Source organism: Vagococcus fluvialis (genome assembly GCF_003337315.1).
Classification (GTDB): domain Bacteria; phylum Bacillota; class Bacilli; order Lactobacillales; family Vagococcaceae; genus Vagococcus; species Vagococcus fluvialis.
This window is the reverse complement of the sequence record NZ_QPJV01000016.1, coordinates 1-57,671: the sequence shown is the minus strand read 5'-3', so window position 1 is coordinate 57,671 and position 57,671 is coordinate 1. Positions and strand designations below refer to the sequence as shown.

56 protein-coding genes, 1 pseudogene, 1 riboswitch and 1 other annotated feature are annotated in these 57,671 nt (G+C 32.1%); of the genes and pseudogenes, 19 read left to right on the top strand and 38 right to left on the bottom strand.

From position 1 onward, the window contains the following. Window positions 1-113: 113 nt before the first annotated feature. Window positions 114-524, bottom strand: a complete 411-nt coding sequence (locus tag DFR54_RS12310; protein ID WP_114290464.1) for an Ohr family peroxiredoxin — start codon at window positions 522-524, stop codon at window positions 114-116. Between the two features lie 316 nt (window positions 525-840). Here DFR54_RS12310 and DFR54_RS12305 point away from each other — a divergent pair, with 316 nt between their 5' ends. Continuing rightward, the gene (locus tag DFR54_RS12305; protein ID WP_114290463.1) at window positions 841-1,785 is read left to right on the top strand and encodes a Rossmann-fold NAD(P)-binding domain-containing protein; all 945 of its coding nucleotides are present in this window, start codon (window positions 841-843) and stop codon (window positions 1,783-1,785) included. A gap of 158 nt (window positions 1,786-1,943) precedes the next feature. Here DFR54_RS12305 and DFR54_RS12300 read toward each other — a convergent pair whose 3' ends face one another. The 6 genes from DFR54_RS12300 to DFR54_RS12275 all read right to left on the bottom strand — a co-directional run bounded on the left by DFR54_RS12300 (window position 1,944) and on the right by DFR54_RS12275 (window position 5,236). Next, on the bottom strand, window positions 1,944-2,291 hold the full coding sequence (locus tag DFR54_RS12300) for a homing endonuclease associated repeat-containing protein (RefSeq protein WP_114290462.1): 348 nt from the start codon (window positions 2,289-2,291) through the stop codon (window positions 1,944-1,946). A 210-nt stretch (window positions 2,292-2,501) separates the two neighbouring features. Continuing rightward, complete coding sequence (locus DFR54_RS12295; RefSeq protein ID WP_114290461.1) at window positions 2,502-2,702, bottom strand: cold-shock protein; 201 nt, start codon at window positions 2,700-2,702, stop codon at window positions 2,502-2,504. Window positions 2,703-2,980: 278 nt separating this feature from the next. Continuing rightward, on the bottom strand, window positions 2,981-3,604 hold the full coding sequence (locus DFR54_RS12290) for a 3-keto-alpha-glucoside-1,2-lyase-like domain-containing protein (RefSeq protein ID WP_114290460.1): 624 nt from the start codon (window positions 3,602-3,604) through the stop codon (window positions 2,981-2,983). Between the two features lie 99 nt (window positions 3,605-3,703). Continuing rightward, window positions 3,704-4,027: a winged helix-turn-helix transcriptional regulator gene (locus DFR54_RS12285; RefSeq protein WP_114290459.1), complete on the bottom strand. Its 324-nt coding sequence runs from the start codon at window positions 4,025-4,027 to the stop codon at window positions 3,704-3,706. A 43-nt stretch (window positions 4,028-4,070) separates the two neighbouring features. Beyond that, on the bottom strand, window positions 4,071-4,424 hold the full coding sequence (locus DFR54_RS12280) for a hypothetical protein (RefSeq protein ID WP_114290458.1): 354 nt from the start codon (window positions 4,422-4,424) through the stop codon (window positions 4,071-4,073). Window positions 4,425-4,714: 290 nt separating this feature from the next. After that, window positions 4,715-5,236 (bottom strand): helix-turn-helix domain-containing protein, encoded by a 522-nt coding sequence (locus tag DFR54_RS12275; RefSeq protein WP_114290457.1) that lies wholly within the window; start codon window positions 5,234-5,236, stop codon window positions 4,715-4,717. Window positions 5,237-5,599: 363 nt separating this feature from the next. Here DFR54_RS12275 and DFR54_RS13550 point away from each other — a divergent pair. The 8 genes and pseudogenes from DFR54_RS13550 to DFR54_RS12240 form a co-directional block, all read left to right on the top strand. Beyond that, window positions 5,600-5,740 (top strand): annotated as a pseudogene (locus DFR54_RS13550) (helix-turn-helix transcriptional regulator); the annotation flags it as partial. 12 nt (window positions 5,741-5,752) lie between these two features. Continuing rightward, complete coding sequence (locus tag DFR54_RS12270; RefSeq protein ID WP_249033389.1) at window positions 5,753-6,160, top strand: hypothetical protein; 408 nt, start codon at window positions 5,753-5,755, stop codon at window positions 6,158-6,160. 35 nt (window positions 6,161-6,195) lie between these two features. After that, window positions 6,196-6,525 carry an inorganic diphosphatase gene (locus DFR54_RS12265; RefSeq protein ID WP_114290455.1) on the top strand — a complete coding sequence of 110 codons (330 nt, stop codon included), beginning with the start codon at window positions 6,196-6,198 and terminating at the stop codon, window positions 6,523-6,525. 22 nt (window positions 6,526-6,547) lie between these two features. Continuing rightward, window positions 6,548-7,054, top strand: coding sequence for a DNA topology modulation protein (locus DFR54_RS12260; protein ID WP_114290454.1), 507 nt, complete (start codon window positions 6,548-6,550; stop codon window positions 7,052-7,054). A 689-nt stretch (window positions 7,055-7,743) separates the two neighbouring features. Continuing rightward, window positions 7,744-8,793, top strand: a complete 1,050-nt coding sequence (locus tag DFR54_RS12255; protein ID WP_114290453.1) for an acyltransferase family protein — start codon at window positions 7,744-7,746, stop codon at window positions 8,791-8,793. A 123-nt stretch (window positions 8,794-8,916) separates the two neighbouring features. Continuing rightward, entirely contained in the window at window positions 8,917-9,741 is an 825-nt protein-coding gene (locus DFR54_RS12250) for a helix-turn-helix domain-containing protein (protein WP_114290452.1), read from the top strand. Window positions 9,742-9,872: 131 nt separating this feature from the next. Further along, window positions 9,873-10,091: a hypothetical protein gene (locus DFR54_RS12245; RefSeq protein WP_086340670.1), complete on the top strand. Its 219-nt coding sequence runs from the start codon at window positions 9,873-9,875 to the stop codon at window positions 10,089-10,091. A 151-nt stretch (window positions 10,092-10,242) separates the two neighbouring features. After that, the gene (locus DFR54_RS12240) at window positions 10,243-10,707 is read left to right on the top strand and encodes a GNAT family N-acetyltransferase (RefSeq protein WP_114290451.1); all 465 of its coding nucleotides are present in this window, start codon (window positions 10,243-10,245) and stop codon (window positions 10,705-10,707) included. A gap of 204 nt (window positions 10,708-10,911) precedes the next feature. Here the strand turns inward: DFR54_RS12240 and DFR54_RS12235 are convergent, their stop codons facing one another. Continuing rightward, window positions 10,912-11,352, bottom strand: coding sequence for a GyrI-like domain-containing protein (locus tag DFR54_RS12235; protein WP_114290450.1), 441 nt, complete (start codon window positions 11,350-11,352; stop codon window positions 10,912-10,914). A gap of 252 nt (window positions 11,353-11,604) precedes the next feature. Between DFR54_RS12235 and DFR54_RS12230 the strand changes: the two genes are divergently transcribed. After that, window positions 11,605-12,975, top strand: a complete 1,371-nt coding sequence (locus DFR54_RS12230) for a L,D-transpeptidase family protein (RefSeq protein ID WP_086340673.1) — start codon at window positions 11,605-11,607, stop codon at window positions 12,973-12,975. Window positions 12,976-13,022: 47 nt separating this feature from the next. Here the strand turns inward: DFR54_RS12230 and DFR54_RS12225 are convergent, their stop codons facing one another. Then, on the bottom strand, window positions 13,023-13,415 hold the full coding sequence (locus DFR54_RS12225) for a YxeA family protein (RefSeq protein ID WP_167800344.1): 393 nt from the start codon (window positions 13,413-13,415) through the stop codon (window positions 13,023-13,025). 215 nt (window positions 13,416-13,630) lie between these two features. On the opposite strand from DFR54_RS12225, the gene DFR54_RS12220 reads away from it, so the two are divergent. Both DFR54_RS12220 and DFR54_RS12215 read left to right on the top strand, forming a co-directional pair. Beyond that, window positions 13,631-14,278 (top strand): TetR/AcrR family transcriptional regulator, encoded by a 648-nt coding sequence (locus tag DFR54_RS12220; protein ID WP_170126966.1) that lies wholly within the window; start codon window positions 13,631-13,633, stop codon window positions 14,276-14,278. Between the two features lies 1 nt (window position 14,279). Then, window positions 14,280-15,230 carry an alpha/beta fold hydrolase gene (locus DFR54_RS12215; protein WP_114290447.1) on the top strand — a complete coding sequence of 317 codons (951 nt, stop codon included), beginning with the start codon at window positions 14,280-14,282 and terminating at the stop codon, window positions 15,228-15,230. A 24-nt stretch (window positions 15,231-15,254) separates the two neighbouring features. Here DFR54_RS12215 and DFR54_RS12210 read toward each other — a convergent pair whose 3' ends face one another. From DFR54_RS12210 to DFR54_RS12125, 18 genes are all read right to left on the bottom strand, one after another. Next, window positions 15,255-16,058 (bottom strand): metallophosphoesterase family protein, encoded by an 804-nt coding sequence (locus tag DFR54_RS12210; protein ID WP_114290446.1) that lies wholly within the window; start codon window positions 16,056-16,058, stop codon window positions 15,255-15,257. After that, on the bottom strand, window positions 16,036-17,157 hold the full coding sequence (locus tag DFR54_RS12205) for an ABC transporter ATP-binding protein (RefSeq protein WP_114290445.1): 1,122 nt from the start codon (window positions 17,155-17,157) through the stop codon (window positions 16,036-16,038). The genes DFR54_RS12210 and DFR54_RS12205 overlap by 23 nt, the downstream gene beginning before the upstream one ends. Before the next feature lie 9 nt (window positions 17,158-17,166). Beyond that, window positions 17,167-17,985 (bottom strand): carbohydrate ABC transporter permease, encoded by an 819-nt coding sequence (locus DFR54_RS12200; protein WP_114290444.1) that lies wholly within the window; start codon window positions 17,983-17,985, stop codon window positions 17,167-17,169. Beyond that, a complete protein-coding gene (locus tag DFR54_RS12195) occupies window positions 17,975-18,856 on the bottom strand; it encodes a carbohydrate ABC transporter permease (protein ID WP_114290443.1) in 882 nt (293 codons plus the stop codon). Before DFR54_RS12195 ends, DFR54_RS12200 begins: the two co-directional genes overlap by 11 nt. Window positions 18,857-18,912: 56 nt before the next feature. Beyond that, entirely contained in the window at window positions 18,913-20,217 is a 1,305-nt protein-coding gene (locus DFR54_RS12190; protein ID WP_114290442.1) for an ABC transporter substrate-binding protein, read from the bottom strand. Window positions 20,218-20,410: 193 nt separating this feature from the next. Further along, window positions 20,411-22,018, bottom strand: a complete 1,608-nt coding sequence (locus tag DFR54_RS12185) for a glycoside hydrolase family 13 protein (protein ID WP_114290441.1) — start codon at window positions 22,016-22,018, stop codon at window positions 20,411-20,413. After that, a complete protein-coding gene (locus DFR54_RS12180; RefSeq protein WP_114290440.1) occupies window positions 21,996-22,670 on the bottom strand; it encodes a hypothetical protein in 675 nt (224 codons plus the stop codon). The genes DFR54_RS12185 and DFR54_RS12180 overlap by 23 nt, the downstream gene beginning before the upstream one ends. 2 nt (window positions 22,671-22,672) lie before the next feature. Then, on the bottom strand, window positions 22,673-23,671 hold the full coding sequence (locus tag DFR54_RS12175; protein ID WP_114290439.1) for a LacI family DNA-binding transcriptional regulator: 999 nt from the start codon (window positions 23,669-23,671) through the stop codon (window positions 22,673-22,675). Window positions 23,672-23,682: 11 nt separating this feature from the next. Next, window positions 23,683-25,986, bottom strand: coding sequence for a glycoside hydrolase family 65 protein (locus tag DFR54_RS12170; RefSeq protein ID WP_114290438.1), 2,304 nt, complete (start codon window positions 25,984-25,986; stop codon window positions 23,683-23,685). Between the two features lie 4 nt (window positions 25,987-25,990). Continuing rightward, window positions 25,991-27,685, bottom strand: coding sequence for a glycoside hydrolase family 36 protein (locus DFR54_RS12165; protein WP_114290437.1), 1,695 nt, complete (start codon window positions 27,683-27,685; stop codon window positions 25,991-25,993). A gap of 1 nt (window position 27,686) precedes the next feature. After that, entirely contained in the window at window positions 27,687-28,511 is an 825-nt protein-coding gene (locus DFR54_RS12160) for a carbohydrate ABC transporter permease (RefSeq protein ID WP_114290436.1), read from the bottom strand. Then, window positions 28,508-29,416 carry a carbohydrate ABC transporter permease gene (locus tag DFR54_RS12155; RefSeq protein ID WP_114290435.1) on the bottom strand — a complete coding sequence of 303 codons (909 nt, stop codon included), beginning with the start codon at window positions 29,414-29,416 and terminating at the stop codon, window positions 28,508-28,510. The genes DFR54_RS12160 and DFR54_RS12155 overlap by 4 nt, the downstream gene beginning before the upstream one ends. Before the next feature lie 69 nt (window positions 29,417-29,485). Further along, window positions 29,486-30,760 carry an ABC transporter substrate-binding protein gene (locus tag DFR54_RS12150; RefSeq protein WP_114290434.1) on the bottom strand — a complete coding sequence of 425 codons (1,275 nt, stop codon included), beginning with the start codon at window positions 30,758-30,760 and terminating at the stop codon, window positions 29,486-29,488. A 321-nt stretch (window positions 30,761-31,081) separates the two neighbouring features. After that, complete coding sequence (locus tag DFR54_RS12145) at window positions 31,082-31,711, bottom strand: helix-turn-helix domain-containing protein (protein WP_114290433.1); 630 nt, start codon at window positions 31,709-31,711, stop codon at window positions 31,082-31,084. 181 nt (window positions 31,712-31,892) lie between these two features. After that, complete coding sequence (locus tag DFR54_RS12140) at window positions 31,893-32,675, bottom strand: YdcF family protein (RefSeq protein ID WP_114290432.1); 783 nt, start codon at window positions 32,673-32,675, stop codon at window positions 31,893-31,895. A 13-nt stretch (window positions 32,676-32,688) separates the two neighbouring features. Then, complete coding sequence (locus tag DFR54_RS12135) at window positions 32,689-32,949, bottom strand: chorismate mutase (RefSeq protein ID WP_114290431.1); 261 nt, start codon at window positions 32,947-32,949, stop codon at window positions 32,689-32,691. 10 nt (window positions 32,950-32,959) lie between these two features. Next, entirely contained in the window at window positions 32,960-33,655 is a 696-nt protein-coding gene (locus DFR54_RS12130; protein ID WP_114290430.1) for an NAD-dependent protein deacylase, read from the bottom strand. 36 nt (window positions 33,656-33,691) lie between these two features. Then, window positions 33,692-34,600: an EamA family transporter gene (locus DFR54_RS12125; protein WP_114290429.1), complete on the bottom strand. Its 909-nt coding sequence runs from the start codon at window positions 34,598-34,600 to the stop codon at window positions 33,692-33,694. Between the two features lie 145 nt (window positions 34,601-34,745). Continuing rightward, window positions 34,746-34,921: riboswitch (Lysine riboswitch) on the top strand. Window positions 34,922-35,019: 98 nt separating this feature from the next. Between DFR54_RS12125 and DFR54_RS12120 the strand changes: the two genes are divergently transcribed. Both DFR54_RS12120 and DFR54_RS12115 read left to right on the top strand, forming a co-directional pair. Further along, complete coding sequence (locus DFR54_RS12120; protein WP_114290428.1) at window positions 35,020-36,615, top strand: ABC transporter permease subunit; 1,596 nt, start codon at window positions 35,020-35,022, stop codon at window positions 36,613-36,615. Further along, a complete protein-coding gene (locus DFR54_RS12115) occupies window positions 36,615-37,352 on the top strand; it encodes an amino acid ABC transporter ATP-binding protein (protein ID WP_114290427.1) in 738 nt (245 codons plus the stop codon). Before DFR54_RS12120 ends, DFR54_RS12115 begins: the two co-directional genes overlap by 1 nt. Window positions 37,353-37,931: 579 nt before the next feature. Here the strand turns inward: DFR54_RS12115 and DFR54_RS12110 are convergent. The 9 genes from DFR54_RS12110 to DFR54_RS12075 form a co-directional block, all read right to left on the bottom strand. Next, window positions 37,932-38,765 (bottom strand): Cof-type HAD-IIB family hydrolase, encoded by an 834-nt coding sequence (locus DFR54_RS12110; protein WP_114290426.1) that lies wholly within the window; start codon window positions 38,763-38,765, stop codon window positions 37,932-37,934. A 114-nt stretch (window positions 38,766-38,879) separates the two neighbouring features. Then, the gene (locus DFR54_RS12105; RefSeq protein WP_211315058.1) at window positions 38,880-39,521 is read right to left on the bottom strand and encodes a MurR/RpiR family transcriptional regulator; all 642 of its coding nucleotides are present in this window, start codon (window positions 39,519-39,521) and stop codon (window positions 38,880-38,882) included. Window positions 39,522-39,548: 27 nt separating this feature from the next. Continuing rightward, on the bottom strand, window positions 39,549-39,725 hold the full coding sequence (locus DFR54_RS13315) for a hypothetical protein (RefSeq protein ID WP_211315057.1): 177 nt from the start codon (window positions 39,723-39,725) through the stop codon (window positions 39,549-39,551). An 89-nt stretch (window positions 39,726-39,814) separates the two neighbouring features. Then, complete coding sequence (locus DFR54_RS12100; RefSeq protein ID WP_114290425.1) at window positions 39,815-41,710, bottom strand: Cna B-type domain-containing protein; 1,896 nt, start codon at window positions 41,708-41,710, stop codon at window positions 39,815-39,817. A 348-nt stretch (window positions 41,711-42,058) separates the two neighbouring features. After that, the gene (gene pepV, locus DFR54_RS12095) at window positions 42,059-43,462 is read right to left on the bottom strand and encodes a dipeptidase PepV (RefSeq protein ID WP_114290424.1); all 1,404 of its coding nucleotides are present in this window, start codon (window positions 43,460-43,462) and stop codon (window positions 42,059-42,061) included. 82 nt (window positions 43,463-43,544) lie between these two features. Then, entirely contained in the window at window positions 43,545-44,267 is a 723-nt protein-coding gene (locus DFR54_RS12090) for a 16S rRNA pseudouridine(516) synthase (protein ID WP_114290423.1), read from the bottom strand. A gap of 56 nt (window positions 44,268-44,323) precedes the next feature. Then, window positions 44,324-45,970, bottom strand: coding sequence for a putative polysaccharide biosynthesis protein (locus tag DFR54_RS12085; protein ID WP_114290422.1), 1,647 nt, complete (start codon window positions 45,968-45,970; stop codon window positions 44,324-44,326). A 104-nt stretch (window positions 45,971-46,074) separates the two neighbouring features. Next, complete coding sequence (gene leuS / locus DFR54_RS12080) at window positions 46,075-48,489, bottom strand: leucine--tRNA ligase (protein ID WP_114290421.1); 2,415 nt, start codon at window positions 48,487-48,489, stop codon at window positions 46,075-46,077. A gap of 54 nt (window positions 48,490-48,543) precedes the next feature. After that, window positions 48,544-48,745, bottom strand: a binding site (T-box leader). Between the two features lie 61 nt (window positions 48,746-48,806). After that, window positions 48,807-51,704: a LysM peptidoglycan-binding domain-containing protein gene (locus DFR54_RS12075; protein ID WP_126809100.1), complete on the bottom strand. Its 2,898-nt coding sequence runs from the start codon at window positions 51,702-51,704 to the stop codon at window positions 48,807-48,809. Between the two features lie 277 nt (window positions 51,705-51,981). Between DFR54_RS12075 and DFR54_RS12070 the strand changes: the two genes are divergently transcribed. The 5 genes from DFR54_RS12070 to mnmM all read left to right on the top strand — a co-directional run bounded on the left by DFR54_RS12070 (window position 51,982) and on the right by mnmM (window position 55,933). Continuing rightward, a complete protein-coding gene (locus DFR54_RS12070; protein ID WP_170126965.1) occupies window positions 51,982-52,629 on the top strand; it encodes a DUF1700 domain-containing protein in 648 nt (215 codons plus the stop codon). Then, entirely contained in the window at window positions 52,626-53,675 is a 1,050-nt protein-coding gene (locus DFR54_RS12065; protein ID WP_114290418.1) for a DUF4097 family beta strand repeat-containing protein, read from the top strand. The genes DFR54_RS12070 and DFR54_RS12065 overlap by 4 nt, the downstream gene beginning before the upstream one ends. 64 nt (window positions 53,676-53,739) lie before the next feature. After that, window positions 53,740-54,381, top strand: a complete 642-nt coding sequence (locus DFR54_RS12060) for a phosphatase PAP2 family protein (protein WP_114290417.1) — start codon at window positions 53,740-53,742, stop codon at window positions 54,379-54,381. 15 nt (window positions 54,382-54,396) lie between these two features. Further along, the gene (gene mnmL, locus DFR54_RS12055; RefSeq protein ID WP_167800321.1) at window positions 54,397-55,362 is read left to right on the top strand and encodes a tRNA modification radical SAM protein MnmL/YtqA; all 966 of its coding nucleotides are present in this window, start codon (window positions 54,397-54,399) and stop codon (window positions 55,360-55,362) included. Then, complete coding sequence (gene mnmM / locus DFR54_RS12050) at window positions 55,355-55,933, top strand: tRNA 5-(aminomethyl)-2-thiouridylate-methyltransferase MnmM (RefSeq protein ID WP_114290467.1); 579 nt, start codon at window positions 55,355-55,357, stop codon at window positions 55,931-55,933. The genes mnmL and mnmM overlap by 8 nt, the downstream gene beginning before the upstream one ends. Before the next feature lie 24 nt (window positions 55,934-55,957). On the opposite strand, the gene DFR54_RS12045 is transcribed toward mnmM, so the two are convergent. Together DFR54_RS12045 and DFR54_RS12040 are read right to left on the bottom strand one after the other, a co-directional pair. Next, window positions 55,958-56,863 (bottom strand): D-alanyl-D-alanine carboxypeptidase family protein, encoded by a 906-nt coding sequence (locus DFR54_RS12045; RefSeq protein WP_114290415.1) that lies wholly within the window; start codon window positions 56,861-56,863, stop codon window positions 55,958-55,960. A 28-nt stretch (window positions 56,864-56,891) separates the two neighbouring features. Next, window positions 56,892-57,440, bottom strand: a complete 549-nt coding sequence (locus DFR54_RS12040) for a VanZ family protein (RefSeq protein ID WP_114290414.1) — start codon at window positions 57,438-57,440, stop codon at window positions 56,892-56,894. Window positions 57,441-57,671 lie beyond the last annotated feature (231 nt).

Here is a 57,671-nt window from a genome sequence, read left to right as displayed (position 1 = left end):
AAATCTTCCAACAGAAGTTTCTTGATAAGAAAATACTAAAGGTACAATCCTTAAATATGAAATGATTTCTCCATTTTTTTATTTAAAAATATGATATGAAAAATCAATTTATATTACCCAGCAACTAGTGTAATATTAACATTTCCTTTAATTGCTTTTGTATAAGGACAAATTGATTCAGTTTCCTTCAAATATTTCATAGTATCATCTTTTGATACCCCTTCTATTTTACCAATTAAAGCTACTTCAAGATGTAAACTATGTTCATCTGGCAAATCGCCAAACAAAGTTACTTCTGCTCTAATTTCTCGATTACGATCAGCTAGCCCATCACGTTTCAAAGGAAATTCTAATGCGCCATTAAAGCAAGCAGAAATCCCTGCTGCAAACAGTTCTTCTGGATTAGTATAACCTTCCTTTCTTTGACCACTTGTTTTTAAATCAAGAAAACCAGTCACTGATTTACTTTCACCTTCACGGCCACCACTGTTTACTACAGTTGAAATTGACATCTTATTTGGCATATCCATTCCTCCTATTTATAGTTCAATTTTATATGAAAGTTATTTTATGTTCAAATAATCGAATTCTACAGATGTCTGCTATATTAAACTTTTCATAAAAATGGCATTTCTTTTTTCACTTGGCATAATATCTAATTAAGAATATATTTAAATCTTGTTACTTATCATTCAGTTTTTTACCTCTAGTAGATTTTTGGTCTCATCAAAAAGGGTAACCAAATAATATAATTAGAGCACTTAAATACATACTTACAAATATAAGTGTATACTAAAAGAAGAACTAAGTAATTTAAAATATTGGTAAGGAGCGATTGATATGAAATTAGGATTTATTAAATCAGATTTTACAAACGAACAAAGAGTTCCCCTTCTTCCAAAAGATATTAAGGATTTTCAAAATGAACTATACATTGAAACAGGATTTGGCGAAAGTTTAAATATACCTGATCAGGCTTACAGAGATAAAAATGTTACTGTTTTAAATCGAAAAGATATTTTTAAGACTTGCGATGGCATTTTTTCTCTTAAACTTATTCAACCAAATGATTATCCTTTAATTAGAAACGGTCAAATTATCATTGGATGGACTCATCCAAAAGGTTCTGGACAGTCTTTTATGAAAAATCAAGCAATTCCTAAAGAATTAATTGTTGTAGACTTAGATAATATTAAACCCACTGTTTTCTTCAAAAATCACGAGTATCCCTTAAACTCAATACCTTCAAATTTTATTTACCAAAATAGTTTTTATGCCGGTTACGCAGGTACTATTCATGCTCTTATTAGCTACGGTTTTTTCCCTGATGAACAAACAAAAATTGCTGTGTTAGGTTCTGGAAATGTTTCACAAGGTTCATTCCATGCAATTTCAAAATTCTCCTCAAATGTACGGCTATTTTATAGAAAAACGATGCCTCTATTTAAAGAACAACTTGGAGAGTTTGATATAATTATTAATGGAATTGAAGTTGGAGAAAACGGAAGGTCAATTATTTCAAAAAATGAACAAAAAAAATTAAAAAATAATTGTTTTATTATTGATGCTGCAGCAGATGCTGGAAATGCAATTGAAGGAACCCATGCAACAAATATTGAATCACCTATTTATAACGAAAATGGTCATACGTTTTATGTTGTTCCTAATACACCATCAATTGCCTATAGAAATATTAGTAAAATAATTAGTCAACAATTTAGCCAACATATCTATTCTAAGGATATTAGTCAATTTATTACTATTACTCATACTGAAAACAATTAATTATTAAAAATTTTTAGAATTAAATTAGTACAACGTCGCTTATGTTAACTCTGATGTTTTTAAGAGAAAAATACGAAGAGTTTTACCTTATAAAATATTCAAAGTCCTCAGAAGAATGCTCTGAGGGCTTTAAATTTGAATAATATTTTGTCTATAACTCAACGATTAAAATAATTTTGAGTTTTATTAAGAAAATTATTCCATGAACCAAACCTTTCTATAACTTCTATTTTATTTTTATATTCTTTCTCTTGAGGAAGTCTTCCTAAACTTCGTCTCAAATTGTTAAAATCTTGAATGAAGTTTTTGTCCTCTTGAATTAGCTTAAGTTTCTCTCTCAATATGTTATCCGATTCATTTAGTTGAATAAATATCTGACAAATTTTACAATTTTTATTGTCTCCAATTGAGTGATTATCATTTAAAGTAATATGTTGAGAATGTACTTCTACCAATAGTCTAAGTATTTTTTTTCTATCATTCTGAATTTCGTTTTGGATAGTCATAATATATTTCTCCGTTCTGATATTATCTATAATTTTTAAATAATCTTGCAATAATAGTCATTTCAATATATACTTTTGCTACTGTTAGCAATAGTGCTTTTTGCAACAACTAGACAATTCGTTCAAAGATATTAGTCTGAATGGATTGTTTTTTTGTATAAAAAAAGATACATAGAAAAATTCTAAGTACCTTTTATAGTTTAAATTTAATTAAGCTTTTTCAATGTTAGTTGCTTGAAGTCCACGTTGACCTTCTTCAACTTCAAAAGTCACTGCTTGACCTTCATCCAATGTTTTGAAACCGTCACTTTGGATAGCTGAAAAATGTGCAAATACATCAGCACCATCTTCTTGTGTAATAAATCCAAATCCTTTTTCTGCGTTAAACCATTTTACTGTTCCATTAGCCATGTTGTTTTTCCTCCTATTTGCGCATCATTATACGCGTATTATATTGCAATAAATGTGATGCTAATAGGATTTAACATAATGACCCCATAACGCTCAAATTACTACTTACGTAGTATAACATTTATCAATAACTTAAGCAAACCACTCATTAAATTTTGATGATTTTAAGAGAAAAATATGGAGATTTACCTTATAAAACATTTAAAGTCCTCAGATCGATTCTGAGGGCTTTTTAACTGATGATAATACCACATTATATCTACCATGAAATTAAATAACTAATTAGTAGTGTTTATCCTTAAATTTTTAAAATGTCCTTTGGTTCCGATATCTGTCCATAGCCCTATACTACCTTTTTTATTTTTCCCATGTTTGAGGTCATTAACAATTAAGCAAGGTTCTTTAGTATTATTAACAAATAATTTTGCTTTATCATCAATAACTTCAATTTTCATATGAATCCACTCATCAATATCAATACTTACATAGGATTCATATTCTCCAGGTGCTTCTTCTCTTAATCTGTCATATTTATAATCCGGATAAGAAAAATATTGAGTTGCTCTATTTCTTCTTAGTTGAACTGGGGCAGAACCATTAGTAGGCCGTATATAAATTCCTTCAAACGTCTCGTTTCTCTCATCAATTCTAAAAGTTACACCAATAAAACCACGAGCGTATTCAGGTGCATTAATTAATAATTCACTGTATACATCAACCTCAATTGTCCCATTATGAAAGTCGTGACCTACTATTTTTGCAAATGTTGGTTCATCTTCTTTATCTACTATGGGATCTTTAATTACTCTTAATACTTCTTCACCATCCATTTGTTCAGATGAAATGAAAGAATCATTTGATATAAAATTATGTTTAATGACTTTTAAAATCTCGTTAGACATATTTATTACCTCCATCCATTTGTTACATACATTATAAGCAGATTAAAAAAATAAAAAAAGTAGCCACTTTTTAGTTAGCTACTTACTTTTTAGTTAGTATTAAGAAAGTTTACTCTGATATTCTATCCCCCATAATTTCATCGAATCAATTATAGGCTTTAACGTTTTTCCTATTTCTGATAAAGAGTATTCTACTCTAGGTGGAACTTCAGCATAGACTTTACGGATTATTAATTTATCGTTTTCCATTTCTTTTAAACTTTGACTCAACATTTTTTCACTGATACCCTCAATATTTCTTTTTAATTCTCCATATCTCTTGGTATCATTTAGTAACTCTCTAATAATTAAAATTTTCCACTTATTGCTTAATAGTTTTAAAGTAGTCGCTACAGGACAGTTTGCATGTGTATTTTTTTCCATTATCAATACTCCTAAATTATAGTTGTTACTAATAATTATAACATTACAAAGCTATTCTTTTATCATTACTAGTAGCAAAAACTACTACAAATTTAGTATAGTTTGTATTTATAATGCCATCTATACAAAGTATTGCCGTATTACCAATACTGCTTAATAAAGAAGCGTTATAAAGTAAATTATAGTGACCTATAGTATTTAAGCTTCTGCTATTTTTTCCAAGCCAATTTGAAAATTGATTATTAGTAAGAGATTGACTGGAATTTAAAAGTAGCGTTTCACATAAATCCTTGGCAGTCACACCTGAACAACTAGCTAGAGGGTGATTAGTATTGACTAAAATTCCCCATATATCTGATTGTGGCAGTTGAATAAAATCATATTTTTCTTTTTCCACAGAATCAATGACCAATCAAAAATCAAGAAGCCCACTATCTATTTTTTCTAAAACATTATCAGAATTACCACTAAAAAATGAATCATGATACTCTTTGACTATTTCCTCCACAACTTCCGTAGCAAATTTTTATTTTTTTAGAAAATATACTATTATAATATATTTTCTCATTCAAATAATCCATTTATACAAAAGAACTTCATTTAGTTCCATCACATTAACACTCACAAAATATACAAACAAAAAAACCATCTAAGTATTTTTACTTAGATGGTTTATAGTTGATTCAATTAAACATTAAGTACATTAAAGTAACCTGATAAAAAACCTGCTACAAGACCAAAAATAATAATACCAATAGCTATTATCATTTTTTTACCTGTCCATTTCTTAGCTGGGATACCTTTAATTTCTTTCATTTGTGATTCAAAGAAGAAAAATATAGCTGAAGTTAAAAATAGTAAACCAGAAACAGCCAATGAATTAGTCATGTTGTCTTCAACAATAGAGCGATACATTAAAAATAATAGTAAAAAAAATATCAGGTATGGAACAACCAACCAATTATACAGCCTCGTTAATTTTTCTTTCTTTTTAATATCTTCCACAATATCAGATCCTTTCAATAATACTTTATCTAAGGATAAATCGTAGAATGTTGCAATATCGATTAAGCTATCAATATCAGGTAAAGTTTTACCATTCTCCCAGTTCGAAATTGTCTGTCTTGTAACAAATAATTTTTCACCAACTTCTTCTTGGGTTAGATTTAACTCTACTCTTTTTTCTTTTAAAACTTCTCCTAATCTCATTCATCATTCTCCTTTTTATCGCTACCTAAATTATTACTGACTTATCTATTTTTCTCTATCTACTAGCTTTTACATGGCTGTTTTTTGACGTACAAGGTCTTTAACATGCTGATATAGAGAGGTTTTTCTAATCATTATTCATTATAACAAGTTTTTAATAGTTCTTTGAATTAAAAAATATTTTCGATATATAACTATTCAAAATCCTGCTAAATCAACAAGTGCAATTATTTTCCATCGACTTTTTTCCTAGAGTGTAATACATTGGATTGAGAATAAACAATAAAAATATTAGATTGCAGGGGAAGATAAGTGAAAATAAGTCAGGTATTAAAAGACAAAAGAAAATAGTATGGATTCAATCAAGAAGAGTTAGCTGAAAAAATTTTAGTCTCTAAAAAAACTATTTCTAATTGGGAAACCGGAAAGACAACTCCTGATTTAGAAAGTCTACTTCGATTATCAGATTTATTTAACTTATCTTTAGATGAATTGATAAAAGGAGATAAAGAAATTATGGAAAAAATAAAAAAAGATACGGATACAGTTACTAGTAATAAAAAAATAGCTGTAATCATTATTAGTTGGACTATCATTTATGGGCTTATATTATTAGCTGAATTATTTTTAGATTCCCCTAAAGTGACAGATCCGTTTGTAAACGGGCTGTTCATTTTATTAGGATTAGCTGTTGGGCTATACTTTTTCATCAAGACTAAGTTTGAATATATGCTTGAAAAAATTGATATTAATCTGATTTTAAAAGGTATTTTTTTTCTGTTGACTGCTATTGTTGTTTTTTCAGTATCATCATTTTTAAATAAATTAATAGATGTTACTTGGCAACAAAATATAATCAAAGTTATTTCAACGATGTTAGTTGCTTTAATTGGCAAAAGCATTTTCAAAAAAGCTGACAATTAATGTTTATCTAAATTTTTAAAAAAAGGATTGATAAAATGGAAAAGCTAAATCTAAAAATGACAATTGATAGACCAATAGGCTATATTGACTCGTTTAATAATATTTATCCTATTAATTATGGATTTGTTCCTGGTATTATAGGTGGTGACGGTGAAGAGCAAGACGTTTATGTAATTTCCAAAAAAGTAAATAAACCTTTAAAAGAATTTGAAGGCGAATTAATTGCTATCATTAATCGGAAAGATGATGTTGAAACTAAATGGGTTGTCTCAAGTGTTGGAGAGCATTATTCAGCTGAAGAAATAATGGAAGAAGTACATTTTATTGAACAATACTTTGACTCAGCTGTTGAACTAATTAATTAACCTATCAGACTGGAGGGTATTTATGAAAAAAATTATTTTGATTGGCTCAGGTGGAGCTGGTAAATCTACATTAGCTAGAAAATTAGGTGACAAATTAGATATTGATGTTTTTCATCTAGATAAATTACTTTGGAAACCACATTGGGAAATGACAGAAAGAGCGTACCAAATCGAGGTCCAAAATAATTTACTCAAAGAACCCTCATGGATTATCGATGGTAATTACGGCGGCACTTTAGATATGAGGATAGAATCAGCTGACACTATTATCTTTTTAGATCGCAACCGATTTGTTTGTATCTATCAAGTTCTAAAAAGAGTCAAAGAGTTTAACGGAATAACCAGACCTGATATGCAAGATGATTGTCCCGAAAAACTTGATTTTTCTTTTTTAAAATGGATTTGGAACTTTCCTAAAAAACAAAGAATCGAAATTATAAAAATGCTAGAAAATGTTCCTAACTCTAAGCATGTAATTATTTTAAAAAATAAGAAACAGATTCAACATTTTTTAGAATCAACTGTATAAATCAAAAAGTAGAACCTCAATTTAAATTTTCTCAATGGTTCTAAGTAACCATATCCCCCTCATAAAACATCTACAAAAAAACAAAAACACACAGACTAATTTGGTCTGTGTGTTTTTGTAGGTCTACATACGAAATAGCTCTCTTTATTAATAGGGTGTCAGCTGAGATTTATTTTTTATCAGTAGTTTAAGGACTCATTAAATATTGTGGGATTTAGGGGATCGGATTTAACTACTGAAAATAATATCTCAATTTTTATCATATCTACTAATAAAAATAATACTAGAGCTACTCTCTATCCTTTTATAAATGAATAAAGACTATTTACCACCTGAAGAGTGATGACTCTCTATTCAATATTATTATACTTCTATGATACTCAAAAAGAGAATTTAAACTTTTATTTTTCATAAATGACTAAAATCAACTCATGGATGTTAAATATTACTCCCAAAATAGGGTTTATTTCCGAACATAGCACAATAAATATTGTCTACCACTTAGAAAAATTAGTGAAAAGAAAAAAAACGCCTAAAAAGAAGATTTTTTATTTTTTTAGTTTTTAACTATGTAAACCTAGTATTACCAAGGCGATACAATTCGTGTCAGCTTATTTTTTCAGTTCCACAAACACTCGCTAGGCTTATTTCTACTCTTCTGCAAATAATAGCAGCAAGAGGTGAGCTAAATGGAAAATCCTAAACAATTAACTATCAACTACAACATGGTCAGTTTTCTACAATTTATATTTTCAATTCTCGTTATTGCTCTACATTGTGCGAGAATTTTTAATAATGACATTCTACATTTTGTCCAAAAAAGCTTTTTTAGTAGAATGGCTGTGCCCTACTTTTTTATGTCATCAGCTTTTTTTATCACGCTAAAAGCAGAGGTTAATCCTAATTATTGGAACAACTATATAACCAAAACTATCAAAATTTATTTACTTTGGTCCCTACTTTTTATCCCTTACGGTATGACCTATTTTTATAAAATGGACCTCCCACATTTATTTATTCCAATCGCCATACCTGTTGCCCTACTCTATACAGGAATCTGTTATCATTTATGGTACATTCCCGCTCTTTTATTTGGCAGTTTACTGACTAATAAATTAATTAAATATCTCGGCTATCTAGGTACATTTTTGATTTGTTTTGCTCTCTATTTTTTGGGTTCTCTAGAAACTTATTCGAGTATTATCAAAGATACTTTTTTAAATTCTTTTTATCAATATTATAAATCCTATTTTTTTACTACTCGAAATGGGCTCTTTTTTTCACCAGTTTATATTTTTTTAGGACTCTTTTTGTTTCAATTTTATCATTTGATTCAAAAAAGAAATCCAAAACTTTTATTAAGTACCTCAACGCTCTTATTTGCGATTGAAGCACTCTTTATTTTTTATAATCAAGGTGATGATAAAAATTTTTATCTCATGCTAATTCCTTTTACAGGCTCTTTATTTTATTGGTCCATAACAACTCATATTTTTAGACAATTCAACTGCACCAAATTAAAACAAATAAGCGTCTTATTCTTTTTTCTACATCCTGTTTTTATAGAATTATTTCCATTTGTCTTTTACTTTTTATCTCTTGATAATAATTTTTATGGTTTACTTCGATTTATTTTTACTATTTTTATGTGCTTAACCTCATTCTATTTACTAGAAAAAATAAAAATAAGTTTTAAAAAGAAGGAAACTAATTTAATAAAAAAAGAGTTAAAAAGCTGATATATCAGTATGCCAAGAATCTGAGCATCGGAAAAATAATGCTTTCCTCCCACTCCCAATAACTTGTCTAGTATAATAAAAGACGTTCTCTTATAGTGAGACTAAAGAAAGAAGGTTTTAATTATGAAATTTGGTGAACGTTTAAAAAAATTAAGAAATGATGCTAATGAAACACAAGAAAGTATCGCTAATAGATTACATGTTTCAAGGCAAACTATTTCTAATTGGGAAAATGAAAGAAGTTATCCTGATATTGAAATGTTAATCAAATTAAGTAATTACTACAATATTTCTTTAGATCAACTATTGAAGGAGGATGTAGTTATGGAAGAAAAAGTTATTGAGGATGCGAAGAAAAAAAGAAGGTATAGAAATATCATTTATATTGGAACATCTCTCATTCTTATTTTTACTATTATTAATTTAATTTGGCTATCAGGTATTTGGTCAAAGGAAAAATATTTAACTCGTTACTGGGAAACTACTACTATGGTTCACGACTATCCCGATGGAATAAACGGCCCTAAAGAAACCTCGATTTATGAAAAACAGGAAGGAAATGTTCATCTCGTGATTTCCAAAGAATCTTATCAATCTAAATTCAGAAATGATTATTTAAAATTTAAGAAAAAGCCAATTATTATGGCCGCACATATCACTAAGAATGAGGAAACTGAGGAAATAATAAACACTATCTATGTTAATGAAGAAACTTTCTTGGTTTATGTTCCTTTTAAGAATTTTATGGAACAACCTTTAGTTCAGCTAGATAGTAACATGAAAGTTTTAGAAAAAGGTGGTCCTCTTCCAATTGATGTTCCTGTCACTTCTTTTGCCAGCCCAGAGATTATAACTGAAGCCAATAAATTTCTAGAAAAAAATAAAAATCAACTGACAGAAATCAAACAAGTTGCTGATAATGAATATAAGAAAATGAATAAGTTGTAAAAGTAATTCTATTTAACGAAAACAATAATCTTTTTATTTTAATTCACGTCCTATTAAACTCATTAAACATACAATTAATAGATAAAAAGTCTTAAATATGTTATAATAGAGGTAGAAGGGACGGTTTTAATATGTCTAAAACGTTGATTAAGATAGGTTCAGTTATTGATTATCCCACAGTTCACGATGAGCAAATCGCAGGTGAAGTAGAACTAATACTCGAAAATACTGTGATGGTTAGAGATTTTGAAGATGATACACATTTGGTACTGAAAAGTACGCTAACAGAAGATGGTCTCTCTGTTGATGAGCAGACTTTCATACCTAGAACGAGATTTAGTAGACGTTAATTCATATTAATTATAGGCGGCTGACTCAAATGTTAGCCCCTTTTTATTTTTTCAAAAACTTCTTTACTAGTCAGGGAATAAAAAGTCTACTCATAGAAAAATGACTTTTGCCACCCTGTTCTTATTAACAAATAAATGAGGTGAAATAAAAGTGACTATTTCTTTTAGAGAATTTAATCCAGCTGATACTAACTTTTTAAAACAATTATTAATTGATTCGTTTAATTCTGATAGCGAACTAGCTTTTGGAGATGGCATAAAAATGGGGCCTCCTGGTTATGATAACGGCATTTTAGCGACTAATATTATTAAGGACACTAACTTCTTAAAATTAATTATATTAAATCAAAATCATGCTTGTGGCATTTTAGTTTTCACTCTCGGAACTCCCAATGTAATAAACTATTTTTGTTTAGATCCACATTTTATCGGAAAAAATATTGGTAGCTCTGCGTGGCAATTAATCGAAAAAGAATATTCTGGAACTTGGCAATTGGAAACTCCAGATTTTTCTTTAAGAAACCATCACTTTTATGAAAAAAATGGTTTTACAAAAATAGACGAAAAAATTTATACACCAGATTCATCTTCATTTATTTATATGAAGGAAGCCTGATCTGATAACAAAAAAACCACTAGCTCGTAGCCAGCGGTTTAAAAAGGAGTTGGTTTTATCTACTTTGGAGGAGTAAATAAAATGAAAAAGTTTGTTAGGGTTGTTTTGTTGGTATACATATATAATAATCACCAAATAAGAAGAAACATATAACCAACTATTCCTTTTTTGTGAAGAAATAATTAAGATACTCTTAAGCTAATTTTATTTCACTGGTACACAAAATTCACAACGTCCATTTTCTACTAATTCTTTTCTGTATCTTTCCATAATAAAACGAGATTCATCATAATGGATGCCTTGTTCTTCATAAAATACTGCTGTTGTTAACTTTTGCCAAAGTTCTGCCACAGCTTTTTCTGTGTGACTAGTTTCAATGATGGCATAATCTCCGGCAAGTAGCTCCCCTTGCTGTAATTCTTCTGATTCCACTTGTTTATTCGTTATAAACCCTACATCGTAAATAGCCTTATCTATTGTTTCTTTCACTTGAGGAATACCGTAAATAACAGTCTGACTATCCATTATATTTTGATTTTCTACAATCTCTTTTAATTTAGCCATTAATTGATAGTTTTCCACACCAAAAGCACCCACCCTTCTCAAATAATAAAAAGGTTGATTCTGAATTTTTTCTATTATCATATATAACGCTCCTTTGGTTGTTATTCTAGGATAATATTGATCAATGATTACCTGAAATCATCATAAGATGTACTAAAATGAAAAACAATACCACTTTTAAAAGTATTTCACTTTTCAGTCTAAATAACAAAAAATGTCTGATTTTACTGATACTATTCGATTCTTTCAGAACATATGAGCAGATATTCTTGTATTTATTGCCTTTTATGTTACAATATTGTTACAAAAAAAATTGTACAAAGGAGTTCATTTATGAGCAAGAAACGATGGCTACTAATTCCCCTGGTAATTTTATTAATCCTAGTGATTGTCTACTGTTACCAAGCCATTCATTTTCAAGATAAATTTCTGAATAAAACAATGATTGGGAAAACAGATGTTAGCGGACTAACAACAAAAGAGGCAATTGCAAAACTTGAAAAAACAGCCGATGATCAAGTATTCCATGTGATGCTTGATGGAAAAGAATGGAAAAGCATTCCAAAGGCCGAACTTGGAATGGAATATAACGTTGAAGAAACAGTTAATAAAGTTATGGCTAACCATAACTCTTGGGCTTGGTTTATGCCTTATTTTAAAGCTCCAGAAAATGTAGCAATTGCTACTAAAGGTGCTGATGAAAAAGCTGTTGAGAAAAAATTAGTTGAACTGAAAAAAGATGTTGATGCTTTAAACAAAGATCGCACGCCTTCTGCTAATGCCTCTGTAGGCTTAAAGGATGGTAAATTCCAAATTATTCCTGAGGTTCAAGGGAATACTATTGATACAAAAGAATTGGTTGCTGCTGCTAAAGCAAGTATGACTGGTGGCGAACCAAACATTGAGTTAACAAAATATGTAACTAAGCCAACTATTTTAGCTACAGATGGTACGATTGAAAAAGAGATGGATCGAATTAATAAGATTGCTGATATTAACGCTTCATACTCAATTAATGGCCAAAATGTAGTTATTCCTAAAGAAAAAATCGCTACTTGGGTTACTTTTGATGATGGAGAACTTGGTTTAAAATATGACGCAGTCAGAGAATACGTAGCTGAACTTGGCGCAACTTATAACACAAGTACTAATCCATCTAAATTTAACAGTACTAAGCGTGGAGAAGTTTCTGTTCCTGCTGGTGCTTTAAGTTGGACGATTGCAACTGATACTGAAACTGAACAATTAATTGCTGCTATTTTAGCAGGTGAAGATTTCACTGGTCGTGTTCCTGCTTTTCAAGGAAGTGGCACACCTGGCTCACCACTAATTGGCAATAGTTATATTGAAGTTGATTTAGTTAACCAACATATGTGGTACTACAAAGATGGTGTCGTTGCTTTAGAAACTCCTGTTATTACAGGAAAACCTAAAACACCTACGCCTCCTGGTGTCTTCTATGTTTGGAATAAAGAACGTAACGCAATTCTAAAAGGTGAAGACTATGCAAGTCCTGTAGATTACTGGATGCCAATTGATTGGACTGGTGTTGGAATTCACGATTCACCTTGGCAAGCTGAGGGTTCTTATGGTGGAGATTCTCACTTAACAGTTGGATCTCACGGATGTATCAACACACCACCTTCTGTCATGACAAAACTATTTAGTATGATTGATGTTGGAGTTCCTGTAGTTGTTTTTTAACATATTATCAATTAAAAAGCTGTGAGACACGCGTCTCACAGCTTTTTTTATATATTCAATTTATCCAATACTTTTTGTGGGACATTTTCTTTTGAAACTTCTTCCCATGTTTCTACATATCTTCCTTTAGTATCAAGTTTTAAAATAGCACCTTCTTTTAACTCATGACCTGCATAATAAGAAATATCATAAGCTTTTCCACTTTCACTGATGACTTCTTGATGATACATATAACCTCCCGGATTTTGTTTAACAGCTTTTGAACTGTCTGTCACAACGTATGAAGGTTCTTCTTTAATTAATATATTAAAGCGGTCAAATACTTGCGCTAAATCATTATCACTTGTTTGCTTACTATCTTTAATAACCATAGAACCTACAATTGGTGTCCCTACAGCTAATAAACCTAATGTAATCATTCCTAAAATAAATTTTTTCATCTCTATCTTCATTCCTTTTCATTTATTATCTACCTCTATCTTATAGAGTTTAGGTAAATAATAAAAACATCAGAAGTCTTTATTTTTACTCCTACTTTAGTTTTAAATCAATCTACTTCTTCTTTAAAAACATTTCTTTTGACAGAATAATTTTTATCCGTTATATTATGAAACATACTAAAGAATGTTTCACTAAAAAGGAAGGGGAACTAGAAATGAAACAACGATATGATGCTGAGCAGACAAAAGAAGAGATTCTTTTTGCTGCGGGACAACTTTTTAACGCCAAAGGATATAAACAAACTTCTATTCAAGACATTGTTGAGGAATTAGACGGCCTATCTAAAGGAGCTATCTATCACCATTTTAAATCAAAAGAAGCTATTTTAGATGAATTAATGAGACATTTTATGCCAAGTGAAGAAATTATTGAATCCGTTCGAGAAGATAATAGCTTAAATGGCTTAGAAAAAATTCAAAAGCTCTTTTTACAAGGGATGTTTCACGAAGAGGTTCAAAAATATTTAGGTTTTTCTCCTGAATTAATCAAAGAACCTGTACTTTCGTTGAAATACCTTAAGTTAACACAAGCTGTTTTTATTCCGGTAATGAGTGAGTTTATAGAAGAAGGTAATCAAGATGGCTCGATTAGTGTCCCACACCCACAACTTATAGCTGAAGTCGTTCTGTTTCTTCTAACAACTTGGTATAGTACAACCCTTTTTGATAGTGACATAGCAAATTTCTATCAAAAACTAGAAACATCTCAATACATTTTAGAAAAAATAGGTGTCAATGTATTAGATGAAAGTGTTATAGCAAGTATTCAGCAAAAAATAATCGAAAGAACTGAGGAACTATAAGATGAAGAAAGCACTAAAAATTAGCCGAAATATCCTATTAGGTTTACTACTAGTTATTTTTTTATTCCTAGGCGGAACTTATTTAAATAATCAGATTCGTCTTAAAAGCGAAGCTAAAAAAATAGAAGCTTACGGAGAACAGCTAGATGTTTTTGACGGCAAAATCAATGTTGTTCGCTCTGGTAGTGGTGAAGGCAAACAAAGTATTATTCTTTTCCCAGGATTTGGGACAGCCTCACCTCACTATGATTTTCTACCACTAACAACTAAATTAGAAGATGATTTTGAAGTTATCATTGTTGAGCCTTTTGGTTACGGATTAAGTACACCAACTAAGAGAGAGCGTACAATTGATAACATTGTAGAAGAAATGCATGAAGTTATTCAACAGCTAGATGTTGAAAATTATGTTTTAGGTGGGCATTCTGTTGCTGGCCTTTACACAGTCAATTATGTGAATCGCTACCCTGATGAAAAAGTCGCTGCCTTTTTAGGAGTTGATACAAGTGTGCCAACTCAAAAAATGGAAATGATTAACATGAGCTGGTTTAACTTACTTAAAAAATCAGGTATTATACGTTTAGTGATTGATGCCAATCCAGTTAAAGGGTTAGGTGTAACAAAAGACAATCCAAACGTGGATCAAATGAGAATGGTAACTCTAAAAAATATGGATAACCCAACTCAAAATGCAGAGCTAGATTTATTACTTGAAAATTTTGAAGCGACTAAAGAGATGACTTTACCAGAAGATTTACCAACTCTTTTATTCGTAGCTTTAAATGACAGCCGTGATGACTGGGTATCAGAGCATGAAAAACAATTAGCCCAAGTTAAAACAGGTGAAATGGTTCAACTAAAAGGTGACCACTACTTACATCACACACAATCAGAAGCAATAGCTAAAGAAACCATTGAATTCATGAAAGAATTAAATAATAGAAAAGGCTGACAAAAATGTCAGCCTTTTCTATTATTAAAAATTACCTTCAAATGGTTTCTTCAATGAACCAATGACAGTTTGTTTAGGTGTTAAATATTTTTGATAACCAATTAAGCCATCTTCAATGATTGAAAAAATTGTATAGCCTGTACGGTCAACAAAAATAGATTCATCAGGATACTCCTCTGTTCCAAAAGACATAGCTTCCGCCATATACTGCGTTTTCCCAGCATAAGAAGCTGTTGTTCCTTGATGAATATGGCCAACAAAAATCCCCATAATATCACTATTTCTAATGATTTCTTTAAATCCATCAGGTACTTCTGTTGAAATACCTTCCTCTTCCCAAACAAGTGGGTGATGTTGTAGTAATAGAGTTCCTTTTTCCGATGGCTCTGCTAAGTAATCTCTCAGTTGTTCCATTTGCAACTCAGATATTTTACCTTCATGATGATCATCTTGAGCAGAATCTAGAGTAATGATACGCAGTCCTTTAAATTCCTGACAAGAAATGTACTCCTGCCTTTCATTGCCTGTAACGTTCATTGCCTCAAAGAAAATTTGTCGTCTATCATGGTTGCCTCGACAGAAATAATAAGGAATTTCTGGTACGATATCTTCCCATAATTGTTTAAATAATTCATAGTCTTCTTTCTCGCCTTCATGAACTAAATCACCGGTCACAAAAGCAAAATCAATTTCCTCTTCCTTGATATCTTCAAGTAATTGCTTTAAACGGTCTACTGGATTATTTTCAGCGTTAAATAATTCATTCATTAAAGCATTTCCTTTATAGTCAACACGAACATGAGTATCAGATAAATGTAAAAATTTCATCAGTCATTTCTCCTTCTTTTAATTCAAATGGATAGCCTAAATTTTGAGTTGTTTCTTTTGAGAAAAAGTGTAATTTTTCAGTTGGAAAATCTAAATAAACTGTATCTCCTACATGCCATTTTCCTAAGTCACTTAAAACAATTATCTCCTCACCTGAAACAGAGATAGTTAGAGCGTAGTGTTGCCCCATTAATTCTTTATATTCTATAACACCTCGAACATCTCCCTCGATTTTAGATAAGTGAATATTCTCTGGTCGAATGCCCAAAACAAGTTCATCAGCTTGCTCTTTTAAGTAAGCTTCCCACTCATAGTTTAGAGGGATAGACTGTCCACCAATTAAATAATGATTTCTTCGAAAATCACCTGTTAAAATATTCATTCCTGGTGAACCAATAAAGGTTGCTGTAAATAGATTAGTTGGTCTCAAATAAACATTTAAAGGAGTAGCAATCATTTGAATTTCACCTTCATTTAGTAAAACAATGCGATGTGCTAAGGTCATAGCCTCTATCTGATCATGTGTCACATAAACAAAAGTTTGGTTGTATTTATTATGAATACGAACTAACTCCATTCGCGCTTCTTGTCTCAAGCGAACATCTAGATTAGATAAGGGTTCATCTAATAAAAAATAATCTGATCGTTTGACTATAGCTCTAGCTAAAGCTGTTCTTTGTCTTTGTCCACCAGATAAGTCTTTAGGTAATCGGTCTTTAAAAGGTGTTAAGGCAAGCATATCTAAGGCATCTACTAAACGCTTCTCAATTTCCTCACTCTTTACTTTATTAGCTTTTAAAGCAAAAGCAATATTATCAGAGACACTCATATGTGGGTATAACGCATAGTTTTGAAAAACCATTGCCATATCACGTTCCCCACATTCTTTATGATTGGCTAATTCATTGTCTAAAAAAATATCGCCTGTTGTAATTTCCTCAAGTCCAGCTATCATTCTCAATAATGTTGATTTACCAGAACCTGATGGCCCTAATAAAACTAATCGTTCTCCTGCTTGAATGTGTAAATCAATCTCTTTTAAGATAAGTGTATCCCCGTATTTTTTAGAAGCTTTTATTAAATTAATTTCTTTTCCCATTGATTTCTCCTATTTAATCCCTGCCGATACAAAAGTCCCAATAATATAGCGCTGGAAAGCACTATATAATAGTAATGGTATCAACATGGTTATTAAACTAATTGCCATTGCTACTGTAAAATTAGTACCACCTTCTGAGCTGATATAAGTCTGCATTGCTAGTGGTAGTGTGTAACGTTCTGTTGATTTTAAAATTAAAACTGGCCATACAAATTCATTCCAAGAGGTAATAAAAAACCAAATTCCTGTTGACGTTACTGCATGTCTTGTTAGTGGAAATACGATTTTAAATAAAGTGTCTTTTTCTCCAATATTATCTAATTTAGCAACCTCAAATAATGATTTAGGAATCCCTCTCATTGTTTGCGTTAAAATAAATACACCAGCAGCATCTGCAAATTGTGGCAAGATAACACCCCAAGATGTATCAATTAAATTTACCTTTGAAACAAGTAAATAATTGGGAATCATAGATACTGTAAAAGGAATAAACAAAGTTCCAATAACAACTAAATACATTATTTTTTGACCCTTTATTCTGTAGTAAGTAAAACTATAAGCCGCAAAAAAGGCAATTGTTAGTTTCACAACTGTAGTAATCGTTGCAATAAAAAATGTGTTCCATGTAATTTGAAGTAAGGGTAAATTTTCAAATAAATAAGTAAAGTTACTAATAGTAAAATCTTTTGGTATCAAATGAAGAACAGTGTGGTAAGCCTCTTTTAAGGATTTAAATGAATTACCACCAATAAATAGCATTGGATAAATAATTCCCGCTACCATGACAATAAAAAAGAGATGCACACCGTAATTTCTTTTAGTTTTCATAATAAACTCCCTTCTCAAAGATTTTGAAAGTTACCACTAAAATAATGATAAACAATAGGAGTGTTATGACTGATATAGCTGAAGACTCCCCTACTTTATACATCTCAAAAGCTTTTTGATAAGAGTAATAAATTAAATTGGCACTTCCATTATTAGGACCACCCTTTGTAATAGTCTTTATAGGTGTAAAAACGTACTGCAAACCTTGAACAATTGTAATCACCAATAAATAGAGTCCTGTTGAGCTACTCATTGGTAGAACAATTTGTAAAAAAATTCTCCACGAAGGAATATTATCTAGCTTAGCTGCTGAAATAATCTCTCTATCAATTCCAGCAATAGCTGCATAAATCACAATAAAGTTGTAACCAAATACTTTCCATGCGGTAATACTTGCGATTATTCCAATAACCCAACCATTCAAATTACTCCACATTGGCATAGTTATTCCAAAGTTTTTTAGCATAATAGCAATTGGTCCTGATACAGGATTTAAAATCCATGTAAATACCATAGAAACTACTACTAAAGAAATGACAGCCGGTAAGAAAAAAATGGGTTTATAAAAATTTTTTCCTTTTTTTAATACCACGTCAGTTAAAAAGGCAATAATATATGGAAATAAACAACTTAAAATGACAAATAAAACTGTATATACTAAGGTATTTCCAAGTATTTTATGAAAAGTTGGATCTTTGAAAATAGTGATATAGTTATTTAATCCTACAAAATTTTTATTAGGTGACACCATATTCCATTCAAAAAAACTTAAATAGATTGTATAAAAAAGAGGGAAAATAACGAAGATACCTAAAAGTAAAAAAGTAGGTATCAAATAAATGTAACCAAGATAACTCTTTGTCTTACTCATCTAAATCCTCCAAAAAAAGAATGCTGGAATACTCATCCCAAGCATTCTTATTCTTTCTACTTCAATAATTCATTAATTTCATTTTGTGTTTCTTTTAATGTTTTATTTGTGTCACTACCTGATAAAATCTTGTCTCTCATATCCAATAATTTTTGTTCTGCTTCTAAACCTGATGAACCTGGGAAAGATGTCCAACTAACCATGTCTGCCATTTGTTCAATGGCTGGTGCCATCATTTTATTTTCTTCTAAAAATTGTTTTAAGCCATTTTCTGCTTCAGCCACATCTTTACGAGGTGGAACGTATCCTGTTCCTTTAGTCCACTCCGCCATTGATTCCACACTGTATAAATATTTTAAGAAATCCCATGTCGCTTCTTTTTTCTCTTTCTCTTTAGAAGTAACTGCAAGCATTGCTCCACCGGCTGCTAACTTAACTTCTTTACCTTCCCAACTTGGTGCCTTAACTGTTGTCACATCAAATTTAGCATTGCTTTGAATATTATTTCTTTGGGCAATTGTTGTAAATACCATTCCTACATTGTCATCAATGAAACTTTGAATCCCTTGCTCCCAAGGTAAATGAAGCGCTGACTCATCTTTAACGACCATATCTTGGTATAATTGATAAGCTTCTTCTCCTTCTTTTGATGCAAATGTTGCTTTACCATCTGTAATCATAGCTCCGCCATTACTTTCAACTAACGCTTGCATTGCCCAACTATCAGCTGGTTCTTGAAAATACAATCCATATTTGCCAGACTTTTCTTTAATGGTTTTTGCAAATTGCTGTACTTCTTTCCATGTCTTAGGCCCATTCTCATCAAGTCCAGCTTCTTTCAAAATGTCCTTATTTAAATATAAAACTGGATTACTGATAGAATATGGAATCCCTACATAACCATCTTCTTTTTTGGCTAAATTCATAATGTTATCTAAAAAGTTTTCTTTAAAATAATTACTTTCATCTGGGCTAACTTCTTTAACTAATTTTTCAGGATCTGTATACTCAAAATTTTCTGAAAAATAATCCTTAAATGCCCAACCAACTTGTACAACATCAGGAGTCGTGTTTGAGGCAACTGACGCTTGTAGGTTTTGCATTAAGCCTTTGTACATATCTGGATTAAATTTCGCTACAACTTTAACCTTATCTTGTGATTGATTATAGTCATCAACTAACTGAGTAACTGTTTTTCCACCTTGAGTGTCCGCATTAACATGCCAATACTCAATCGTTACAGGATCTTTACTTGCCGCTTTTTTCTCTTTGCCTTTAGAATCAGCTCCTGCTGTTCCACAAGCACTTAACATAACCAAACTACTGATTCCTAATGTAAATAACAGACTACGTTTTTTCATCATTTTCCTCCGAGTTCTTTTGATTAAATCATTTAATTGGAATAACTAATCCCGCACCCAGTATAGCTTTACAATGTTTAAAAGAAGTCAATTTTATGTAAATTTCAGTTAAATTTTCAAAACTAGCGCAATAAAAAAAAGACTTTACAATTTTTTACAATTGAAAAGTCTTTTTTGACCTATTTATGATACTTTAAATTTCTACAACAAATGATTCAAAAGGTTTTAGCTTTTTACTGGAGATTGAAACTTTCTCATAATTTGATATAATAACTCTCTTTTCTGAAATATCTGGTAATGTCGTTGTTTGTGAACTAGAGGATAGGTTACATACAATTAACCATGTACTTCCTTGCCAATTTCTCTTATAAGCATAAACAGCAGAATTCTCTGTTTCAACTTCTTCAAAATTGCCATATACAACTAATTCATTTTCCTTTCTTAGTTGAATTAACTTTTGATAAGTAGAAAAAATAGAATCTTTATCTTCAATTGATTCCTTCACATTTATCTCTTGATAATTAGGATTAACTGGTAACCACGGTTGATTCGTCGAAAATCCACTGTATGTAGAATCATCCCACTGCATTGGTGTTCGAGCGTTATCTCGACCTTTTTCGTTAACAGCTTGCATTAACTCTTCGTGACTATAGCCTTTTGCTAATCTATCATAGTAAAGATTTTTACTCTGTACATCATCGACTTGATCAATGGAATCTACATGAATATTCGTCATCCCTATTTCTTCACCTTGGTAAATATAAGGAGTACCTTTCATCATATGAAGTAAAATAGCAAACATCTTCGCACTTTCTATGCGGTACTCTGTATCATTTCCCCAACGAGAAACAATACGAGGTGTGTCATGATTATCCCAAAACAGACTATTCCAACCGTCATCTTGAAAAGCTAACTGCCATTTAGTTAGAACAGTTGTTAAATCTTTAAAATCTAAATCTTTCAAATCCCATCTTGTTTTTCCTGGCTGTTGGTCAACAGATAGATGCTCAAATTGGAAAATCATCGATAATTCTTTACGGTGCTCAGCTGAGAATTCTAAACCAATTTCAGGAGTTGCTCCCCATGTTTCACCGACTGTTAGAACATCTCTACCTTTTAATGTTTTTTCATGCATTTCTTGAATAAACTCATGCATTCTCGGGCCATTCTCAGTAATTTTTTCTTCTGGTACTTTACCAATTAAATCAATAACATCCATACGGAAACCATCAATCCCTTTGTCTAACCAGAAATTCATCATGCTGTATATCTCATCACGCATTGCTTGTGAGTTCCAATTTAAATCTGGTTGTTCTTTGGTAAATAAGTGTAAATAATAATCATTAGAACCTTTTGGGTACTCTTCCCAAGCGCTACCACTAAAAGTAGATTCTAAATCATTAACAGGTCCCTCTTGCCATACAAAATAATCACGATAAGGACTATCTTTATTATCTTTAGATTCTAAAAACCACTTATGTTGATCAGATACATGGTTAACAACTAAATCCATAATAATTTTAATTCCTAGTTCATGGGCTTTTTCTAATAGTTCATCAAAATCTTCCATCGTGCCAAAACAGTCCATAATGTCATAGTAATCACTAATATCGTAACCATTATCTTTATTAGGTGATGCGTAAACTGGACATAGCCAAATCACATCAATCCCTAAATGCTTTAAATAACCTAATTTTTCAGTAATTCCTTTTAAATCACCTATTCCATCGCCGTTACTGTCTTTAAAACTTCGTGGATATATTTGATATACAACGGAATCATGCCACCATTTTTTCTTCATCTGCTATCCCTTTTTCTTTCATATAATAATTAACAAATAAATATTCTAGAACAATTGAAATCGTTGTTAGTATTAGAACTGCGAAACTAAATCGAATATTGAGAAAACGAATGACTAAGGATAATAAAATTGGAATCATTAGAATATAGCTTGTATAGGTCGTTGTTAAACGCAAACTAACATCTTCTACTAATTTAATTTGTTTTTGACTCGTGAAAGATAGTAGCCCTAAGATAATTAAAAATAATAACAAGTATTTAAAACTGGATAAGTACTGATAAATAAATAACATAAAAGACAGTTGAATTACTCCTCCTGTCATGTCATCTAAAGCATCTAATACCTCTTCATTATTCTTTAGATTGTCGATTGAAAATAAGTTATCACCATTTAACATGATACTCGCTTTTTCTATCTTCACTCTATTTAAACCATCTTGATAAACTATTTGATCTTTCTTTAAAGAATCAATCTGTTGAAAATTATTTCTTAAAACATCCTCGTTAAAAGCAACTGTTTTAGCAATCACGACCACTAATGAAGTAATCAAAATTAAAGCAATAACAAATAAGTACGAATACCTTTTTTTCTGCTCTTCTTTTTTTATTAAAGCTGATTTATCAAATAGTATCATACTCATTAAAAAATCCATGCCTATGCCTTCTCTCTAAAAGATTCTCTCATCATTAGTTCCACATCTAACAATTGTGGTTTAACTTCTTTTTTCTCTATTAATCGGATAAGTTGTGTCACTGATGTTTGACCAACTTTCTCCCAATTTTGAGCAATAGTTGATAGTTTTGGTGTCAGATATCTCGAAACAATAATATCATCATATCCCAAGACACTCACATCATTAGGAACAGATAATCGATTCTTCTCTAACGCCCTATAAACACCCATCGCCATTAAATCACTTAAACAAAAATAAACTTCTGAAGGTTTATTTTTTTGCAACTGCTGGTCAACAACTTGAAAAGCCAACTCTTCAGAATAATGACCATCAAGTAATTGAATATTTTTTCTAGTTTCTTTTTGTCTGTATGCGTTGATGACCTCTAGCCATGATTTCGTGATGAAGGAAGCTTCCTTACCTACTAAAATACTTACATCAGTAAATCCTGACTTATCAATCACATCCATTCCTAATTGTAAGGCTTTCGATAAATCAGAAGAAACATAGCTAGTTGTTTTATTTTCAAAACCAATATCAACAAAAATAGTAGGGTACTCTGACTCAAAGGCTTGCTTCACAAAAATATCTGCTTCATCAAACCCTTGAACCACTGCTCCATCCAGTTGACGTTCTCTCATAATTTCGTCAAAACTTTTAGAACTAAAGTACCTAGAATCATAATGGATTAAGATAATCTCATAAGAATGTTCTACTTCAAACATTCCTAAAAAAACTCTAACTGCAAAGTTATCCAGAAGACTGTCTTTATCCAATTTATTGGTTATAAAACCAATTGTTTTGCTGGAACCACTCACAAGATTTTTAGCTATTAGATTGGGGACATACCCCATTTCCTCAGCTGCTTGTTTAATAATCGCTTTCGTATTTTCATTCACATCTGAATGATTATTTAAAGCTCTTGAGACAGTCGTTACTGCATACCCTGTTTTTTTTGAGATATCCTTAATACTTACCATTATTTTTCACCTTATAATTTTATTTTTTCTCCTGAGTTATACTCAATCCCGTTATAATAAAACACTATATTCTCACTACTACTTGATACATTTTTAACTTCAAACGAATCATGAGTGACAAAAACCTCTAACTTATGGCCTTGATAATAGAATTGATAAGTTAACGAATTCCACTCTTTTGGTAATTGTGGTTGGATGTGCAGTATCTCATGCACCATGTCGTATTTCAGACCACCGAATCCTAGAACAACTGATTGCCAAACGCCTCCCATAGAAGCAGAGTGAATACCTTGATCAGAAGAATGCATATTTTTTCCTAAATCTATTGTAATCAATTTTTTAAAGAAATCATACGCTAACTCAACATTTCCTAGTAAACTAGCTAATATTGAATGTGTTGAAAGAGATAATGACGAATCATGAACAGTTCTTGTTTCATAATACTCAAAGTTCTTCACAATTTCTTCTGGAGTAAACTTCTCAAAAAAGATTGTCATTAAAAGAAGAACATCTGCTTGTTTACTAACTTGTTTTTCGTTCACTTGATCTAAATTATACTCTTTAAATATTTGATTCACTAAAGGATGATCTTTATAGCCTTGAATATCTAACTCATCTTTTTCTAAATATGTATCATCTTGAGGCACAATTCCTTCTTCATTAACATGAGGTATAATAATATTTTCTGAAAAATCTGTTAATTGAATTAACATCGCTTCTTTACTTTGTTGATTTAAATATGGCATCATTGACTCATACTCATTTTCTGATAAACCATCAAGGAGCTTAATTCCTAAATCCACATTAAATTTAGCCATTGTATTTGTATATGTATTATTATCTACATGCTCTTTGTATTCATCTGGTCCAATGACATCTTTAATTTCATACGCGCCAGCTGAATTCTTTTCAGCCCTTGTTATCCAAAATAGTGCTGTCTCTAAAACAAGTTGTTTATAAATCGCACTTTCTTTTTCACCTGTTACTTTTAAGTATTGGGTAATACCATAAACAACATCACTTGAAACATGGTCCTCAATTAAACCAGTTAAAATCTTCGTTTGAGTTCCTGTCACGATATCCACATCACCGTATAGAGGTGTTACTTCCCCATCATCAATCCAAGCTGATTCCCAAGGGATCTGAGCTCCTAGATAAGCATTACCTGCAGCTTTTTTTCTAGCACCTGGTAAAATTTGATAGCGATACTCTACTAGATTTTTGGCTATTTCTGGATAACAGAAAGTGAAGTAAGGTAAGATAAAGATTTCCGTATCCCAGAATGTATGACCTTTATACCCTTCACCTGATAAACCTTTAGCTCCTATATTAACACGGTTATCACAAGGATGAGTCATAATCAGTAAGTGATATCTTGAGAAATTCATTAAAAGTTGATCCATAAAATCACTACTTTCAATGTTAACCTCTGCCTGTTGGTACTTTCTTGCCCATTCTTCACTAGTTAATTGATTAAACTCTTTATAGGATTGATTAAATGCTTTCGTCTTTTCTGTAGCAACGTCCTCAACAGATTGATTCATCTCATAATCAAAATCACGTGACGTAAAAACTGAAGATGTTTTTTCTATTTTTAAAGTCTGATTTTTATCAACCTTTTGTGAAAATGACTCAAAAATCTGGCGTCTAAAAATTTGTAAATCTCTTTTTTCTACAAGTTCTTCATCATTTAAATAAAAAATATGTTTCGTTGAAACTGTTACTTTTACGTCAGACTCTGATGTCTGTAAGTTCATTTGAAGAACTTCCTCTTTTTTACGCTTGTCCCATTCAATAAAATGTTGCGAACCCGAGTTACTTACTCGACCATTGATCCCTGAAGTCACTTCAATTTTTGTTTCACTGCTTAGAGGCGTAACTCTGACTTCTTGTTGAATGAAGTGTAACTCTGTGTTTGACACGTTTCTTCTAAACTCAAACCTAATTTGTTTCCCTTGATTTGTTTCCCATATAAATTGACGCGTTAACTCCCCTGTTTGATAGTTTATTTGCCTAGAGTAATCTAAGGTTTTTCCTTTATTTAAATCTAGCTCTTCTCCATCAATAAGAAACTTCATGTTAATCACGTCTGGTATATTAGGTAGTTCAGTCACCTCATTTTCAGAGAATTGATTAAAGGTTCCTGCTACGAACCAATTTCTTGTTTCATTTGTATAAGCTTCTTCAGTTGATGCTCTTAAACCTAAGTAGCCATTTCCTTGAGACATAATTGCTTCATATTTAGCTAACCACTGAGGACTAAAATTGGTCTCCTCAACTATCCAGTGGTCAACATAATGGATATTATTAGTCATTTCGTCACTCCGTATCGATTATTAAAACCCCACTTTTAGGTACATGGTACGCCAAAAGTTGTGTTTCTGATAATATTATTTTTTTTGATGTTGAAACATGTCCTAAACACGTTTTTGCTGCTAAGTGATAGGTTCCTTTAGGTAAAGTAATATATAACTTATCAGTCTTAGTTCCATTAACAAACAGGCGTTGTTTGCTTACTTCTTCTGTACTATCAACGATCTTATCTTCACCAAAAATTCCTACTAAACTTTTATTTTCTTGACCTACTCGAACAACAGAATAGCCTTCTTGTGGATAGAGAGGTTCAAAGGTTGATTTCAATAATAAATCTTGATGTTCCTTAATAAAACTAAACCAAAACATAATCATCTCAATCTCTTCCTTAGAAAGCTCATCATACCTCATAGATAATTGTGGGACTGAAAAAATAGTATTAATAAGATGTAGTGCTGCATCTTCAATTCTTTCTTCATTGTTCCACATAATCATATCTGAATGAACTGCTGTAAAAGGACAAGACAATCTTAAATCTATTGTTCTGATTCTATTTAACACGTAATTATTAGGGCAGTCTTTACTTCGAACTATCTGACAATATTGCATCATGAGTGGATTAATATAATCTTGACGATACTCAATTAAAAAGTCCGCCCTATCTTCTAAAATAAGTTTGAGCTTTTCAAGGAAAGCTAGTAAACCTTCGCCAATTTCATATGAGTCTATTTTCTCTGAAAAGAACGTTTCTAAAAAATCAATTTTCAATCCATTTATAGGATAGGCATCTATAAATTTCTTCACTGTTTCAGCTAGATAATTTTGAACTTTTTCTTTTCGAATATCTAAAATACCAGCTCGTTGAAAATCATCTACATAGAGTAAATCTTCTTTAAACAGCTCCCAATTCTGACTTTTCTCACCAATATACGGCAAACTTAACCACACTAAATAACTCATATCTAATTCTTGAACCTTTTTAATATGCTGAGAAAAATCAGGGAATTTATCTAGAGAAACTTCCCAATCTCCAGCATAAGCATAACGTCTACTATTATCACTCGTTTGCCATCCATCATCTAAAATTAGGGTTTTAGCTCCTAGATTTTTATAAGCGATACTTTCTTCAAACACTTCACTTGCAGTCACTTGTTGATGGAAACTATACCACGTAGATAAAACAGGTTCGAAGCTAGTAGAAGGTACCCTTGGTAGTCGCGAATCACTTTCTTGATACAACCATTTAACTTGCCTTTCAACAACCTCTGTCCATTGTCTTTTTTTGTCAAAAATAGACAGCTTTATCTCATAATTTTCTTTTGGGATAATAGTTTCAATGGTTACTTTAGCACTCGCGCTTTCTTCATGAACCCCTACAGTTAATTCAACTTCATTGATTAATTCATTGACGGCTATAGAAAATAATGAGTGGTTATTTTGATTCATTAAGCAAATAAGGGGGAGGGACTGATTTAGCCTAGTAGTGACGCCTTTGTCCCACTCATTGTTCAAAAAGACAACTCCATCAGATGATGGATACCACATAAATTGCAAGTCCAGTATAGGGACTAAGTAAACTAACTTTAATCGTTGTCCCTTTCTTCCTTCCACTGAAAGATATTGGATATTTTCTTTCAGTGAGACAAACTCGATTAGATTAGTTGTTAATTCATCGTTTAAATAAAGAGTTGGTTGTAGCATATCATTTGTCCCCGCCAACTTTATCTGAGCGCATAAAGTATTTATTCAGTACAATATACAAGATAATAATCGGAGCTATTGTCACAACGGCTGCTGCCATAATATAGTTCCACTGAGTTGCGTGTTGTGATTGGAAAGACTGTAACCCTAGTGTTAGAGTGTATTTTTCTTGAGTTGTAATATAAAGTAATGGTTTCATAAAATCATTCCAAAATCCTAGAAATACAAAGATAGCTTGTGTTCCTAGAGAGGCTTTTGACATTGGCATAACAATTCTAAAGAAGATAGATAGTCTACTTAAACCATCTAATTGTGCAGCTTCTTCTATTTCTTTTGGAAATGATAAATAGAACTGACGCATCATAAAAATATAAGAAAAGTTAATAGCTGAAGGAATGATTAGGGCACTATAAGTATCTAATAATCCTAAACTCTTCATAATCAAATAGTTAGGAATTAATAAAATTTGAGCAGGAACCATAATCGCAATCATCACTAATACAAGTAGAGATTTTTTTCCTTTAAAACTCAATCTAGCCAATGCATAACCACACATACTATTGAAAATAACATTCAAGACTGTTCCGATAACAGCAATAATAATAGAGTTTCTAACCCATAAAGGAAAGAGTGGGTCTTCTGTAAAAATATATCTAAAATTATCTAATGTAAATTCTTTCGGCATAAGTGTTAAACCACCACCAACAATTTCACTGTATGGTTTAAAGGCAGCTAAGATCGCCCATAAAAATGGATAGATGGTTAGTACAATATAAAAAGCCAACACAATATAAGAGATTGTTCTGAATTTTTTTTCTTTTATCATACTGCTCCCTCCCCTGTTACATCTTCATTTGTGTATTTTCTTAAAATGAAGGAAATTGTAAAGATAACTATTGTTAATAGGATAGCGATTGCTGATGCATATCCAATTGTTCCAAATGTCTTAAAGGCATACTGATAAATAATTAAGGATAGGGTTAAGGTTGCATTATTGGGACCACCTGATCCTCCTGAAACAATATAAGTTTGATCAAAGAGTTGGAATGTAGAAGCTAAACCGATCATTATAATGTAGTTTGTTACTGGTACTAATTGAGGGATTGTGATTTTAGTTAAGCGTTGGAAAACACTTGCTCCATCAATCTCAGCTGCTTCATACATTGTATTTGGAATATCTTGTAAACCTGCTAAATAAATAGTCATAAACATTGGCACTGTTGACCAAATATTCATAATAATAATGGCATTCATCACTGTGGCACTTTCATTTAAAAAACCAACTGGTGTACTTAAAATTCCTAACTGCATTAATAACTTATTAACTGGACCGTTCATACTGAATAAAAACATAAAAATCATTGTCAATGCTGAACTAGAAGTTAACGTTGGTAAAAATAATAACGTTCTAAAGGTATTTTGAAATTTGATACCTGAATTTAAAACAAAGGCTAATACTAAAGCAATCATCGTTTGAATCGGCACAACGATAATTACGTATCTAAGTGTATTTTTTAAAGCAATTAAAACTCGTTCATCTTTGAATGCTGTTAAATAATTTTTTAAGCCAACAAACTGATACTCAACTTCTCCCACTAAGCTGACTTTGTTAAAAGATAAATAAAAAGCATAAAGAATAGGTAGTATCATAAAAATAGTCATGATAATAACTGTTGGTAAAACAAAAGCGACTCCCTGAGCTGCTTCACCTATTTTTTCTTTCTTTCTCATATTTCTCCCTCACTATATAGTAAAGCAGCAAGGAAATGTTAGTTACCCCACTGCTCTACTTAATTATTCTTAGTTACCTTGTTGCTCGATATCTTTATTAGCTGTTTCTGTTGCTTTCTTCATCGCTTCTTCTAATTTCATTTCACCTTTTAAGGCTGAAACGATCATGTTTTCATAGTTAGTTGCAATTAAAGTTAAGTTGATACCATCTTGCCAAGGAGTTGCATAGTTAGCTGCTTTAGCAAAAGGTCCCATGATTGGGTCTTCTTCGATTTTCATTGCTTCTGCTACAGGGATTTTAGTTGGTAATACTGATGCTGTTTCAGCATAAGCTTGCATAACTTCATCTCTTGTTGTGTATTCAACAAATTTCCAAGCTTGATCTTTCTTCTTAGATCCAGCATTGATTGAGTAACTTACTGTAAATACCATATTGTGATTTTCGTTATTTAATTTAGGCAATTCTTTCACACCGTATTTTAAATCTGGAAAGTTTGTCTTCATATGAGAAACCATCCAACCACCTTCATCAGTAATCACTGCTCCACCACGACCAAACGTATCTCCAGACCAACCATCTCCTAAATCAGCAGCTGATTTAATTAAGCCTTTTTCATAAAGGTTAGTTAATATTTTTAAGTTTTCAACTACTTTAGGGTCAGAAAGGTTTGCTTTTCCGTCTTCTAATACTGGTTCTCCACCATTAGCTTTCATAATATACATTTGTCTCGCCATTAATGGTGAGAATACCATTGGGGTTGCATCTGGTAATGCTTTTTGAATTTTTGTTAAAAATCCTTCTAAGTCAGCATAATCTGTTGGAACATCATCAGGTGTTAAACCTGCTTTCGTTAGTAACTCCTCATTGTAATAAAATCCTAAAGTTGAATAATCTTTTGGTAAACCATATAATTTATCATCAGTATATTTAAAAGCATCTAATAACGGTTTGTAGTAGTCATCTGTTTTAATATCACTTTTAGCAATATAGTCATCTAAAGGTTCTAAAACACCTTGATTAGCCAATGACGGAATATTACTTACATCAACATAAAACACATCAGGAGCTGTTCCACCAACTAAGTCAGTCATTAACTGTGTATCATAATCGTTATAAACTTTTTGTTCAACAGTAATACCTGTTTCTTTAGTAAAACCTTCAAACATCTCTTTCCTTGCTGCATCTTCAGCTGTCGAATCACCTTTCCAAAATCCGATAACTATTTTATCGTCTTTTTTATCGCCACCTGCTTCTTTTTCTTTACCGCCACCACACGCTGTTAATAAAGCCATAGATGCCAAAGCTACCATACCTATACCTAGAAATTTCACTTTTTTATTCACTGTACTTCCTCCTTAGATATTTTATAAAAAATGTTAAGCGCTTTCTTAAAGTGTAGTCCGAAACGTTTCGGATGTCAAGTACATTTCGTTTAGTGAATAAAAAAACTTGAGATTTTATTATCTCAAGTTTTTTTCTACTAATTATCTACAACTTAATTTATCATGTATACCATTTTGTACTTTAAGTTTAGTTTATTGATTAACCTCATTCCAAACTTTCTCAACATCAGCTAGAAATGGTTCTAAGAATGGGCGTTGTTTATCTAGTTCCCTTTCAAATATTTTCTCGAATTCGTAGGATATATTTTGTTTTTCCAGAGGCTATAATTCTTTTTTATAAGTAAATGACGAATCCATTTGTAGAATTTGACCTGTTAAATCACCATTACTCCATGACATAGAAAAATTTCCTTTATCACCATTATAGTGAATCATTGTCAAACCAATAATTTCTCGTTCTCCCATAGAATTTATTGGTGTTGCAGTGACTTCCAATGTTTTTGGTATATTAAACAAATTATAATTTCTAAATTTAAAAACATTATACTGAGCATCCTCAGTACGCTTAACATAAGTAACTCCGCTCTCTTCTTCCCAATCTGCTGTTTTAACATGTTGATAGAGTTTATTTGTTTTCATTGTAAGTGCTCCATAGTAAAGCGAGATAAATAATAATAGACAGCCTAGGACTACTATTATTTTCTTCCCTTTTTCACTAGTTTTAACCTGTGTATCTTTTTTCTTAATCATTTGTTTATCTCCTCTCATGAGTTCATCAAGAGATAAATCAAAATAATCACTTAGCTGAATCAACTGATTCAAGTCTGGATAACTTTTTCCATTTTCCCACTTAGATATTAATTGTCGACTTACAAAAAGAATATTGGCTAGTTCTTCTTGTGTTAATTCTTTTTCTGTTCGATATTTTTTTATGATTTTTCCAATTTCCACTCAATGCACCTCCTAAGAGAACTGTACAATTAATATACCTTAATTAGCTAGCAACAAAAGAAAATTTGTTGAAAAATAGGATGCTACAAAGCGTGACATCTTGATATATCAAACTTTTAGCAAAAAAAGAATTCTGACACAACTTAATATCATGTCAGAATTTTTTTTACTATTAACCTATCTATGCAAAATCAGGATTGGCTATTCTTGTTGCGTCTGGAAAAATTTCTTTAAGTACTTCATAAGAGGCTGTAATATTTTCTGGGATATCAATATGAACTAAAAAATCTTTTCCCTTAGGTCCGTAACCAGTTAAATTATCTGTAAGCCTTGGAATCTCACCCATTAATAATGAAATATAACGCTCCGTATCCCACATACCAGCGATGACTGAACTATATCTTAGTTGATTATCAGAACTAGTTACTTCCACTTCATAAGCCGGATAGTTAATTATAGTGACATCAGATGAGATATACTTCCTTAAGGTTACATCCATTCTTAACTGCATAGTGGCATCTTGAATTAATAAGATACTTTCCATCTCTAAATTATTTTCTCTAACTAACTCTAATAAATTTGTTATATTATTTCCGCAATTAGTTGATTTGGTTTCTAAAAAATCAGCTGTTAATTTATATTTCAATTCTAGGTATTTAGCAAAAAGTTCCGCTTCAGAATTAATCTCTTTAGTACTATTCGGATATTCTTTTTCCATGTTTTCAAATAAACTAGCCGATGTGTGACCATAGCCTCCGACAATAAGATATTTCTTTGCTATGTTATTGTTTATCGCTTTTGTCAAACAATCCCCACCTGACAAAATACTACCACCAAGTAAAACTAAAACATCAACTTGCTCTATATTAAACTGCTCTTTCAAATTTGTTTGAGTCAGACTTTCTAAATCTTTTTTTCCACAAAATTTAGCTAAATTATTAATTGCATCAGCATATGTCAGCATTTAAATGCCTCGCCTATCTTTTACCCTTTTGATACTCTTTTGAGATATCCATCATACTTTGGAAGGTTTTTAAAATAGCTTCCTCATACTCTTTTTCAGTAATCATCTCTTGTAATCGTGCAATCACTTCTTCTTCACGTTTACTATCTAAAGTTGGTAAATTATTTTCTTTTTTTATACGCACCACTTCATCTACACATAAGTAACGTTTTTCAAGTAAAGCAACAATTTTTGCATCGATTTTATTAATCTCTGCTCTTGGTTTTTCTAACATATTCTTCCCTCTAGTCTTTTATTTTTTCAAAAAAATCTTCTGCTGAACCTTGGACAAATAAGTAGTCATCAAATAAACTAATGTCCTCATTATTAACAACTAAAATCTGACTTTTTGGATTTCTATAATCAATTAAGCCACTGAAAGGATAGACTTTAAAAGTCGTTCCCACAATCACAACTAAATCTGCTTCACTAAGCCATTTAATTGAAGTTTGAATCGCTTCTTCTGATAATCCTTCTTCATAAAGAACTACATTAGGACGAATCATCCCGCCACAATTTTCATGGATAAAGCCTTTTAGATACTCTTTAGTCGAAACATTTTTGTGGCATTTTAAGCAGTACAAATCATTTAAATTCCCGTGAAAATTAACTACTCGAGAACTGCCAGCTAAGTTATGAAGATCATCAATATTTTGAGAGATAATACTAACTTCATGATTTTTTTCTAAAGCTTTCATTTTTTCATGAATCACATTTGGTTTAGCTCCTTCATGGTAAAGACCTTTTACAAAATCATAAAATTTTTCAGGCTCTCTCATTAAACAGGTATGACTTAATAAATATTCTGGATTTTCATGACCTTGATAAACACCAGTCATCGAGCGATAATCAGGAATTCCTGAGGCCGTTGAAACACCTGCACCTGTCATAAAGACAATTTTTTTACTTTTTTTGATTAAATCTAAGCCCTCTTCAAGCATCTCTATCACCTATTTCTCTTTTCTTCTATTGTAGCATTAGCCATCATAAAAGCCTAAAACAGCAATCGAAATAATAATCGCTAAAATCATGACATACTGTTTGTTAGACAATTTTTCCTTCAAGAAAATTCGTGACCAAATAACAGACACTATACTATAAGAAGCAATCATCGGTGCTACAACAATAGCATTACTGGCAATAGCTCCGACATAAAAGAACTGACCAGCTGTTTCAAAAATTGCTGCCAAACCTTTCACTTTTTCATTGAAGAGTGACATTTTTTCTTTCTTCACCACTCTTAAGTAAACTAATAAAATAAGAGCAACAATTAAAAAAGTAATTTCATAAGTCATATTGGCTTCTGACTCAGGTAAAATTTTGGCATAATCTAAATAATAACCATCTAAAAAAGTTCCTAAACCATCAATCACACAATAAAGAATGGGAAAAATAATTGCTACAGCACTGATTCGATATTTTTTCTCAACAACCTCACCACTTTTTTCTATCTCCTTATCAACTTCCTGTTTTTCAAAATAAGATAACATAAAAATAGCAACTGAAATAACTGCCACAGCTACAAACTGAATCCAAACCATTTTAGTTCCTAAAATTAAAAAAGTTAGCATAGCACTTACCGCACCTGATGAGTTACTAATTGGAGATGAGATTGATAGCTCAATATAACGAAGGCCTACATAGCCTATTGCCATAGATAAAATATACATGGATGACACCGGTAAGTAGGTAATTAAGTATGCCGGATGAAACGTAATTCCTTCGTAAAAGCCATAATAAAAAATAGCGTGAATTCCCATCACAAGACCAACCATAATCGTTGTCTTAATCGCGCTATTTGGATCCTTTTCATTATTACCAATTTTATAAAACAAATCCGCTGTTCCCCAAGCAAAAACTGCAATTAAAGCGGGTATAAACCACATGAGACAAAACTCCTTTATTATTAATATCCATCTGACTCAAAAATAGCCCAAAAATAAAAAGACGTCAATAATATTTTCATTTTTTCATGACTTTTCAAAATTTATGTGCTATAGTGGTCTACGAAGAACGAAAAGAACAATTAAATACAAATCTAGAGGTTGCGAATTATCAAGACATTTAACAGAGCATAAGGGTGCCATGACGTTAAATATGAGGGGTTTTCGCCGAAATGTAAATGAGATCCTTAACTCATTTATGTTGGGGCTATGGTGAATAACTATGGCACTGTCTCAGTCTAACTGAGTTGCGCTACGATTTTAATAAGTACCTGTGTGTATTTATTAATTATCCATTATAGGAGCAACCTTTAGATAAAAAGGTTGCTTCTTTTTTTGCTTAAAGGAAAGGAATTGGGAATATGAAAAATAATAAAACAATCAAACCACTTATCTACACCTTACTGCTTTTTCTAAGTAGTATCGTTTCTCTTGGAACAACAGCTTTTGCAGCAGATGACACCTTTACAGTTGGAATGGAAGCTGGTTATCCACCTTTTAACTGGACTCAAAAAGATGATAGTAACGGTGCTGTACCGATTAAAGGTAGTAAAGAATTTGCTGGAGGTTATGACGTTGAGATTGCTAAACGTATTGCTGAAGGTTTAGGTAAAGAATTAGTCATCTTTAAAACAGAATGGGACGGACTTCCTCCTGCTGTCACATCAGGAAAAGCTGATGCAATTATTGCCGGAATGTCACCTACAGAAGAAAGAAAACAAACCTTAGATTTTTCTGATTACTACTATAGCTCGCAATTAACCATTTTAGTCAAAAAAGATAGTCCTTACGCTAACGCCACTTCTTTAAAAGATTTTAAAGGCGCAAAAATTACTGGTCAGTTAAATACACTACATTACGGTGTTATCGATCAAATTCCTGGTGTTGATAAACAAACTGCTATGACTGATTTCTCAGCTATGCGTGTTTCTCTAGACTCTGGAAAAATTGATGGTTATGTCACTGAAATTCCTGAAGGGATTACAGCTGAAAAACTAAACCCTAACTTTAAAATGATTCAATTTGAAAAAGGAAAAGGTTTTGAAACGAGTGAAGCTGACAATGCCATCGCCATTGGAATGAAAAAAGGATCACCACAAGTAGCCGAAGTAAATAGTATTTTAACTAATATCTCTCAAGATGAACGCGATAAAATTATGGAAGACGCGATTAGTCAACAGCCAGAAGTTGTTAACAATAAACCATGGTACGTTTGGGTAATGGATATTGCTAAAGAAAACTGGCCAATGTTCTTACGTGGAGCTGGAACAACTCTTTTCATCGCTTTAATTGGTACAGTTGTTGGAACAACTATCGGTTTAGGAATTGGCGTTTATCGTACCATTCCAACACCTGAAAAAACATTTTTACGTTTTGCTTATAAATTAGTAAATGCCTTGTTTTCAATCTATATAGAAATTTTCCGTGGAACACCGATGATTGTACAATCAATGGTTATCTTCTACGGCTCAAAACAACTTTACGGAATTGATATGAATCCCGTTACAGCAGCGCTATTCATCGTTTCGATTAATACAGGTGCTTATATGACAGAAATCGTCCGTGGGGGAATCTTCGCCGTTGATAAAGGACAATTTGAAGCTGCATCTGCTATTGGAATGACTCATTGGCAAACAATGAAAAACGTTGTCATTCCTCAAGTCTTTAGAAATACTTTACCTGCTATTGGTAATGAATTTGTTATTAATATTAAAGATACATCTGTATTAAATGTTATCGCCGTATCAGAGTTATTCTTTGCTACTAAAACAGTTGCTGGAGCCAACTTTAGATTCTTCGAAACATTTACAATTACTTGTGTGATTTACTTTGTTATGACCTTTACTGTGACTCGAATTTTACGTTACTTAGAAAAACGATTAGACGGAGACGGCACTTACGCTCCTTACGCTAACCAATTACAAACACCTATTTTAGAAAGAAAGGATGAACGTTAATGACTTCTTTCATCGATATTAATCATTTACAAAAAAGTTATGGCTCAAACAATGTCTTAAAAGACGTTAATGTTTCTATTAAAAAAGGAGAGATCGTGACAATCATCGGTCCTTCTGGTTCTGGTAAATCAACTTTACTACGTTGTATTAATTTACTTGAAAAACCAACTGGCGGAGAGATTCTTTATAAGGGTGATAATATTCTAACACCTGGCTACAACTTACCTGAGTTTAGAACTCATGTGGGAATGGTATTCCAACAATTTAATTTATTTGATAACCATGATATTTTAAGCAACTGCATGGTTGGGCAAATTAAAGTTCTTGGGCGTAGCAAAGAAGAAGCTGAAAAAATTGCTATTGAAAACTTAGAAAAAGTTGGTATGAAACAATTTGCTCATGCTAAACCATCTCAATTATCTGGTGGACAAAAACAACGTGTTGCTATCGCTCGTGCTGTTTCTATGAACCCAGAAGTGATGCTTTTTGACGAACCAACATCAGCCCTTGACCCAGAGATGGTTGGGGAAGTTTTAAAAATTATGCGTGAATTAACTGAAACTGGCTTAACGATGATTATCGTTACCCATGAAATGAAATTTGCCGAAGAAGTATCTGATCGTGTTATTTTTATGGATCAAGGTGTAGTGGCAGAAGAAGGTTCACCTGATGACATCTTTAATCATCCTAAAAAGGACCGAACTAAAGAATTTTTACAACGCATTATTGAGAATTAAACAGGAAAATCAATAAGTGCGTATCAAAAAGAAGAGTCAAGCAACTAAATTAGTTGTGTGACTCTTCTTTTTTAGACCAAATAATGTTGTGGACAACTTTCTATTATCCACAAAAAGTTTTACACATTTTGAGCCTTGGTTTTATCACTTTTCCAAAGGTTATGCACATTGTCCACAGAGTTATCCACAAAAACAAGGACTTTTACCCACATTCACCTTTTTTACAAAATTTAACTCACAAAAATAAATCACAACATTTTGTTCTTTTATATCTACTTTTAAAATTTTTTATTTTAATTCACTCTAAATAAAAAAGTGCTATAAACACTGTTACAACAACCTTTATAGGTATTTTACCTAATAAACAAACGCTCGTTCCTATTGACTTATCCTCTAGAAATTGCATCAATTTATAAAAGTTATCCACACTTGTCCACAATTTTTGTTGATAACTCTTTATTTTGTTTAAAACTTACTCTAAAACAGTTAATAACTAGCTTTATTGCTATTTTTTAAGAAATAAAACTTATTCACATTCCTTTCCACAAAAAAAGAAGCCCTCCACAGACTTCTTCACAGTTAACTAAATAAATGTTCTTCTAAAAAATTAGCAATGCCCTCTTCGTCATTTGAATTAGTTTCAAAATCTGCAACACGCTTTAATTCTGAAACTGCATTTTCCATAGCAACACCCATTCCAGCATAAGCAAGCATTGTTATATCATTGTGCCCATCTCCAAAAGCAATCACATCTTTTCGCTCAATTCCAAGTGGTGATAAGACAGTATCAAGAGCTTTAGCTTTATCAATATGTTGTGCTGTAAATTCAAAATAAAAATCTGCCGTAAAGACACAGTTTAGTTTATTGTTAAAAGGAGCTTTCATTTCCTGGTAGACCTCCTTTAAATACTCAGGTTTGCTAGCTGTTAATATTTTATTAATTGGATAATCCAAAAATTCTGCTAAATCATCTTTCTCACATAACTTATATTTACCACCGCGAGACTCATATTCCACAATATTCAGAGGCTGACCTTTATAATCAAGAGTACAACTAAAGACGTCATTTGTGTACATATAATCATCTTTATCAATCATCACCGTCACATCAAATTGCTTCATATGCTCTAAAACAGCTTTTCCCTCTTCAACAGTCATAGCTTGATTGAATAATTCCTCACCAGTTTTTACATCAATCACTTTTGAACCATTATATGAGACAAGGTAGCCATCATATTTAGCTAACTCTAACTCCTCAGCCAAATCTAGCATACCTGTCGTTGGCCTTCCAGAAGCTAAAATAACTTTAACACCTTGCTTTTGAGCTTTTAATAAACTTGCTTTTGTCAATTTTGAAAGTTTCTTTTCACTAGTTAATAATGTGCCATCAATATCTAAAACAATTGCTTTCATTATCCTCATCTCCTCAAACAAAGAGTAACACAAAAAATACCTAATTAAAGGAATCTTAAGTAAGTTGAAAACTCTTTATCAAAAACAAATCAAATGCCAATAAAAGTGAAAAAACTATGTCAAATCACGATTCATTTTTTGATAATTAGCTAATTTATACTCTTTATTCGCCAAAGAATTTTGATTAAAATAATTCGCATATAAAACATCAAGCACCATTAAAATAGAAAATCGCGTCGAAAAAGATGAAATTTTATTGTAGTGATTTTCATTAGATGATAGATATAAAACTTCCGTTGCTTTCTCTAAAAATGGATTATTTTGAGAGGAAGTAATTAATAAAATTGGTGTCTTATTCTCCTCTAAAATCTTCATTACTTCAATCGTCGTCTGCCCACGACCACCATAAGAAATCACAATCGCCAAATGATTCTCATCACTATTAGCAGCAGAAAGCCTTTGAACGTAATCCTCATCAGGTACATTAATCAAACAACCAATTTCCTGCATTTGAAACTTAAAGTTTTTAGCTAAATGTAGATTAGCTGATGAAGAATAGACATCAATCACTTTTGCCTGATTCATTAAAGCGATACTATTTTCCATAGTTTTCTCATCAAACAAAACAAACGTATCATCTAGAGTTTGCTGATACAAAGATTTCATTTTTTGGATGCTAGTGTGTGTCGTATCTGTTTCCTGAATTGGATAATCTGGATCAACAGGCATCAAATCATCTCTAACATTAGTGGCCAAACTAACCTTTAAATCACTAAAACTAGTTTAGTTTAGTTTACTTAGTAGCCGGTAAAGTGTCGCTACTGACACAAAAGAGGCTTCTGCCAACTCTTTTGACGACATGGATAAAACTTCTTTAGGATTCTTTTTAATATAGCTAACTAACTCTTTTTCATTCGGTGTTAAATCTGTTAATTTGGATAAATCTGCTAGAACCGTCATATTTAGATTCCCCCCTCTTGTCTTACTTCATAATATAGCAAAAAAATCGCCCTCAAGGAATCATTCTCCTTGAAATGCGATTTTTTTAATTAGTCTTCTTTTGATGTTCTTCTTTGGCTTAACCAAATATGGCTCATTAAGAAGATAACAATCATTGTCACTCCTAAGTTCACTAAAGCAGTTGTTTCTGCTTCACCAGTCTTAGGTAAATAACCAGATTTATTGTTATTAGACTTGTTGTTTGTAGATTTTACACCTGACGTTGGTACTTCTTTAGGTGTGTGGGTGTTAGTGATTGTAAATGTATCATCACTATATGTCACTTCATATTCTTTAGAAATTTCAATCTCTTTTACAGAGTATTTAATTTCTTTACCATTAGCAAATTTAGGTAAATTCTTGAAAGTATCAATCCATTCGTTAGACTTCATTGAACCTGTTACTTCACTAATGATTTTTTCACCTTTAACATCTTTAGCTTCTTTACCATCTGCTAATAATTGGACTTTAATTGACTCTGGGCGGACACCATCTTTATTGTTAGCATCTTTCCAAATTTTGGTTACTGGAATTTCAATCACTTCACGTGTATTAGTTACATCCATTCCATTTTCTACAGCAATATAACCATTCTTAGCTAAGTCTTCGCTAATTACTTCTTTTACAGTATAAACAATCGCTCTGTCAGCTTCTTCTACTAACTCTTCTCCTACTTTTACTGCTTTATATTTTGGTAAATTGGTAAATTCGTATGTCCATTCTACTTCTGTGTTTCCACCTTTTACTTCTTTGACTGGAATTTCTTTACCTTCTTTATCTAAAGCTGGTTGACCATCTGCTAATAATTGAACTTCGATTGATTTTGGACGAGCGCCACTACGATTTTCGTTATCATTCCAGATTTTCTTACCTGATACTTCCGTTAACTCAATTTCGCGACTATTTGTTATATTCATACCATCTACTTTAGATGTATATCCTTCAACTGCTTCCTCTTTCACTGAGTAAACAATAGCTCTATCAGCTTCTTCTACTAACTCTTCGCCTGCTTTTACTGCTTTATGTTTTGGTAAATCTTTAAATTCATATGTCCATTCTACTTCTGTGTTTCCACCTGTTACAGTTTGAACTGAAATTTCTTTACCGTCTTTATCTAAAGCTGGCTTGCCATCTGCTAATAACTGAACTTCGATTGATTCTGGACGAACTCCGTCTCGGTTATTATCATCTGACCATGTTTTCACTCCTGATACTTCTGTTAACTCAATAGGACGACTATTTGTTACATTCATATCTGTTGTTTTTGATGTGTAGTTATTAGAATCTAGCTCTTCACTCACTATTTCTTTAACTGTATAAACAATCGCTCTGTTAGCTTCTTCTACTAACTCTTCGTCTGCTTTTACTGCTTTATGTTTTGGTAAATCTTTAAATTCATAAGTCCATTCCTGTACTGTGTTTCCACCTTTTACTTCTTTGACTGGAATTTCTTTACCGTCTTTATCTAAAGCAGGTTTTCCATCTGCTAATAACTGAACTTCGATTGATTCTGGGCGAACTCCGTCTCGGTTATTATCATCTGACCATGTTTTTATTCCTGAAATTTGGGTTAATTCAATTTCTCGACTATTTGTTACATTCATATCTGTTGCTTTTGAAACATATTTATTCGTTTTTAACGCGTCACTCATCACTTCTTTAACTGTATAAACAATTTCCTCAGCTTTTTCAGCTACTTTACCTGTCTCAACAGTTCTGTGTTTTGGAATATTTGTAAATTCATATGACCATGTTTTGGCAGTACTTCCACCTTTTACAGTTAAAGATTTAACAGGTTTTCCAGCTAAATCTAAAGCTGGTTGACCATCTGCTAATAACTGAATTTCGATTGATTCTGGACGGACTCCATCTCGGTTATTGTCATCTGACCATGTTTTCACTCCAGAAACTGTTGTTGGTTCCATTGCTTTTGTATTTGTATGCATGTTTTGTTCATTAATTGTAGGCGGGGCTCTTATGTGATGTAATTAACTTTCATTTTAACTGAAAAAAGTATGTTATTTTCAATTAAAATAACACGCTTTCTTTACTTATTTCGCTTAATTTTAGACATTGTCAAAAATGAAAAATATTTTATACATAATTAAAAAATTCTAATAATAAATGCTAATCCAAAAATTAAATAACCATCTAGTCCAATTAACTAAAAACACATTTTAGTATTTCTTACCTTTTTTTCTGTTTTTTTATTCACATATCAAAATAGAGATTACTTTTAATTAAAGGCACAAAAAAAGAAGACATTATCATTAATGTCTTCTTTCACAATCTAACTATTTAATTAAACGATAAATCGCATCAGCATAGATAACTGTTGCATTAATTAAGTCATCTACTGAAATAAATTCATTCTTTTGGTGCATTGTATCAATACTATCTGGGAACATAGCGCCGTAAGCAACACCGCGTTCTAATAGACGGCCAAATGTTCCACCACCAATTGATTGCTCATGTCCTTTAAGACCTGTATGATCTTCGTAAACAGCTAATAATGTTTTCACCAATGGATCTTCTGGTGACACATAATGTGGCTCTTTACTACTTGTTAAAATAACTTTAGCGCTTGTGTTAGCAACTTTTTCTTCAATTGCTTTAGCAATTTCTTCAGCTGTTATTCCTTTAGGGAATCTGAAGTTTAATGTAATTGTATTGTTGTCTTTTTTCTCATCAAATACAAAAACACCAGCGTTCATTGATAAAGCACCCATAATGTCATCTACGTAGTTAACACCAAAACGATTGCCTTCTGTATCTAAATGAATGTAATCAGCAACAACTGTTACGAAATCTTTAGCAGGTCCAGAGAAATCATAGTAGCTTAAGAAGTTAGCTAAATAAGTTCCTGCATTGATTCCTTTTTCTGGCATCGCACCATGAGCTGCCGCGCCAAATAATTTAATGGTTGCCATACTTCCTTCTACACTAATTTCACCTGTTACAGGTAATTCAGCTAAATATTCATCATATTCTTTAGAAAATGCCGCAATATCACCAGAAACCTCTACAACTGCTTCAGCAAAATCTGGTACCATATTAGCACGTTGACCTGAATTAAATGAAACTAAACGTAATGTTCCTTCATTTTTTCCAGCAACTTCTAAAAGAATTGTTGTATTTCCTTTTTCACCATTAATAATTGGAAACTCTGCATCTGGTGAAAAACCAAAGTCAGGTGTTTCTTCAATTTTTAAGTAGTGATCCATACATTTCCATTCGCTCTCTTCATCTGTTCCAATGATAACACGAGTGCGTTTTGAAACTGGTAATTCTAATTCTTTAATAATTTTTAACGCGTAATAAGCTGCCATTGTAGGGCCCTTATCATCACTTGCTCCACGAGCGTAAATACGATTATCACGAATTTCTGGTGAAAATGGTTCTGAATCCCAACCAGATCCAACTGGTACTACGTCAACGTGACCAAAAATTCCTAAAGTCTCGTCTCCAGTACCGTATTCAATATGTCCTGCATAGTTATCAACATTTTTAGTTAAGAAACCATCTCTTTCACCAATCTCTAAAAATTTTAAAAGAGCTGCTTTTGGGCCTGGTCCTACAGGAGCATCCTCTGTTGCTTTATCATCTTCACGTACACTTGGTACACGTAATAAATCAAATAAGTCTTTCATTAAGTCTTCGCGACGAGCTTCGACTTCTTTTCTCCAATCAATTGTCATCCTTGTAATCCCTCCATTGTTTCCTTTATATGAAGTCATCATATCATTTTTTCGTAAAATTTGATAATTTATTTTATTATTTCTATTTTTTCTCCGTTAATTTTTGAATTTCATTTTTAGTTAAACTTCTATAGCTACCTCTTTTTAACTGATTATCTAATATTAAGCCTCCCATACTAAGACGGTTTAATTCAACAACTTTTTTACCAACAGCCTCAACCATTCGCTTCACTTGATGAAATTTTCCTTCCATGATTTCTAGCTCAATCTGACAAGTATTCTCTAGTTCATTGACTTCTAGAATAGTTAATTTAGCTGGCAAACATAATTCATTACCACTTATAGTTACTCCTTTAGCAAAGACTTCTTGATCCTCTGCTGTCATAACTCCTACAACTTTTGCTTGATAAACTTTAGCAACCTTTTTCTTTGGCGAAAGTAATTGATGAGATAATTCTCCATCATTTGTAATTAGTAATAAACCTGTTGTGTCCTTGTCTAATCTTCCCACAGGAAATAACCCTTTTTTCAAATCTTCCTGACTAATTAAATCAATAACTGTTCGATGACTTGGATCTTCTGTGGCTGAAATGACACCTTTTGGTTTATTCAGCATATAATAGAAAAATTCTTGATAGATTACTTTTTCATTGTCTACACAAATTTCATCTTTCTCTAGTACTAAATTAGTTTTGCCATCTTTATTTACAACGCCATTTACAGCCACTCTTTTTTTCTTCAATAGCTCTTTGACTTCTTTTCGTGAGCCAAAACCAGTATGACTTAAAAACTTATCTAATCTCATTGTCTACTCCTTTTGATAAAGAAAAAGATAGAAACAGAAAATCTGTTTCTATCACTTTACTTAATTTTTAGTTTCGTTCTAATTTTTGCTACCTTATCACCTAATAACTTATCTGCAAGCCTTGTTTTTAAAGCCATCCATCCATACACGGCAATTCCTGCTGAAACAGATAATAAAATAATCATCATAGCCTGGAATTTACGCTCTGGATTTAAGAATAGATATAAGAATGATCTAACAACAAATACTGTTCCTGACATTAACAGACTTAAAATAAAAATCAGGATGATTCTTCTAACCGTTAATGAGTAATTAAATTTCGTAATGCTATGAATTCTTTTTGTCATGAAGTAGGCTGAGACAGAAAAACCAATTGCTGATGCAAGTAGCGGTCCATACACTTCAAAACTACGAATCATTGGATACTGTAAAACTATCTTAATTAACAGTCCAACACCTAGATAAAAAATAGCATCCCCATTTTTATAAAGCCCTTGCAAGGTAGTTGAAACTAAAATGAAGTATCCCATAATTAATCCCACATAGCTTGCTTCTATCAAGACATTAATTCCTAAAGCATCTGGTTGATAAAAGAAGACATACATTGGTGTGGCTAAAGTTATCATTCCAAACGTGGCTGGCATCATAATTAAAAATAGTAATTGGATATTATCACTAATTAATTTAGCTAATCCAGCTTCATCTTTTTTAGTATAGGCTTCTGTTACAAGAGGTAAACTTGTCATAGCCATACCAGCAGCCAGAGAAATAATAATCATGACTAATTTATCTGGATTAGCACTAAAAATACTGAACAAAGCAGATAATTGTTCTTTAGAAAAATTAGTAAACCCACTCATAATCGGCTCAAAAGTATATTGGTCAACTAGTTTGAAAATGGTAATCGCAGAACCCACAATAATAAATGGAATGGCTTCTTTAATCATCTCTTTTACTAAACCAGTTTCAGATACTTTGATTTCATTGTTACTGCCAGCAACTAAGCGGTCCATCTCAGGTTTTTGTTTCATATAGAACCAAATCAATGCCCCGTAAGCTCCAAGCATTCCGATAAAAGCTGCAAATGTTGATTGAACAACAGCTGCTACATAATCACCTGTAGTCATTTTCATAATTACAAAAGCAGTTAACAACATGTAGAATACACGTGCTACTTGTTCAATAATTTGAGAAACCGCAGAAGGCATCATATCTTGATTACCTTGGAAATACCCACGAATAACACTCATACTTGGGAAAATTAATACGGCTACACTTAATGCTCTCATAACAGGAATTAAGTTTTTATCTCCAGCAGCTAGGACAGGAGCTAACATATACATAACTCCTGCACATAACACACCAAAGCCTGCCATAATAATCAACGTTCGTTTAAAAAGTCTTTGACTGACTCGATATTCATTTTGTGAATTGTAATAAGAAATTTGTTTAGCAATAGCCCCTGGAATTCCAGCTGTCGCTATCATTAAAAATAATGCGTAAATATTGTAACCTTTATTGAATAAACTGTTCGCTACTTTTGCATTTTCTCCCATCCATAAGTACCAAGGTACAATATAGATTGCCCCTAACAAACGTGATAACACATTACCAATTGTCATCCATAGGGAACCGCGAACCATTTTTTCTTTAGCATTTAACTCTTTAGAGTTACCCTCAAAAGAGGCATCTTGATTCGACATGTTTCTATCCAACTTTCTTCATCATACTGCTTATAATTGTAGCGATTTACACCTCTTTATGCAAACTCTTTTAACAATTTTTAAACACTTTTTGACAAAGAAATTTAATTAGCTACTATATTAACTAATTTATTTGGAACCGCAATTACTTTACGGACTGTTTTGCCATCAATAGCTGATTTTATTTGCTCATTTTCAAAGGCAACTTTTTCTAATTCATCTTTTGATAAACCATTAGCAACACTTACGCGAGCTTTTAATTTACCATTAACTTGGAAGATAACTTCGATCTCATCTTCAACTAATTCTTTTTCATCATAAGTTGGCCAAGTTGCTAAACTGATACTTTCTTTATGTCCCATTCTCTCCCATAATTCTTCAGAAACAAATGGTGCAATTGGAGCTAATAGTTGTAAGAAACCAGTCATATATTCTACTGGTAAAGCCTCAGCTTTATAAGCTTCATTTACAAAAATCATTAATTGAGAAATAGCTGTATTAAAGTGTAGTTGATCAATATCTTCGCCAACTTTTTTCACTGTTTGGTGGTAAACTTTTGTTAATTTACCATCATTATGCATTGTAATACGGTCACGTAAAATTGCGTTATCATCAATATATAAACGCCATACGCGGTCTAAGAATTTACGGCTTCCTTCAAGACCTTTTTCACTCCAAGCAACAGAGGCATCAAGTGGCCCCATGAACATTTCGTAAAGTCTTAATGTATCAGCACCAAATTCTTTAACAACATCATCAGGATTGACAACATTTCCTTTAGATTTAGACATTTTTTCATTGCCCTCACCTAAAATCATCCCTTGATTGTAAAGCGTTTGGAATGGCTCTTTTGTTGATACTACACCGATATCATATAAGAATTTATGCCAGAAACGAGCATATAGTAAATGAAGTACTGCATGTTCTGCTCCACCTAAATAAACATCAACAGGCAACCATTCTTTTAATTTCTCAGGATCAGCTAAGGCTTCTGTGTTATGTGGGTCGATAAAACGTAGGTAATACCATGAACTTCCTGCCCATTGCGGCATTGTGTTTGTTTCACGGCGACCTTTCATACCAGTTTTTTCATCAACAACATTAATCCAATCTTCCATGTTAGCTAATGGTGATTCGCCTGTTCCACTTGGTTTAATATCAGTAGCTTTTGGTAATACTAATGGTAACTCGTTTTCTGGAACAGCTGTCATTGAACCATCTTCCCAATGAATAATTGGTATCGGCTCACCCCAATAGCGTTGACGAGAGAATAACCAATCACGTAGACGGTAACTTGTTTCTTTTTTACCTACTTCATTTTCCTCTAACCAAGTAATCATCTTTTCAATTGCTGCGTCTTTTGCAAGTCCATCTAAAAAGCCTGAGTTAATATGAGCGCCATCTTCTGTATAAGCTTCTTTTTCAATATCTCCACCTTCTAAAACTGGGATAATCTCTAAATCAAAAGCTTTAGCAAAATCATAGTCACGCTCGTCATGAGCAGGAACGGCCATAATTGCCCCAGTTCCATAAGTTGAGAGAACGTAATCAGCAATCCAGATTGGCATTTCTTTCCCGTTTACTGGATTAATCGCATACGCTCCCGTAAAGACACCTGTTTTTTCTTTTGATAGCTCTGTACGGTCTAAATCTGTTTTCTTTTCTGCTTCTTTAATATAAGCATCAATGGCTTCTTTTTGTTCAGGTGTAACAATCTCTTGAACCAACTTTAATTCAGGAGCTAATACAGCATAGGTTGCACCAAATAAAGTATCTGGACGTGTTGTAAATACTGTAAATTCTTTATCAGTATCTTTAACTTTAAAAGTCACATTCGCGCCCTCAGAACGACCAATCCAGTTTCTTTGCATATCTTTAACACTTTCAGGCCAGTTAATATCATCTAAATCATCAATTAAACGATCTGCATAAGCAGTAATTTTAAGCATCCACTGTTTCATTGGTACACGGTACACAGGATGTCCACCACGTTCTGACTTACCATCAATAACTTCTTCATTAGCTAAAACAGTTCCTAAAGCTGGACACCAGTTAACAGCAACTTCTGCTTCATAAGCCAATCCTTTTTCAAATAATTTAGTAAAAATCCATTGTGTCCATTTGTAATATTCCGGGTCAGTTGTATTAATTTCACGGTCCCAATCAAAACTAAATCCTAATTCATTTAATTGACGTTTAAATGTTTGGATATTTTTTTCTGTAAATTCAGCAGGATCATTTCCTGTATCTAAAGCATACTGTTCAGCAGGTAAACCAAAAGCATCCCAGCCCATTGGATGAAGAACATTGTAACCTTTTGCTCGTTTGTAACGAGATAAAACATCTGTTGATGTGTAACCTTTTGGATGCCCTACGTGAAGACCTTGTCCTGATGGATAAGGAAACATATCTAACGCATAAAATTTCTCTTTATCAGAGTTTTCTTCCGTTTTGAAGGTGTTGTTTTTTAACCAATAATTTTGCCATTTTTTCTCAATATCAATATGATTGTATGCCATTTTTCTTCCTCCTAAATATAATAAAAAAAGCCCTATAAAAGCCTAAAAAAGCTTTTATAGGACGTTGATTTCTAACGTGGTACCACCTATTTTTATGCTAAATAAATCTAGCATCTCTATCTCATGATAACGGGTTGATCCCGGCTATAATAGCAAACTCAGAGCTAAGTTCAGATTTCTAATCTTTATGTGTTTTCACCAACCACACACTCTCTAAAAAAGCTTCCACCTTACTACTTCTCATCATTGTTTTAAATATTAAGCTCATGATAACAGAATCATTTTTACTTTTCAACTAAATAGACAAACTCAAAAAATTAGCCTACTCGTAAATTTTGACCTGTATAGATAACATCACTTGTTAAGTTATTCCAAGCTTTAATTTGTTTCACACTTGTTCCATATTTATTAGATAGACTCCATAATGAATCACCACTAACAACTTTATGGCGTTTATTTTTATTAGTTTGAACTGGTGCTTGTACTGATTTACCTGGTATTCTTAGTGTTTGACCTACATAAATCATATCACCAGATAAGTTATTCTCTTTTTTCAACTGATCCACTGTTACATTATGTTGTGACGCAATTTTATATAACGAATCACCACTTTTTACAGTATAAGTAGATGATGTTCCAGTTGAAACAGTTTGTTGTGTATTGGTTTTATTCCCTGATTGTGATGAACCACTGATAGCTAATGTTTGACCAATGTAAATCATGTCACTTGTCAGGTTATTTTTTTGTTTTATCTCATTGACACTTACACCGTAACGTAGACTGATTCCATATAATGTATCTCCACGTCTTACTGTATGCGTTGTTGTAGAAGAATTATTATTTTGAGAGCCTTGTGATTGGTTAGATGACGAACCATTTGTCGTTCCACCTTTAACAACCAATGTTTGGCCTACATAAATAATATCACTCTTTAAGTTATTCCATTGTTTCAATTGTGCTACTGTTACACCATATTTCCATGCAATACCAGATAATGTATCTCCACTTTTCACTGTGTGTTTTTGCGAATTTGTATTTGGCGTTGTCGGTTTCGTTGGTTTTTCTGTTTGATTGTTTGATGAGCCACCTTTAACAATCAATGTTTGACCAACGTAAATAATATCACTCTTTAAGTTATTCCATTGTTTCAATTGTGCTACTGTTACACCATATTTCCATGCAATACCAGATAATGTATCTCCACTTTTCACTGTGTGTTTTTGCGAATTTGTATTTGGTGTTGTTGGATTCGTTGGTGTTGTCGGTTTTTCCGTTTGATTGTTTGATGAGCCATTACTAGAAACAATTAAACTTTGTCCCACATAAATAATATCATTTTTTAGATTATTCCATTGCTTAATCTGAGCAACTGTCACACCATATTTTAAAGAAATACCATACAATGTTTCTCCACTTTTCACTGTGTGTTTTGTTCCATTAGTAGGTTTTTCTCCACCTGGTTTATTTGTATTATTGTTGTTGTTATTGTCAGTAGATGGCTTCACATTTGATGTGTTATCACCTGATACTTTTAATACTTGACCAGGGTGAATTAAATCACTCTTCAAGTTGTTCCATTGTTTCAGTTGTGCAACTGTCACACCATATTTTCTAGCAATTCCAGACAATGTGTCTCCTGAAACAACTGTACGAGTTTTACCTTGATTCGCATTGTTGTTATTATTTCCACCATTATTGTTATTCGAGTTATTGCCATTACCAGAACCTGGTGTGTCATATTGTGTTAAATTGTGAGTTACAATTAAGTTGTTTAATTTAACGTTGTAGTTAGGGTCTGTTGCGTAACGACCTGTTAACCATCTTGTAGCATCTTGATACGTATTAGTATTAGATTTCCAAGCACCTGAATAGAAATAGTTTCCTGGTGAAAATGATGTTGTTTTTAATACACGAGCATTGTCTTCAAATGACTCTCTATAAGATGGATATTTTCTAAATTTAGCATTGATAATAACATCTTGCCCATTGAAATGTTCCCATGTTTGCATAGTTACTGATTGACCGTTATATGCTCCTTTTATACCAAATAAATTATGGTTTGGAGGTGAAGAAAGTGAACTTGATCCATAACCACTTTCTAAAATGGCTTGGGCAATCATAACTGATGCGTATAAGTCATTAGGACCAGCCACTGACTGAGCATGGTAAGCTGTATTTTCAATAAACTGCGCTTGAGGTGTTGCAGCTCTTAAGGTACGTAGTCCCATTAATGGTGCACTAACTGGTGCAGACTGAGCTTGAACTTTAGCTGCTTTTGGTGTTTCTTTAACAACTTCCTCTTTTGACTCTTCAACAACTTCTTCTTTTGTTGATTCTTCTGTCGAATTTTCTGTCTCTGATGTCGACTCAGATTCTTCTGTTGTTATTTGTGTTTCTTCCGTTGTCGATTCTTCAGTAGTTTCACTTGTTTCGTCTACTTCAGTTGACTCACTTGTTGAAGTTTCTTTTTCTGAAGAAGAACTTGACGTTTCCTCTGTTTTTTCTTCTGTTGATTCTACTACTTCCTCTTTTGCTGACTCTTCTGTTGTATTTTCTGATTCTGTTGTTGATTCACTTGATTCCTCAACTGGTTTTTCTGTTTCTTCAGTAATGCTTTCATCAGTTGATTCTGCTGTCTCTTCAACAACCTCCTCAACATGACGTTGGGTAGTAATATTTTGTGATACCATGTTTTCTCCAATAGAAAGTGTCGCCACTTGTTCAGTTAAGTCAAACTTTTTCAAAGATCCTGGTACAACTAGTTTAGCTTGTGTAAAGCCACTACCAGTAAATGTTAATTTAATTTGATTGAGTGCACTATCTAATGTGTAGATTCCTACAACATTACCTAACTCATCTTTGATTTCTTTTTTAGTTTCATCCCAATTTAGTGTAACGTTTGGTGAAACTTGAATAACAGTATCTAAACTTTCAGTTGTTTGCGCGTTTAACGCAATGTTCATATCAAAATTATTTTCTTCTTCTTTAACAAGAGATGGCATAACAAAGTTATTTAAACTCATTGGTGCTTTATTCTCTTGATCCATTTCATTAACTGTTGCTTCTGTAAAATCCTTGGCTGCATCTGCATAAGCTTTTGTTGTAACTCCAGGAATTAAAATAGATGAAGAAATCATCATCGTTGTTCCAATAAGTGAAACATTTTTAAGAACTGGTGGTTTAGTTAATAAATTATTTGAGACATTCTTTTTCATTTATATTTCCATCCTTTACCCTATTTTAGCGACAACATGCTCATGTTAATTTTTTCATATAGTCCACTTTTATTAAATCATCTTAATGCGCATAATTCAAGGTTTTCGAGGTACTATTAATAATTTGTAATCTGTTAGAAATATTAAATTAAAATACGTCAGTTGTTTAATTTAAAAAGTTGCTCATACTTTAGTCCGATTTTCGTCTAAACACCTTGTTATCAACTGTTTAAGACTGTATATTTACATTAATAGAATGATTGGAAAGGATTATGATATGAATAAAGAGCATTTTTTAATTGAATTAAAATTGCACTTACGTCAACTTTCTCTTGTAGATCAGCAAGCTATATTAGCTAAATACGATGATTTGTTCACTGAAAAAATGACTCAAGGGCTAACTGAATATCAAATCACTAAAGAGCTAGATTCTCCTAAAGAGATTGCTAGTGCGATTTTAAAAGAATTTAATTTGAAATTAAAAGAAAATCCAACAGAAAATAATGACTGGGTAGAAATGCCTAAACAAACAGCAGATTACAATAATTCACACCCTTACTACTCTAATAACGAAAATGTATACAGAGAGCCAAGTTCTGGTTTTATCCGTTTCTTCCAAATCACAGGAATTATTTTCCTCAACTTATTTTTCATGTTTTGGCTAATTCTAACTTGGGGAATTTCTCTATTTGTTGGATGGATGATTAGCTTAAGTTTCATTTTTAGTCCTATCTTAGGTGTGTACAGTTTATTACAATTAACAGCTTTTTATGGTTTATTCCAATTTTTCATGTCCATCCTTCTTTGTGGTATCGGACTTATTGGACTCCTAATTATGGTGCCATTCTCAAAAGTTTCTTTCAATTTACTTAAAACTTACTCTAAGTGGAATTTACAAGTATTGAAAGGAGATCGCGCCCTATGAAAAAAAGAACATGGTTTGTTTTAATTATGGCTTTTCTCTTAATTATTACAGGTGCCTCAGGAAGTATTTTTTACTTCCAAAAACTAGAAGCAGAGCGTGCTAAGAGTGACGTTAATAAAAAATTCAAATACGATAACTCAGAAGAATTGGTTTTAAACATTAAAAACCGTGCGACTTTATATTTAAGTACTTCTCAAGATGATTATGTTCATATGAGAAAACAAGGCTTAAGTTATGGCAACACGAAAGAAAACCAAACAACGTGGGATATTAAAAAAGACGGTAATAAGACTATCGTAACAATTGATAATAAGAATATGCAACAAAGAATTCAACCAGCTATTTTTAGTTTTGGGGATATTTATGATGATAGTATTTCTCTTGGTCTGCCTGAAAATTATAAAAAAATTACAATTAAAGGAAACAACTTAGATATTAGTACTTACGGATTAATTTTAACAAATCTAGATGTTGAAACAAAATATGGTTCAGTAGATGCTAATGACTTAACAACTGAGGAATTAACAATTAATAGTAGTCATGGAGATATTTATCTTTATGACGCAAAAATTGAAAAGGATTTAGCTTTAAACTCAACTAATGGTAATATCACTGTTGAAGATACTTCTTTTTCGAACTTAACAGCAGAATTGAAAAATGGAGACATGACAACAGGAAATACTAAAGGTAACTTGAAAATTGATAATGTTTCAGGAAATACTTCCGTGAATCACACAAAAGGAACAGTCGCCATTAACAATAAAAATGGAGATATTACTTTCCATTCCAATCAAGTCAATTATGATGTTAGTGCTGAAACAGTTCACGGAAATATTTTTATTGAAGTTGACAAACGGTCTTATGAGCGAAACAAAGTTGATTTTTCTACTCATTTAGGAGTTGTTTCTATATTTAATGAAAACTTATCATCTGAAACAAAATTCTCTAGAGACAAAGGTGTTAACACCATTAAAGCTGTTTCTAAGAATGGAGATATCAACGTAAATGAGCTTGATGAAGACGATACTGAGTACGGCAACGACTAAAATCGTGTTATAATATATGAGGCCCTAATCTAGGGCCTCTTTATTTTTATTATCGGAGGTTTTTATGACAAAAAACAAATTTTATTGGTATTTAACAGCATGCATTAGTTTACTTATTTTTACAGGAGTTGCTTCCTTAGTTGCTTTTAATGACAATTTATTAGCTACTATTGATCAACCAATTATTCAATTAGTTCGTGGTACAATAACGAGTGGTAAAACTTTATTCTTTTCAACTATGACTCGTTTTGGTGATACGTTAACAGTTATTTTACTAACAGGTGGCTTAGCTGCTATTCTCTTCTTCTATTTTAAAGAAAAAATTGCTGCCCTGTGGCTAGTCATTAACTCAGCCTTAATTCAAGGTGCTGGGAACACTATTTTGAAACTATTATTTAATCGTCCAAGACCTTCTGGTGAACACTTAGTTTACGCAGGTGGCACAAGTTTCCCAAGTGGGCATTCTATGGGAAGTATGCTTTTATATGGAACATTAATTTTACTTTTACCTAAATTTATTAAAAACAAATCAGTTTGTTTAGTACTTCAAGTATTACTAGGATTAATTATTTTATCTGTTGGTACAAGCCGTATTTATTTAGGGGTCCATTATCCTACTGACATTATTGGTGGGTTCTCAATGGGACTTTGTTGGTTAAGTTTCTCTTATCCTCACTTTAAAAAATACGATGCTTTAACTCACTAGAAAGGATCGATACAGATGTTCACTTTTGAAAAAGGAGATAGTAAACGTTACTACACTTGGAACGCAGCTTTAAGAGAGCAGTTTGATGCAAAAATTTTTAAGGTGCCTATTGATGGCGGATTCGATTGTCCCAATCGTGATGGGACTGTAGCTCACGGAGGTTGTACATTTTGTAGTGTTTCTGGCTCTGGAGATATGATTGTAGCACCAAGCGATCCTCTTCCAATCCAGTTTAGAAAAGAAATTGACCAAATGCATCGCAAATGGCCAGGGACAACAGAGTATATTGTTTATTTTCAAAATTTTACAAATACTCATGCTCCTATTGAAGTTATTAAACATCGTTTTGAGCAAGTCATTAATGAAAAAGGTGTCGTTGGTCTTTCTATTGGTACAAGACCTGACTGTTTACCAGATGAAGTGGTTGAGTACTTAGCGGAATTAAATAAAAGACTTTACTTGTGGGTTGAATTAGGACTTCAAACAACTTATGAGCACACTAGTGATTTGATTAACCGTGCTCATGATTATCAAACCTATTTAGATGGTGTCGCTAAATTAAGAAAACATAATATTAATGTTTGTACTCATTTAATTAACGGCTTACCTGGTGAAAGTTATGACATGATGATGGAAAATGTTAGACGAACTGTTACTGACTCTGACATTCAGGGAATTAAACTGCACTTACTTCATTTAATGACTAATACGCGAATGGAAAAAGATTATCTAGCAGGCCGCTTACAACTTTTAACCCAACATGACTACACTCAGTTGATTTGTGACCAACTTGAAATCATTCCTTCTGATATTATTATTCACCGCTTAACAGGGGATGCTCCAAGAGATACAATCATCGGACCTATGTGGAGCTTGAAAAAATGGGAAGTCTTAAACGGTTTTGATACTGAATTAACACGCCGCGGAACCTATCAAGGAATCTACGCAAATGGCAAAAAAGGAACTAAAGTCTATGCTTAAAAGATCATTGCATTACAGTCATGAGTTGCTTAAAGAAGTTATTAATCCAGGTGATACAGTAGTCGATTCTACTATGGGTAATGGAAACGATACTTTATTTTTAGCTAAATTAGTTGGTGAAGATGGCTATGTTCACGCTTTTGATGTTCAAGGGCAAGCACTAGAAAATACCTCGCAAAAAATCAAAGAACATCACTGTGAAAAACAAACCAAGCTACACTTAACAGGTCATGAAAATCTTGGGGCAGTTATTGATATAACAGAACAAATCAGTTCTGCTGTTTTTAATTTAGGTTACTTACCTAAAAGTGATAAATCGATTGTTACCCATGAAGCAACTACCATTAAAGCTCTTGAGGAACTACTATTACGTCTTAAAGAATTGGGACGAATTGTCTTAGTTATTTATGATGGACACGATGCTGGAAAAATTGAGAAACAAAAGGTCTTAAATTTTGTAGAGTCTCTACCACAAGACGTTTACAGTGTTTTAAGTTATCAATTTATTAATCAACGAAACAACCCACCATCACTAATTTGTATTGAAAAAAAACCACAGAAGCACTTATAAAAGTGTTTCTGCGGTTTTTTATTTTTACCCAATTGTCTCATAAATGAGTCTTGCGTCTGCCATATTATATTGTTCTGTAAAAGGATTCCCATCTGCCCCTGTTGTAATTAAAAGATAATATTCTCCTTCAATTTCTGCTAAACTAATTAAACATTGCTCTGCTTTTTTAGTGTATCCTGTTTTTCCACCTAAAATTTGGCCATTGGCAATACTTAAATCTGCTAAACCTTTTAACATTGTACTCTCTATATAATAACCTTCTGGTGTATAAATTGTTCCATCTGTTTGATACGTTGTTGTTGTTACTAATTTTCTAAAATTTTGATTTTTTAAAGCAACATTCATAAACTTACTTAAATCCTCAACAGTTGAATAATGATTTCTAGCATCTAAACCTGTTGAATTTTTAAAATGTATGTTTATCATTTTTAGTTCTTTAGCCAGCTGATTCATTTTTTCTACGAAAGCTTTCTCACTATCGGCAACATAATTTGCTGCAACAAGAGCTGCATCTCCACCTGATGGTAAAACAATTCCATATGCTAAATCTTCAATTGTTAACTCATCTCCTGATCTATAACCAGATAAAGAAGCTCCTTCTGCCATCAAATCATCAATAATTCGTTGATCAATCGTTACTGTTTTTTCTAAATTAGTTTCCGCTTCAAGTAACAAATAAGCGGTAATCAGTTTTGTTAACGAAGCAATTTCAACTTCTTTAGTTTCATTTTTTTCGATTAACATCTCACCAGTACTCAGATTTTGAAGTAAGATTGTTTTACTATGGATATCACTTGGTAATTTAATTTTTGATGTTTCACTGGTTTTAATAATATCTGAAAAACCATCGTTAAACTTTGTTGCCCAGACATAATAACCACCACCACCTAAAACAATACAAATAACTAATAAACTTAATATTTTTTTCATAGAACTAACCTCTTTCACACTTTTTTAACTAACCAAATATAAAAATACCGACAAAAGAATAAGACATAAATCTTAACCAGTCTTGATTTTTTCCTTCTAAGCGTCTGACTCTAAGCTGCCAAACATATTTAGCAAAAAGCCAACCTAAGAAAACACCGAGAGTATTCATAATCAAATCATTTACGTCAGTTTGCCTATGTAATGTAAATAACTGACCCACTTCAATTATCACTGAAAATAAAAAACCTGTGGATAACGTTAAAAAAAAGAATTCAAATCTTTTCCACATGATGACTAATAACATTCCAAAAGGAAAAAAAGCAATAATATTTAACCATGTGGATAAGTCAACTCCTGCACTAAAAGGAATCTTATTAACAATAGGTACATAAATAGCTTGCCCTGTTAATAACTTAGCTTTGATATCAGGGATATTTGGAAAACCAACAACTTCAGACAACATGACACTTACATAAAGGACAAAAATCACGCTAACTATCATGTATTTAATATCTAAGGTTTTGGCATGTCGGATAAAAAATAAGATAAGTAAAATTAAACTAACCATAATCCCCATAAAAAATCCCCTTCTTTTCTAATTCAAATAGAGAATAACAAATTAAAATGTAGAATTAATAAAAGAATTCTGTTTTATTTCTTAATTTCGACTTCTCTTTTGTTTGTAAGTTCGTTATTATTGTTAACAATACTTAAAAGCTAGCTATTAAATAGTCAAGTGAAAGTTATTAAATACTTTTTGATTTTGATATTTATTTTTAAGCAACTTAAATAAACCTAAAAATAATAG

Coding starts and splice junctions, on each gene's coding strand:
- DFR54_RS12225 (WP_167800344.1), bottom strand. CDS start 13,415: ATGAAAAAATTTATTTTAGGAATGATTACATTAGGTTTATTAGCTGTA.
- DFR54_RS12255 (WP_114290453.1), top strand. CDS start 7,744: ATGGAAAATCCTAAACAATTAACTATCAACTACAACATGGTCAGTTTT.
- DFR54_RS12265 (WP_114290455.1), top strand. CDS start 6,196: ATGGAAAAGCTAAATCTAAAAATGACAATTGATAGACCAATAGGCTAT.
- DFR54_RS12075 (WP_126809100.1), bottom strand. CDS start 51,704: ATGAAAAAGAATGTCTCAAATAATTTATTAACTAAACCACCAGTTCTT.
- DFR54_RS12310 (WP_114290464.1), bottom strand. CDS start 524: ATGCCAAATAAGATGTCAATTTCAACTGTAGTAAACAGTGGTGGCCGT.
- DFR54_RS12180 (WP_114290440.1), bottom strand. CDS start 22,670: ATGGATTTTTTAATGAGTATGATACTATTTGATAAATCAGCTTTAATA.
- DFR54_RS12200 (WP_114290444.1), bottom strand. CDS start 17,985: ATGAAAACTAAAAGAAATTACGGTGTGCATCTCTTTTTTATTGTCATG.
- DFR54_RS12140 (WP_114290432.1), bottom strand. CDS start 32,675: ATGCTGACATATGCTGATGCAATTAATAATTTAGCTAAATTTTGTGGA.
- DFR54_RS12210 (WP_114290446.1), bottom strand. CDS start 16,058: ATGAAATTTTTACATTTATCTGATACTCATGTTCGTGTTGACTATAAA.
- DFR54_RS12305 (WP_114290463.1), top strand. CDS start 841: ATGAAATTAGGATTTATTAAATCAGATTTTACAAACGAACAAAGAGTT.
- DFR54_RS12060 (WP_114290417.1), top strand. CDS start 53,740: ATGACAAAAAACAAATTTTATTGGTATTTAACAGCATGCATTAGTTTA.
- DFR54_RS13315 (WP_211315057.1), bottom strand. CDS start 39,725: ATGACGGTTCTAGCAGATTTATCCAAATTAACAGATTTAACACCGAAT.
- DFR54_RS12285 (WP_114290459.1), bottom strand. CDS start 4,027: ATGGAAAAAAATACACATGCAAACTGTCCTGTAGCGACTACTTTAAAA.
- DFR54_RS12260 (WP_114290454.1), top strand. CDS start 6,548: ATGAAAAAAATTATTTTGATTGGCTCAGGTGGAGCTGGTAAATCTACA.
- DFR54_RS12115 (WP_114290427.1), top strand. CDS start 36,615: ATGACTTCTTTCATCGATATTAATCATTTACAAAAAAGTTATGGCTCA.
- DFR54_RS12110 (WP_114290426.1), bottom strand. CDS start 38,765: ATGAAAGCAATTGTTTTAGATATTGATGGCACATTATTAACTAGTGAA.
- DFR54_RS12160 (WP_114290436.1), bottom strand. CDS start 28,511: ATGATAAAAGAAAAAAAATTCAGAACAATCTCTTATATTGTGTTGGCT.
- DFR54_RS12185 (WP_114290441.1), bottom strand. CDS start 22,018: ATGAAGAAAAAATGGTGGCATGATTCCGTTGTATATCAAATATATCCA.
- DFR54_RS12250 (WP_114290452.1), top strand. CDS start 8,917: ATGAAATTTGGTGAACGTTTAAAAAAATTAAGAAATGATGCTAATGAA.
- DFR54_RS12065 (WP_114290418.1), top strand. CDS start 52,626: ATGAAAAAAAGAACATGGTTTGTTTTAATTATGGCTTTTCTCTTAATT.
- DFR54_RS12235 (WP_114290450.1), bottom strand. CDS start 11,352: ATGATAATAGAAAAAATTCAGAATCAACCTTTTTATTATTTGAGAAGG.
- DFR54_RS12290 (WP_114290460.1), bottom strand. CDS start 3,604: ATGTCTAACGAGATTTTAAAAGTCATTAAACATAATTTTATATCAAAT.
- DFR54_RS12090 (WP_114290423.1), bottom strand. CDS start 44,267: ATGAGATTAGATAAGTTTTTAAGTCATACTGGTTTTGGCTCACGAAAA.
- DFR54_RS12040 (WP_114290414.1), bottom strand. CDS start 57,440: ATGGGGATTATGGTTAGTTTAATTTTACTTATCTTATTTTTTATCCGA.
- DFR54_RS12190 (WP_114290442.1), bottom strand. CDS start 20,217: ATGAAAAAACGTAGTCTGTTATTTACATTAGGAATCAGTAGTTTGGTT.
- DFR54_RS12215 (WP_114290447.1), top strand. CDS start 14,280: ATGAAGAAAGCACTAAAAATTAGCCGAAATATCCTATTAGGTTTACTA.
- DFR54_RS12125 (WP_114290429.1), bottom strand. CDS start 34,600: ATGTGGTTTATACCCGCTTTAATTGCAGTTTTTGCTTGGGGAACAGCG.
- DFR54_RS12085 (WP_114290422.1), bottom strand. CDS start 45,970: ATGTCGAATCAAGATGCCTCTTTTGAGGGTAACTCTAAAGAGTTAAAT.
- DFR54_RS12270 (WP_249033389.1), top strand. CDS start 5,753: ATGGAAAAAATAAAAAAAGATACGGATACAGTTACTAGTAATAAAAAA.
- DFR54_RS12130 (WP_114290430.1), bottom strand. CDS start 33,655: ATGCTTGAAGAGGGCTTAGATTTAATCAAAAAAAGTAAAAAAATTGTC.
- DFR54_RS12195 (WP_114290443.1), bottom strand. CDS start 18,856: ATGAGTAAGACAAAGAGTTATCTTGGTTACATTTATTTGATACCTACT.
- DFR54_RS12165 (WP_114290437.1), bottom strand. CDS start 27,685: ATGCTACAACCAACTCTTTATTTAAACGATGAATTAACAACTAATCTA.
- DFR54_RS12220 (WP_170126966.1), top strand. CDS start 13,631: ATGAAACAACGATATGATGCTGAGCAGACAAAAGAAGAGATTCTTTTT.
- DFR54_RS12300 (WP_114290462.1), bottom strand. CDS start 2,291: ATGACTATCCAAAACGAAATTCAGAATGATAGAAAAAAAATACTTAGA.
- DFR54_RS12175 (WP_114290439.1), bottom strand. CDS start 23,671: ATGGTAAGTATTAAGGATATCTCAAAAAAAACAGGGTATGCAGTAACG.
- mnmM (WP_114290467.1), top strand. CDS start 55,355: ATGCTTAAAAGATCATTGCATTACAGTCATGAGTTGCTTAAAGAAGTT.
- DFR54_RS12205 (WP_114290445.1), bottom strand. CDS start 17,157: ATGGGAAAAGAAATTAATTTAATAAAAGCTTCTAAAAAATACGGGGAT.
- DFR54_RS12275 (WP_114290457.1), bottom strand. CDS start 5,236: ATGAGATTAGGAGAAGTTTTAAAAGAAAAAAGAGTAGAGTTAAATCTA.
- DFR54_RS12295 (WP_114290461.1), bottom strand. CDS start 2,702: ATGGCTAATGGAACAGTAAAATGGTTTAACGCAGAAAAAGGATTTGGA.
- DFR54_RS12170 (WP_114290438.1), bottom strand. CDS start 25,986: ATGACTAATAATATCCATTATGTTGACCACTGGATAGTTGAGGAGACC.
- leuS (WP_114290421.1), bottom strand. CDS start 48,489: ATGGCATACAATCATATTGATATTGAGAAAAAATGGCAAAATTATTGG.
- pepV (WP_114290424.1), bottom strand. CDS start 43,462: ATGACAATTGATTGGAGAAAAGAAGTCGAAGCTCGTCGCGAAGACTTA.
- DFR54_RS12045 (WP_114290415.1), bottom strand. CDS start 56,863: ATGAAAAAAATATTAAGTTTATTAGTTATTTGTATTGTTTTAGGTGGT.
- DFR54_RS12100 (WP_114290425.1), bottom strand. CDS start 41,710: ATGCATACAAATACAAAAGCAATGGAACCAACAACAGTTTCTGGAGTG.
- DFR54_RS12120 (WP_114290428.1), top strand. CDS start 35,020: ATGAAAAATAATAAAACAATCAAACCACTTATCTACACCTTACTGCTT.
- DFR54_RS12230 (WP_086340673.1), top strand. CDS start 11,605: ATGAGCAAGAAACGATGGCTACTAATTCCCCTGGTAATTTTATTAATC.
- mnmL (WP_167800321.1), top strand. CDS start 54,397: ATGTTCACTTTTGAAAAAGGAGATAGTAAACGTTACTACACTTGGAAC.
- DFR54_RS12070 (WP_170126965.1), top strand. CDS start 51,982: ATGAATAAAGAGCATTTTTTAATTGAATTAAAATTGCACTTACGTCAA.
- DFR54_RS12245 (WP_086340670.1), top strand. CDS start 9,873: ATGTCTAAAACGTTGATTAAGATAGGTTCAGTTATTGATTATCCCACA.
- DFR54_RS12155 (WP_114290435.1), bottom strand. CDS start 29,416: ATGAGAAAGAAAGAAAAAATAGGTGAAGCAGCTCAGGGAGTCGCTTTT.
- DFR54_RS12135 (WP_114290431.1), bottom strand. CDS start 32,949: ATGTTAGAAAAACCAAGAGCAGAGATTAATAAAATCGATGCAAAAATT.